We start from the raw sequence: 54,666 nt of genomic DNA, 5'->3' as shown, positions 1-54,666 counted from the left end.
GCGAACGACCGACTGGCCGCGGCGCTCTCCTCCCCCGCGGCGGCAGCGGGACCGATGCGCGATCGCCTGCTGAGGGGAGCGAACCTCACGCCGCCGGCGCCCCTCCCCGGACGCCTGCGGTGGGCGATCGCGACGCTGGCGCTTTGCTTCGCGACGGCGGGCGGCTGGCTGCTCGTCGCTCCCTCCACCGCCGCCGCGGCCGCCGCCCGTCTGACCGGGACCGCGGGAGAAGAACAGTTACGTTTGGAAATCGCCGGGCGACTCGTTCCGCGGGGCGTCGCGGAGATTCGGGTCGCCGCGGGACTCGATGCGACGGTGCGGGCCGTCGGCGTCGACGGCCGCTCGCCCGGGGCGATTCGTTGGCGGGCCGCCGGCACGGTGCCGACGCCCAACGGCCCCGGCGCCGTGCGGCTGACGGTCGGCGAGCGCCCGGCGATCATCGCGGCCGCGGCGGATGGCTTTCGTTCGACGCTCCTCACGCTGCGTCCGATTCCCGCGCCGGTCGTCGCGGAGTTCCTGACCACGGTCGAATCGCCGAGCGGTGCGATCTCGCCGGCGCTCTCTCCCACCGTCGTCTCGGCCGAGCCGGCGGATCGCGTCCGCATCAAAATCACTCCGTCTCGCCCGGCCGAGATGCGTCTGGTCGTCCCGCCAGACGGGCCGACCGCCCGTCGGAACGGCGACGGCTGGACGCTGGCGGCGCTCCCCCCCGGCGATTGGCCGGTGGGCGTCGTGCTGACCTCCCGCGAGCGGCCCTTCGTCTCCGCCCCCGCCGGCGACGCCGCTTCGGTGCGTCCCCTGTTCACGCTGCGGGTGAAGGCCGACGCCCCGCCTCGCGTCGACCTCACGTTGCCCGCCGAGGGCGCCACGGTCACCCCCGACGGGTCTTTGCCCGTCGCGGCCCGTGCGGAGGACGACCGCTCGGGGCTGCGAATCGAGGCGATGGTCGACGGCCGAGCGGCGCTGACGGCGGAGGCCGGTGAGAAACTCGCGGTCGCGCTGGACGGTTCGATCACAGCGCCGGCGGATGTGCCGGTCGGGGGGGACTTCGTCGTGCTCGCCGCCGCCAACGACAGTAGTGGACGCCGAACCGAGACGGAGCCGCGGAGGGTGCGGGTGGTCTCTGAAGAGGAGAAACGCGCGGCGTTGGAATCGGCCGTTCCCCCGATCGCCGACGCATTGAGCCGGGCGGCCCGTGACGCCGAGGACCTGGCAAACCGGCTCGCCGCCGGCGGCGCCGTCGAGCCGGCGGAGATACGCCGTCGGCTCGACCGGCTGGACGCGACGTTCGCCGCCCCGGTGCGCTCCCTCATCGCGGAAGCCCGGGCGAACACGGTTCCCCCCGGCCCGCGGCTGACGGCGGCCGAACGTGAACAACGTGACGGGCTGCCGGCGGCGATCGTTACGGCCGATCAGCTTCGCACGGCGCTGCGGGAGGGTAGAACCGACGGCGCCGGCGCCGCGGAGCGATTCGCGGAGCGGCTTGCCGAAAGCGCCGATCGGCTGCGGAAAGCGATCGCCGCCGCGGACGGGACCGCGACCTCTGACGCGCTCAAGGCCGAACAGATCGCGCTGACCGAGCGGACCGTCGCCGCGGTCGGCGGAGCGGAAGCCCCGGCGAATCTGACTGATGAGCAACGCCGGATCGCCGCGGCGCTGGGTGCCCTCCGCGACGGCCCGGCGGCCGGTGCGCTGCGAGCGGCGGCGCGTGAATTGACCGCGGGAAGGCCTGCGGAGGCCGTTGTTCGGCAACGCGAAGCGCTCGCGGTCTGGGACGAATCCCTGGAGAAGGCCGCGTCCGGCGGTTCGTCCCCCGCACGCACCAGAGCCGCGATCACCGCGCTCGCCTCCCGGCAGCGGGCCGCGGCGGCGGCCCTGCAAACGTTGATCGACGACGGCCTCGTCGGGCGCCGTGCCCTGCGGGAGCTGCGTCGCATGGGGGACGAGGAGGAAGCCGTCGTCGCGGAGTTGAACGAACTCATCACCGCGACCGACCCCGCGACCGGAGCGGCGCTGCGGGCGTCCGCTGAGGATGCGGGCGCGGTCGTCGTCGGCGTGACGGACCGTCGGTCCGCGGAGGAGTTGTTCCCCCTCGCCGAGCGCGCCGCGGCTCGATTGGAGGCGTTGGCATCTGCCGCCCAAGCCGCCGCTCCCGAAGCGTCGGCTGCCGATCCACCTTCTCCCCCCGAGGGCGACCCGACCGACGGGGACTCACCAGACCTGACGACGCTCATCGGCTGGCAGCGGTTTCTGAGGGAGCGCACGCTCTCGGACTCCCCCGATCTCCCCGCGCTTGCCGGGGAGCAGCGGAGCCTCGCGGCGCTCCTGCCGAGCGAGGCGCCGGTCGGCGTCGCCGCGACGGAGGCGGCGGATCGGCTCGACGAGGGCGATTCCTTCGCCGCCGCGGACCGACAGCAGGCGACGCTGCAACTGTTGGAATCGATGATCGAAGAGGCGAAGTCGGCCGCGGGGGCGTCCGCATCGCCGACGGACGCGGACGCGGGTACACTGCCCGACGCGGGGACGTCCGCTGCGACCGCGCCGGACGCCGACGCAGCCGGCGCCGAAGGATCGACCGCGGGGGCGGGCGGCTCGTCCACGGGCAAAGGGTCCACGGGCACAGGATTGCTCCCCGCCGGCGTCGCAGACGGACCGACGTTCCCCTGGGGCCGACTGCCGCCCCGGTTGCGGGAACGGCTCGCCGACGCCGCCGATCTCTCCGCCGCCCCCGGCTTCGCCGACCTCACAGCTCGCTATCGATCGCTCCTGGGCGAGTCGATCGCTTTGCCCCCACTTCCCTCCTCCACGCCCGACTCCTCCCCGTGACCGCCTCGTCCCGCCCCGCTGATCCTCGCGCCGGCGGCCCGAGCGGTCCGTCGTCCTCCGGGGGATCGGTTCCGCCGCCCGTCGTGCCGGCGCCGCCCACGCCGGGGCCGCCGAAGGAAGAGGATGCGATTCGCCTGCAACGCTTTCTCGCCGCCGCCGGCTTCGGCGCCCGGCGGGAGTGCGAGGAACTCATCACCGCGGGCCGGGTGACGATCGAAGACGAAGTCGTCACGGAACTCGGCACGAAAGTGGTGCCGGGCGAACAGGAGGTGCGCGTCGACGGGGAGCGGGTGAAGGTCGCCGCCCGGAAGTACTACCTGCTGAACAAGCCGGCCGGCGTGCTGTGCACCAACCGCGACCCGCACGGCCGGCCGCGGGCGGTCGATCTGGTGGAAGCGGGCGACACGCGGCTGTTTACCGTCGGTCGATTGGACGAACACAGCCGCGGCCTGCTGATCGTTACCAACGACGGAGCGCTGACGCAGAAGCTGGCTCATCCGTCGAACCGGGTGATCCGCAAGTATCGGTTGCAGGTGGCCGGCGTCCCGAAGCCGGAGACGCTGCGGGAGCTGCGGAAAGGTCTGCACTTCGAGGAGGGACTGTTCCGCCTCAACACGGCGAAGCGAATCAAGACGCACGGCAGCAGCGCCACGGTCGAGGTGGAACTCGCCCAGGGCCGCAACCGCGAGATTCGCCGGTTGTTCGCCCGGGTGGGACACAAGGTGATGCAGCTGGAACGGGTGCAGTTCGGCCCGCTGAAGCTGGGCGATCTGGCGCCGGGGAAGTTCCGCCAACTGACCCGCGAGGAAGTGAAGGCGCTTCAGAACCTCAAGCCGGAAGACGCAGACAAGGCTCCGCACGCGATCGGTCGGTCGGCCCGCGCGAAACGGCCGGGGAACCAACCGCCGAAGGGCTTCGGCGGCAAAGGTCGCGGGGGGTTCGGCGGTAAGAAGGGCGGATACGGCCCGCCGGACAAGAAGGGGCACCGCGGCGGGATGGGCGGCGGAGCGCGCCCGAGCGGACGAGGTCGGCGATGAGCGGTCCTCACGCTCCCGCCCATGAGCCGCTCGCCCATGAGCCGCTCCCGCATGCCGACGCGGTCCAGACGATCGCGACGGTCGGCCTGCAGGAACGCATTGCCCGGGACACGTTCCGCCTCGTGCTGGAGTGCCCGGAGATCGCCGCTCGGATCGAACCGGGGCAGTTTCTCATGCTGCGTCTGCCCGGCCGGGACGATCCGCTGCTGGGCCGCCCGTTTGCGCTCTACGACGTGGGATCGGACGGCACATCGTTTTCGATCGGGTACGTCGTCATCGGCAAGATGACCCGGTTGATGACCGAGCTGCGGGCCGGCGATCAGGTCGAGCTGTGGGGTCCGCTGGGCAACGGCTTCCCCAAGCCGCCCGAGTCGAACGCCGGGCCGACGTTGATGGTCGCCGGGGGCATCGGACAAACGCCGTTCCTCGCCGCGGGGCGCGAGATCCTCGGCGCCGCGGCGTACGGCGAGCGCGGTCGGTTCGAGGCGTCGGCCCATCCTCCCGAACTGCTGTACGGCGCGCGATCCGCCGAGTACGTCGCGGAAGTCGATCGGTTCACGTCGCGGGGCATTTCGGTCTCCGTGGCCACGGACGACGGTTCGGAGGGCCATCACGGCTATGTGACGGAGTTGCTGGAACGCCGTCTCCATGCGGACCCCCGACCGGCGCGGGTTCTCACCTGCGGGCCGGAGCCGATGATGGCGGCGGTCGCCAAGCTGTGCGAAGCGGCCGGCGTGCCCTGCTGGGCGAGCCTCGAAAGCCCGATGGCCTGCGGGTTCGGCGCCTGTTTCTCCTGCGTGGTGCGGGTGAAACAAAGCGACGCCGCGGAAGGCTGGGACTACCGCCGCAGTTGCCTGGAAGGTCCGGTGTTTCGGGCGGAGACGCTCGTCTTCGATTGATCCGAGCCACGCCCGCCGGCGCCGTTTGCGGCCCCCCCCACGGTGCGTCACACTGACGAAACTTGCCCCTTCCTCTCAAGAATGCTCGACGAATGACGCCGCTCGCTCTCTGCCTCGCTCCCCTCTGCCTCACCTTGGGGGCCGCCGCCCCCGATCACCATGAAGAGGCCGAGGACGGCTGGGTCTCCATGTTCGACGGCAAGACGCTGGACGGGTGGAAGATTAGCGAAAACGGCGCCTGGGCCGTGGAAGACGGCGCGATCAAGGTGAGCGGCAACCGCTCCCACCTGTTCCACGGCAAAGAGCTGACCGATTTCGTCTTCGAATGCGAGGTGAAGACGACCCCCGGCAGCAACTCCGGCATCTTCATCTGCACGAAGTATCAGGATGAAGGCTGGCCGACGCAGGGCTATGAGGTGCAGGTGAACGTCTCGCACAAAGACCCGGTGAAGTCCGGCTCGCTGTACAACACGGTCAAGCGATTCGACGCCGGCGTGCCGGATGACGAGTGGTACACGCAGCGGATCGAAGTTCGCGGCGACAAGGTGCGGGTCTCGATCAACGACGAACTGCTGTACGAGTTCGTCGAACCGCCCGGCGTGACCATCCCCCGGAAGCTGGGCAAGGGCGTGATCGCGTTGCAGGCCCACGACCCGAACAGCGTCGTTTACTTCCGCAATCTGAAATACAAGGACCTTTCCGGTGAGTGACGGACCCGTTCAACCCGGCCCGATCGGCAAACGCTGCGTCGTGCTGTCGATTCCGGGCCTGCGCGAGCGGGATCTCGCGGGGATGCCCCGGCTGACCTCGCTGATGAAGGCCGGGGTGACGGTTCCGCTGGAGCCGGACTTCCCCGCCGTCACCTGCCCGGTGCACGCGGCCCTGACGACCGGGGCCGCGGCGTCCGAGCACGGGATCACCGCGAATGGGTTCTATTGGCGCGATGGAACGGACGTCCCGGAGCGCTCCAAGCCCGGCACGGTCGAGCTGTGGACCGCTTGGGACGCTGCCGTGCAGAGTCCGCGAGTCTGGGATCGGCTGAAGGACGCGGACGAATCGCTGACCTCCGCCGTCTGGTTCCCGATGCCGGCGAAAGGGGCGACCGCGGAGACGATCTGCACCCCGGCGCCCATCCACAACCCGGACGGTTCCGAGTCGCTGTGGTGCTACACCAAGCCGACGGAGCTGTACGGCGAGTTGATGGGCGAGTTGGGCCACTTCCCGCTGATGAACTTCTGGGGGCCGTTGTCCGCCGTGAAGAGTTCGCAGTGGATCGCGGACTCCGCCGTCCTCGCCCAGCGGACGCATCCCACGCGGTTTGCGTTCATCTATCTGCCGCACCTCGACTACGGCGCCCAGAAGTTCGGCCCGGACAGCCCGGAGCACGACAAGGCGGTCGGCGAGTTGGACGAGGTGATCGGTTCGCTCGCCGCGGGCCTCAAGGAGGCCTTCGCCGGAGACGAAGCCACCTGGATCGTCGCCGGGGAATACGCGATCACGCCGGTCAGCGGGCCGGTGTTCCTGAACACGGCGCTGCGAGACGCGGGCTTCCTCACGGTCGAGGAACGGGACGGGCATGAGTACCTGAACCCGGCGACCGCCGGCGCCTTCGCGCTGTGCGATCATCAGCTCGCGCACATCTACTTGGATGATCCCAGTCAATCAGCGCGGGTGATGGCGGCGCTGTCGCAGATTGACGGGATCCAGTCGATGTCCGCGAAAGAGGGGCGCGGACCGATGGGCATGGACCATCCGCGAGCCGGCGACATCGTCGTCACGGCCGACCCGGATCGCTGGTTCGCCTACTACTGGTGGACGGACGAAGCGAAGGCGCCGCCGTTTGCCCGGACGGTCGATATCCACCGCAAGCCGGGTTACGACCCGGTCGAGATGTTCCTGAAGCCGGGAACCCGCGAGACGCCGCTGGACGCTTCGCTGGTGAAAGGCTCCCACGGCCTGACGCGGAAAACCGGCGGCGGGGCGGCGACGGATACCGTGCTGCTGATCTCCGACCCGGACCTCCGCCCCGCCGGCGGGCCGGCCCGGCACGCGGAGATTCCGGATCTGGTGTTCCGCTGCCTGACCGACGTCTCGTGAAGACCGAGGCGGGTTTCTGAGGGCGCATTGAAGCGTGGCGGCTTCGATCAACGCTTGCGGTTTCGCGGCTCCCGGCTGCTCTCGGGCGCTGCGAAACCGCCAGCGAAGCCCGGTTCCCGGAGAGAGCCGTGATCCCGCCCTGGCGCTCTGTGAGCGACGGCCGGTCCTGCGGGCGCACGGCGGCGGAATGATCTCCGGGGGCGGCGGGCGCCGATTCGTCCTCACATGGCCGCCCCCCCGACCGCCGCGATCCCGCCGGAGTTCGCGAACGTGCTGCGCGACGGCACGAACCGCGAGCGGTTGGAGATGATCCAGTCGCGCGCCTCCCTCTCCGACGCGGTCGATCGCGAGTTGCGCACCGCGGTGCGCGGTTGGGACACGCTGCTCCGCTTGATCTGGCGTCATCCCGATCCCGCGGTTCGCGTGGCGGGGCTGAATCTGGTTGCGGACGCGGGCTTGCTGGGCGAGGGGAGCGCCGTCTTGGAAGCGCTCTCCGATGAACGGGCCGAGGTGCGGGAAGCGGCCACCTCCGCCGCCGCCGCGCTGGCCGAGGCGGCGGGCGCCGCGATGCGGACCGACGGAAGGGACGACCCGGGCCGGCAGGCATTCGTCGCGGCGTTGGCGGCCCATCTTATCGCGGACGGACCGCAGTCGGAGGCGGCGGCGGGTTGGCTGACGATCTCCGCGGCGGCGGGAGACAAGGAGCTGATCGCCGTCTCGGACGACCCGATCGCGGGGCCGAAGTTCGACGCGGCGCTGCAATCCGTCCGTCACCCGGGGACCGCACGCGCGCTGCTAAGCCTGTTGAGCTTGCGGCGGCCGCCGCGGTCCGCCGTGCGGGCGGCGGGACGGACGGACCCGGAGTTTCTCATTCCGCTGTTGAAGACGGTCGCGCGGGCGGGCGCCGGCTCGCTGCCGGGATTGCCGCCGCTGGAGTGGTTGGCATCGCCGCAGGAGGCGCTGCGGACCGTGCCCCGCAACCTGCAAACCGCGATCGAGGAGTTGGCCGACCGGGTGTGCGAACCCGGCCGCAGTCGGCGGGCGGTCCGGCTCTGGCTGATCGCCCGGGGGACCGCGGCGGGGCGGCGGGCGGCGGAACCGGTGCTCCGCGAGTTGCCCGCGGACGCCCGTTGGGAGGCGCTGACCACGGCGCTGCACTCGTCGGACGTGGACGTCGTCGCCTGGGCGACCGAACTGCTCGTCGTGCATCGCGTGCCGGGTTGGCCGCGGCTTCTGCTGGCGCTGTCCGACCATGAAAGCGGCGCCGTCCGGGCCGCCGCCGCCGCTGCGCTCCGGGACGCCGCCGATCAACCGGGCGGTCGCCCAAGACCGCCGCGGTTCGCCTCGTCCCGCTCCGCTGGCAGCGGCGCTACATCAGATCGGCGAGCGACGGCAGCGCTTCGCTGACCCGGTGCACCTTGCCGCCTGAGTCCACGCAGGCCAGCACGGTGCGGCCGGTGGCGACGAGAGTCTCGCCGCGACGCAGTTCGTAAGTGTGCTCCAGCTTCGCCGGGGTGACGCGATCCACGGTTGTGGTCAGCGTCAGCAGTTCGTCGTAGCGGGCCGGGGTGCGGTACTTCACGTTCGCCTCGACGACGACGAGAAACCGCCCGGCCTTCTCCACGTCGGCGTAGCTGCCGCCGTCTTCGCGGAGGGCCTCGGTGCGGCCGATCTCGAAGTAGATCAGATAGCCGGCGTGATGCAGCACGCCCATCGCGTCCGTCTCGGCGTAACGAACGCGGATCTCGGTGGTGTGGGAGCGTTTCACGGCCGGATTTCCTGAAAACGTCCTGTCAGGAGCACTGCGCGGCCGCCGCGTAGGTGCGGCCGTCGCCGGCGCCGGGGTTGATCGCCAGCTGGTACAGCTTGCGGCCCTGCGGCGTCGGATAGTTGCGGTCGATGCAGGCTTGGCAAAGGCTGTTCCGACTCATCCGAATCGAGGCCGCGATGCTGTCGACCGGCAGATAGCGGAGCGAATCGGCCGTCAGATCCTCCGCCATGGCCCGTTCGATCTCCGGGCTGAGTTCGCGGGGCGGCTCGTCGGGACGTTCGAGGAACGCCGGGGCGAACAGCTCGCCGATGGTGCTCATGTCGATGCCGTAGAAGCAGGGCGCCACGATCGGCGGACAGGCGACGCGAACGTGCACCTCCGCCGCCTTGCCGCGGTCGCGCAGCTGGTCGATCAGCGCCCGCATCGTCGTGCTGCGGACGATCGTGTCCTCCACCAGCAGCACCTTCTTCCCCGCCAGCACTTCCGGCAGCGGGGTGTATTTCAGACGGGCTTTGTCGGCTCGATTCCCGCCCTCGATGAACGTCCGACCGACGTAGCGGTTCCGCAACAACCCTTCCAAGCAGGGCACGCCCAGCCGGTAGGCCATCGCGTCCGCGGCGGCCTTGGCGGTGTCGGGGACGGGGACGACGATCGTGTCCTCGTCGGGGATCAGTTGCTCCTGATCGGCCAACGCCTCGCCGAGGTGCTTGCGAACGGAGTACACGTCGCGGTCGTCCAGATTGCTGGCGACGTTGGCGAAGTAGATCCACTCGAAGAAGCAGTGGGCGGTCTTCCGGTCTTCCGTGGGCGGGGGGGAGGCGAATCGCTCCGTCTCGACCCGGCCCCCACGCACGCTGACCACCGTGCCGGGTTCCACGTCCCGGATGCTCTCGTGCCGGAAGCCGAGGTTCGCCAAGGCCACCGATTCGCTGGCGACGGCGAACATCCGCCCTTCACGGGCCCAGCACAGCGGCCGAATGCCCAGCGCGTCGCGGGCGGCGAACATCTCGCCGAGGGCGTTGAGAAACACCAGGTTGTACGCCCCGTCGAGGCGCTCCCCCACGCGGGCCATCAGCTCCGCCGGGGAGACGTACGGGTCTTCGGAGAGTTCCTTCGAGAACAGGTGCAGCAGGATCTCCGTATCGGTCTCCCGCGAGAGATGCCGGTCCCCGGTGGCGAGGATCTCTTCCCGAAGCTCCGCGTAGTTGGACAGTTGCCCGTTGAAGCCGAAGGCGAACCACTTGCGAAGTTCGAGGTGCCGACGCTCGAACGGTTGGGCGTAGCTCGGATCCTCCGGCCCGCAGGTCGCATAGCGGACGTGGCCGATGGCGGCGACGCCGGCGTGCTGGTTCATCAGGGATTGGTACTTCGGCTCCCGATTGAGCCGAAAGACCTCCGTGACGCTGCCGACGTCCTTCAGCGTGGACAGCACCGCCGCCCGCTGGGGGTTGAAGGAGGTCATCCCCGCCGCGAGCTGCCCGCGGTTCTGGATGTCCAGCAGCACCCGGGGGATAAGCCGGCTGGTCTGCTCCGGCCGAGGGACTTTATCGACGTACGGAACCAGCGGGCTGGGCGCGGGGTCGCCGGCCTGATTCCAGTCGGGAGGGCCGTCGCCGGCCTCCGGCTCCGGGGGGAGATGGTAGACCGCGGCGAGGCCGCACTCGTGATGCAGTTCCGCCATGGGGAAAGAATCCGCCCTCGGCGGGTCGGAACGTCGTTCGGAGCGCGGTGGGAGAAGCTTGGACCGGACCATTCGGGGACCGGGCCGGGCAGCGCTATCCTACCGTTCGCCGCCGCCGCGGCTACGTCGCCTCGGCCGTTCCCCCGTCGAGGACGAAGGAACGTCCGCCCTGATTCCCGTGAACCCCGCGTTTCGTCATCGTCCAACCGTTCGCCCCCCCCGCCGACCGTACACCTCCTTCCACGGATGTCCCGCACGCGGACGCCGCCGATGAACTCGGCCGCGTCAAGCGGACTTTGGTGGTGAAAGTCGGCACGAACGTTCTCAGCGGGCCGGACGGTCGGCCGAACCGGGAACGGATCGTGTCGCTGTCCCGCCAGATCGCCCGCGCCCGGACGAACGATCGCGCCGTCGTGCTGGTCAGCAGCGGCGCGGTCGGGGCGGGACTCGATTTATTGGGGCTGGATCGCCGGCCGACCGACCTGGCCCACCTCCAGGCGGCCGCCGCCGCCGGTCAGGCGCGGCTGATCCGCTGGTACGACGAATCGCTGCGAACCCACGGCTTGCGGGCCGCCCAGATCTTGCTGGGCGCCGACGACTTCCGCGATCGCACCCGCTACCTCAACGCCCGCAACACGCTGGCGACGCTGCGGGAGTTCGCCGCGGTGCCGATCGTCAACGAGAACGACACGGTCTCCACCGCGGAGATTTCTCTCGGCGACAACGATCGTCTGGCCGTGATGACCGCCGGCCTCGTGCCGGAGCCGCTGTTGATCCTGCTGACCAGCGCCCCGGGCCTGTGCGACGGCGATCCGGAGAAAGACGGGAACGTCATCTCCCTGATCGAACGCTGGGACGACGGCCTGTTCCGCCTCGCCCGCTCGACCGGCACGCGGCTGGGCACCGGGGGGATGGCCTCGAAGCTGGAAGCCGTCCGAGATGCCGCCGCCGCGGGGGTGGACACGATCCTCGCCGACGGGCGGGAGGACGACGTGCTGGACCGGATCGCCGACGGGCAGCCGGTCGGCACGCTGATCCGCGGCGAGCCGGGCGCCCCGACGGCCTGGAAGCGCTGGATCGGTTTCACGCTGCTGCCCGCCGGCGAAATCACCGTCGACGCCGGCGCCGTCCGCGCCCTGACCGAACGCGGTCGCAGCCTGTTGCCGATCGGCGTAACCGACGTCGCCGGCGAATTCCCCCGGGGCGGTCCGGTGCGGATCCTGACCGTCGGCGGACGGGAGTTCGCGCGGGGGCTGTCGAACTATTCCTCCAACGAACTCCGCCGCGTCGCCGGCCGTCGCACCGATCAGATCGCCGAACTCCTCGGCGGCGTGCCGGACGACACCGTCGTCCACCGGGACAACCTCACCCTCACCCGCCCCGCCGCCGGGTGAGACGCTGTTTCAGACCCGTCTCACTGATACCAGCCCGACGCGCAAGCGTCGGCCGTGCGTGGTTTCGATCCCCTGTGCGGGGCGATTCCGCCGGCTGCGCCGACGGCCGACGCTCGCGCGTCGGGCTGGTATGGAAACAGTTTTTGAGCGGGGGCGAGCGGGAGGGATCGGCGAGGCCGCCCGTCCGTTTGTGCGGGCGGGAGGCGATCCGGCAACGGTTCCTTGGACGCGACGCGGCCGGGAATCGCCGCGGCGACGGGTCGCGTGACGCACGGTTCGGACGATCCGCACCTCCCCTTCGATTCGCTCCCCCATGTCCGGCGTGCTCGATTCTCTCTGGGAAAACGTCTGCTGGTACGCGGCGTGGTACGCGGACTGGGTGTACCAATGCTGGATTCACCTCTCGCCGATGGGCTACGTGGCGATCTGCTTCGCCTGCCTCACGATCGGCTGGATCTTTTTGAAAAGCGGCACCAAGTCGTTCGGGCGATGAAACTGATCGTCGGACTGTCGATCAGCGACGGTCCCACACGGCCGGATCGACGAGATGCTCCGGCCGCCGACCGGCCAGCGCGTCCGCGACCTGCCGCGCGGCCCGGGTGCGAAGTTCCATCAGGCTTTCTCGACTGAGGAACCCCGTGTGCGGCGTGACGAACGCCCGCGGATGCATCGCCAGCGGGTGCCAGTCGGCGAGGCACGCCCCGGGCGGCTCCGGCTCGAAGACGTCCAGCCCGACCGCGGACAGCCGGCCGCTCTCCAATGCGGCGAGTACCGCATCCGGGTCGATCAGCCCGCCGCGGGCGACGTTCAACAATACCGCCCCGGGCTTCATGCGTGCGAGAAAGTCGGCGTCGACCATCCTCGCGGTGTGGTCCGCCAACGGGACGTGTAGCGAAACGACGTCGCTCCGCTCCAGCAGTTCCTCCCGCGAGACCATCTCGCAGCCGGTCCCGCGGTTGTCGTCGGAGCGATTCTCGCCGAGGACGGTCAGCCCAAACCCCAACGCCCGCTCACGCACGGCGGCGGCGGTCCGGCCGAAGCCGATCAGCCCGAGCACGTTCCCCTCCAGACGCCGCAGGCCCGCGGCCCGATCGGGGTTCCACTCGCCGGTTCGGATGGCGTTCACGCTGCCGACGACGTCTCGACGGATCGACAGGAGCAGGGCGAGCGTGTGGTCCGCCAATTCCCCCACGCAGTAGTCCGGCAGCCGTGTCACCGGGACGCCGAGCCGCTCCGCCGCGGCGAGATCGATGTTGTCGACGCCCGTCCCCAACCGGGCGACGATTTGCAGCGCCGTGTCCTCCGCCCCGCCCGCTTCCAGCACGGCGGCGGAAACGGTCGCCCAACAGGTCAGTAGCCCGCTCGCCCCCGCAACTTCCCGGACGAGCGTCGCCTCGTCGTTCGCCGAGGCCCGCGTCAGCGTCGCCCCGACCTTCGCCAATTCAGCCCGTTCGAGGGACAGGTCGTCCCACGGAACGTCGGTAATGAGCACGCGGCGGTCGGCGCTCACCCGTCCAGAATCCCGGTGAGGAACGGCCGCAGCACGTCCTCGGGGAACACGGCGAAGCTGAACTCGCGGCTGGTCAGCAGCTTGTCGGCGGTCAGTTTCGCCTGGAGATCGGCCAGTTCTTCGCGAGCGGCGATGACGCGATCCGAGACGAACGCCCCGAGGGCGGCGTTCGTCGCGTGCAGAGCGTCCCGCCGGGCCTCGTTCGCGGGGGTGCGGGCGCGGCGTTCGGCGCGGCTCAGGCCGTGGGTGTTCGCGTCGCGCTGCTCCGCGATCAACGCCTGCTTCCGGTCGACCAGCGGCGCCGCGGCGGCGGGCGGCGGGTCGGGGAGGCTCCGATCCGGATTGAACCGCAGATCGCGCAGCCGCCGTTCCAGCCGACCGACGTCGTCCGGGTTCGCTCCGAACGACTCCGCAAATGGGAGATGCACGGTCGCGGAGACCGCCCCGTAACCGGGCGGTTCGAGGCCGAAGAACCGCCGCACGATTCCGTCGGTGACCGCGTCGTAGGTCGCGCCGCCGATGCCGTGCAGGAACAGGTCGCCCAAGCAGAGCCGGGCGAACAACGTCGTCGCCAGCGCCCGCGTCCGCAGTCGCACACCGCGAGCCGGCAACTGCTTCAAGGCTTCGACGGCACAGCAGGCGTCCATCCTCTCCGACAGGGGGAATTCGGCGAAGTCCTCCCCCTCCCCCGGCGGGCCGTCCGACAGGGCGACCCGGTTTCTGCCGACCGACCGCACGAACACCCGACGGCGGGTCGGGTTCGAGTCCTCCCACATCCAGAAAGGCAACTCGATCGCATCGCCGGCCGTTTTCGAGGCGACGCGGGAGAGCGGCGGGACCGGGCGGTTCTCCGCCTTCAATCCGACTCGTTCGCGGTAGTCGTCGAGGGCGGCGTTGTGGTCCTCCCGCAGCCGGGCCGCGTGGGCGATCAGGTGGCCGGCGAACCAGAGGAACGAATCCGTCTCGCAGACCTGCCCGATCGGGACTTCGAGGTTCGACAGGCCCCACGCCCCTTCCATGCGGCGACGGAAGGCCGTCAGCCGGGGAGCGAGTTCGTCGCCGCAGCAGGCTTTCCCCCAATGATCCGCGGCAAGCGGCCGGAGACCGAACCGCCCCAAGGATTCGCCGAGCCGCAGGCCGAACGAATCGAACAGGATCGGGTCGCGGACGAGGGCGCCGCTCCAGGGACGGGAACTGCGATCGCTGTCGAACGGGATCGACTCGATTCGCGGATTCCGTCGCGTCCCGGCCGGGACGCGGACCCGGGTGCCGGGCAGCAGGTCGGAATCGATGACGAGGTTCAACGCCGTCCCGCCCACCGCGCGGGCGACGCGACCGAGCGCGAAGTTCTTCGCCCAAACGCCGGGGTGGAACAGCTCCGGCTGGTGACCGCCGGCGATCAGCGGGGCGGACGGGTCGACCTCTTCGACCGTCACGCCCAGGGAGCGGGTGTAGGTCGCCGCCGCCCCCAGCGTTTCCTTCCGCGCCCAATCCCGGAGGGCGCCGAACGGCCGCCCCTGCACGTCCAGGCCGGCCGACGCGGACGAGGGCCCGGAGGCGGCGGCATTTGCTTCGGCCAGCGTCGGCAAGTCGTCCAGCGCCGGCACGGCCAGCATCGCACGATCCTCCCGCGGCACCTTCAGGGAACCGGCGTCGGCGGCGGAGGCGGGACCGGCGGTCGTCAGGACGGACTTCACGGGCGGGGGACGAAGGAACGAGAGGGGGATGTTAGCCGTCCGCTGCAAGCGGACGTGTACGAACCTGTTTCAGGCGGACGCGGGCGGCGAATCCGGCAGAACCAGGAACGAATCCGCGTCCGGTTCGCTCGGCAGGTTGGGATGCCGGGCGAGCTCCGCGGACAGCACGCCGCGGTAGTGGGCGAGGCGGGCGGCGGACTTGTCGAGCGATCCGCCGAAGCTGCGTTCTTCTTCCAGGTACACCCGGGGCACAGGGTACTCGACGACGTTCCATCCCGCAGCCGCCGCCTGCACCCACAACTGCAGCGGCATCGCGTACCCCGTGTCCGTAATCGACAGCGCCTTCAACGCCGAGACCCGGTACGCCTTAAACCCGCAGAACGCATCGGTGAGCGTCACGTCCCACACCGATCCGAGCCGTTCATTGAGGAATCGCGTGACGAGCTTGTTGATCGCCCGGCGATCCTCCGGGGCGTCGCTGTCGCCGGCGAACTCTTCGGCGTAACGGCTGCCGGAGACGAGATCGACGGGATCGGAGGTTCCCGCAGCGGTCGCGTCCAGCGCCCCGGCCAATGCCGGGATCATCGCCGGTTGGTGCTGGCCGTCGCAGTCAATCGTGACGAGCCGGTCGTAGCCGCGGTCCACCGCGGCGGCGAAGGCGGCGACGAGGGCGGCGCCGTAGCCGCGGTTCTCCGGGAGGTGCAGAACCGTGAGTTCCTCCCATTCCTCCGCCAGCTCATCCAGCAGCGGGCCGCTGCCGTCGGTCGAACCGTCATCCACCGCCAGAATCGCATCGGCATACCGTCTCACCTCGCCCAGGACGGGGCGGAGGTGCGTGACTTCGTTGTAGACCGGCAAGGCGGTCAGCGTGCGGGGCGGAGACGAGACGGGAACGCTCTGGGAGGGTCGCGGGGCGGGACGTCGGGGGGCGACGCCGGGGCGGTCCCCGAGTGTAAACGTCCCGTGAAGTCCGACCACGCGCCGGCTTCGCCGCTCGGGGTGGGGAGATCCCCGCCGTGCGAGCGGGGAGAACGGCAGTGATCGAGCGGGTTCGGCCGGCTCGGGCGCATCGATCGGTTGTCGGTCCGAGCGAGCCGTTCCACAATGGCTGATTCAGAGATTCCCAGAACTCTCAACCCTGAATCGCAGCAATGGCTTACACCGTCCCCGACCTCCCCTACGCCTTCGACGCGCTGGAACCCAGCATCGACGCGAAGACGATGGAGATCCATCACGACAAGCACCACGCCGGCTACGTCTCCAAGCTGAACGCTGCGTTGGAAGGCTCCGGCGTGGCGGAGCAGTCCGTCGAAGACCTCATGCGGAACCTCTCGTCGGTGCCGGCCGACAAGCAGACCGCGGTCCGCAACAACGGCGGCGGGCACGCGAACCACAGCCTGTTCTGGACGATCATGAAGCCGGGCGGCGGCGGCGAGCCGACCGGCGATCTCGCCGCGGCGATCGACGACGCCTTCGGCAGCTTCGCCGCGTTCAAAGAGCAGTTCGAAGACGCCGCGAAGACCCGCTTCGGCTCCGGCTGGGCCTGGCTGACGGTCGACGGCGGCAGTCTGAAGGTGGAGAGCACCCCCAACCAGGACAACCCGCTGATGGAAGGCCGCACGCCGATCCTCGGCCTCGACGTCTGGGAGCATGCCTACTACCTCAACTACCAGAACAAGCGGCCGGACTACGTCTCCGCCTTCTGGAACGTGGTGAACTGGGACGAGGTGGCCTCCCGCTTCGCCGCCGCCAAGGGCTGAACCGTCGGCTTGTAACGGCTCGTGACGGCGGTCGTGCCGACGCCCCCGTCGGCACGACCCGCACGGTCCCCCGCGTTCGCCGGTCCGGCGCCACCGGCCCCTGACCGGCGAACGCGGGTTTCGATTGTCGAAGAAGCGGAAGTGAGACCTTCGCTCCGATTCGCCGCGCTCGCCTCGTCGATTGCGGCGGGGGCGATGATGCTGGGCGGCTGCGGACTGCCGCGTTACTACTCGCCGCGGCCGGACTACGACCTGCCGATGGGGTTCAGCGGCACCTACCGCTTCGCCCTCGTTCAAGCCGGGGAAGTCCCCGCCGGCCCGACGGATCGCGAAGCCCTCAGCCGGCTTCAGCTGAAGCAAACGCCGGCCGGGCCGTTTCCGCCATCGGTCTCGAAGGCGGCTCCCGCAGTGAGCGCCGCCGAGGTGGACGCCGCAGGTGCGGTCGATTCTCCGTCGTCGGGCGAATCCGGCAGACCCGTGATCGCCGAACCGGTCTTCCCGCTGGAAACGGATCGCGAAGCCGGTCCTGAGGCGTCCGAGAGCGAACGAGAGGCCGCCGGGGGTCCGCTGGCGATGCTCGATCGGCTATAGTCCCCGTACGATCGAGGCGACCGTGCGTCGTCGACGGCTCTCTTCCCGTTTTCTCCCCCGACGCCCCCCGCGCCCCGGTGACTGTCGGCACGCTGCTGGTGACCGTCGGGCCTGATAGCGGGCGACGGTTCACGCTGCCGACCGCCAGCCATTCCGCGGGTGAAACCGTGCCGGTCGGCATCGGACGAGGAACGGCGAACCCCGTGCGTCTGCGGGACACCGAGGTCTCCCGCCGACACGCCGTCATTCGCTGCGGCGAACGGCATTACGAGTTGTCCGATATCGGCAGTTCGAACGGGACGCTCGTCAACGGCGCCAAACTCGACGGCCCGGCGCGACTGAACGACGGCGACCGGGTTCAGGTCGGCCGGACGACGTTGCTGTTCTCTCGCCCCACCTCCGACGGGTCACGGGCGGGGGTGAGCCTGATCGGCTCCGCCCACGAGGATCCCGTCGGCGCCACGTTGTCGGCTCTGCCGGCCGGATCAGGACGAAGGGCGCCCGGACCGGTCGGCTCCGCGGCGACCACGTTGCAGGTGCTCTATCGGGTCACCGAGGAAGCCGTGCGGCCGACGTTGAACACGGAGCAGTTGCTGGGCCGGATGTTGGATCTGGCGCTGGAGGCGGTCGGCGCCGAGCGGGGGTGCGTGTTGCTGGCCGACGGAGAGGGACACCTGCGTCCCGCCGCCCGTCGCGACCGCGACCACGCCCGCAGCGACGCGATCGGCGGCCTCGACGACAGCCTGCCCAGCGTTCGGCCGATGCCGGTCAGCCGGTCGATCGCGGATCACGTCTACAGTTCGGGCCGCGCCATTCGCACCGGGAACGCAGCCCAGGATTCTCGGTTCGACCCGACCCAAAGCATCATGGCGGTCGGGGTGAAGGAGGCGCTGTGCGTGCCCCTGCGCGGCCGGGACGACGTGGAAGGGGTGATGTATCTGGACACCACGGCCGACGCCGGCTCCAGCATTCTCTCCCCGCTGCCGGAACGATTCACGGACGATCATCTCCGCATGCTGTTGGCCGTGGGGCGGCAGGCGGCGCTGGCGGTGGAGGCGGTCCGCTATCAATCGGCCCTGGTCCGTGCGGAACGACTGGCCGCCGTCGGCCAAACGATCTCCGCCCTCTCCCACCACATCAAAAATATCCTGCAGGGTCTCGGCGGGGGCGGCCATCTGGTCAAGACCGGCCTGGATCGCCAGGACGAAGCCCTCGCCCGGCAGGGCTGGGAGATCGTGGAGCGGAACCAGAATCGGATTCTACATCTCGTCACGGACATGTTGACGTTCGGCAAGGATCGACGGCCCGAATTGAAGCGCGGGGACTTCGCCGCGACCGTCGCCGACGCCGTGGGCCTGGCCAGAGCCCGGGCGGCCGAAGTGGGCGTGGAGGTCGAACTGGACGCCGCCGCCGTGCCCCCGGCGTGGTTCGACGCGGACGCCATGCACCGCGCCGTGCTGAACGTCGCCCTGAACGCCGTCGACGCCGCCGCCGAAGGCCGCGACGCCCGGGGCGGGACGGGCGGGCTGGTCCGCATCAGCACCGCCCACTGGCCGGAGTCGGACTACGTCGGCGTGAACATCTCCGACGACGGCCCCGGCGTTCCGCCCCACCGTGCGGAGGCGATCTTCGAGCCGTTCGAGAGCGGCAAAGGCTCCAAGGGGACCGGGCTGGGTCTCGCCGTGAGCCGTAAGATCCTGCGGGAGCACGGCGGCGACATCACCGTCGAAAACCAGGGCGTGGGCGAAGAGAACCGCGGCGCCACCTTCCATCTCGCCTGGCCCCGCCACGACGACGATCGCGCGGTCGGCAGCGAGACCCAAGCCGACTGAACGGGACAAGTTCGCGGCGGTCTCGCTCTGTCGTGACGCAGCCGAAGGCCGGAGCGGTTCGGGAACGCGCCGGCGGGGGATACCATTCCCGCCGCCTCGCCGCCCCCCGACGCCACGTTCGCTCCCACCACCCGTCCCGTATGCAGCCCAGCGGCTCCACCGTCGAACAACAACGGCTTTCCGCCGCAGTCGCCCGCGTCCCCGGCAGCAATTGGCAGCGCTGGGGTCCGTACCTGTCGGAGCGTCAGTGGGGCACCGTTCGCGAGGATTACTCGGCGGACAGCAGCGCCTGGAAGTATCTCCCCCACGACCACGCTCGCAGCCGGGCCTATCGTTGGGGCGAGGACGGCCTGCTGGGATTTACCGACCGGGAATGCCGGCTCTGCTTCAGTCTCGCGTTATGGAACGGCCAGGACGGCATTCTGAAAGAACGCCTCTTCGGTCTCGACGGCCGCGAGGGAAACCACGGCGAGGACGTGAAAGAGTGTTATTATTATTTAGACGCGACGCCGACCGGGTCCTACTGCAAGGCGCTTTATAAGTATCCGCACGCGGCGTTTCCCTATCGAGAACTGTTGGAGGAGAACGGCCGTCGCGGCAGGGACGTCCCCGAATACGAACTGACCGACACTTCCGCATTCGACGACGGCCACTGGGACGTCCAGGCGGAGTACGTGAAGGGCAGCCCGAACGACATCCTGATTCGGCTGACGATCACGAATCACGGGCCGCTCAATACGCTGCATCTCATCCCCCAGCTTTGGTTCCGCAATACCTGGAGTTGGGGCCGCGACGGCCAGGAAGGGGCCTGGCCGCAGCCTGAAATTCGGCTGGATCGCCAAGCCGGTTGCCTGCGGACGGATCACGCCAGCCTGGAACCGTTCAATTTCTGGGCCGGCCCCGGTCCGCGCGACAAAAAGCCCCGCTGGCTGTTCACGGACAACGAAACGAACCGGGCTGCCCTGTTCAACGCGGACAACCCGGATCCGTATTGCAAAGACGCTTTCCATCGCCTGATCGTCCACGCCGAAAAAGGCGTCGTGAAGCGAAAGCGAGCCGGCACCAAAGCGGGGGCGCACTACAAGCTTCGCGTCAAAAAGGGCGGCGAGGCCGTCGTGGAGTTGCGGCTCTCGAACGTCACGGAGTCGACGGAGGAACCGTTCGGCCCGACGTTCTCAGAGCTTTTCGATCGCCGCAAAGCGGAGGCGGACGACTTCTACGACGCAAAATATCCTGCCGGGATGAAGCGGCAGGATCGCTTGATCTGCCGCCAGGCGGATGCCGGGCTGATTTGGACGAAGCAGTTCTATTATTACGTTGTGAAGGACTGGCTCGAAGGCGACCCCGCTCAACCGGCTCCCGCGGAGAAGCGGAAGGTCGGCCGCAACAGCGAGTGGAAACACCTCTTTAGTCGCGACATTTTGACGATGCCGGACGCATGGGAGTACCCGTGGTTCGCCGCGTGGGATACCGCGTTTCACTGCGTCGCCTTCGCCAAGCTGGACCCGTTCTTCGCCCGCGACCAACTGATTTTGTTCCTGCGGGAGTGGTATATGCACCCCAACGGACAGATCCCGGCCTATGAATGGAACTTCAGCGACGTGAATCCGCCGGTCCATGCGTGGGCGGTGTGGCGGGTCTATCAAATGAGCGGCGAACCCGGCAAACGCGACCGCGCGTTTCTCGCCCGGTCGTTCCAAAAATTGCTAATGAACTTCACCTGGTGGGTGAACCGCAAAGACCCGACCGGCCGGAACGTCTTCGGCGGGGGGTTCCTGGGGCTGGACAATATCGGCGTGTTCGATCGATCCAAGAACCTGCCGGAGGGCGGCCACCTGGAACAGGCGGACGGCACCGCCTGGATGGCGTTTTATTGCGCCTCGATGCTGTCGATCGCATTCGAACTCGCGAGCGAGGACCCCGTCTACGCCGACGTCGCCAGTAAGTTTTTCGAGCACTACATCGCCATCGGCCACGCGATGAACACGGCCGGCGGGTCCGGCCTGTGGGACGAGGAGGACGGCTTCTATTACGACCGTCTCATCTGCGGCGAACGGGCCTTCACCATGAAGTTGCGCAGCATGGTCGGCATTATCCCGCTGTTTACGGTCGACGTGTTGGAGGACGCGGTGATCGACCGGTTGCCGAATTTCCGCAAACGGATGCGATGGTTCCTGAAGAACCGCCAGGAAATGCTCGTCGGCCTGGCCTATATGGAGCAGGAGTCCGGGGAGGGCGAACATGGCCTGCGACTGCTGAGCGTCCCGACCCGCGAGAAGCTCGAACGCATTCTCGCCTACGTGCTGGACGAGAAGGAGTTTCTCAGCCCGTACGGCGTGCGGAGCATGTCCAAGATTTACGACGAGAATCCGTACGTCTTCAAGTTGGACGGCACGACGCACGAGGTCCGCTATACGCCGGCGGAGAGCCGCACCTCCATGTTCGGCGGCAACAGCAATTGGCGCGGGCCGGTCTGGTTCCCGCTCAACTTCCTGCTGATCGAGGCCCTGCAACGCTTCCATCGGTATTACGGCGACGACTTGAAAGTCGAGTGCCCGACCAGCAGCGGCACGATGATGAACCTCGCGGAGGTCGCCCAAGATTTAGAACGCCGGTTGATCTCCTTGTTTCAACCGGACGAGAACGGTCGCCGCCCCTGCCACGGCGAAGATGCGTGCTACGCTGACGATCCCGCGTGGCAGGATCTCATCCTCTTTTATGAATACTTCGACGGCGACAACGGTCGCGGCTGCGGCGCCAGCCATCAAACCGGTTGGACGGCGCTGGCCGGGTTCATGCTCGAACACGTGGGCGGTCGCGCTGAGACCGACGACCTTGGCCCCGGGATGGAAGGCTGATCGCTTCGATGTTGGCTCGCCTCGCACTCCTGTTCGTCGTCGTTCCCGCTGTGGAGCTGGCGCTGCTGTATTGGCTGGCCGGATATATCGGCGTCTGGACGGAGATCGCCTTGATCGTCGCCACCGGGATGGCCGGGGCGGCGTTGGCGAAGTATCAGGGCGCCGCGACGTGGCGTCGGCTGCGGGCGGACGCCGCGGCCGGCAAAATGCCCGCCGACGCCGCCATCGACGGCGTCTTAATTTTGATCGCGGGGGCGTTCCTGCTCACCCCGGGACTCCTGACGGACGTCGCGGGCTTCAGCTTGTTGATTCCGGGCCTGCGTCGGCAGATCAAACGACTGGCCGCCGGCTATCTACGCGGCCGGGTCTCCATGTCCGTCGCCTCCTTCGTCCCGCCTCAGTCGCGACCCGACGTCGTCGTGGTGGAGCCGAATCGCATCGACGCGGACTCCGCAGACGACGATAAAACGCGGCCGGAGACATAGCCCCCGGCCGCGTTCATCGTTCGATCGGCGGATCGGTTTCAAACCGAATCGGATCAATAAAGCGAGTAGACCTTCGGGTCGTCCACGACGAACGGCGTGCCCCACTCCCGGCCGTCGTTCTTGCTGAGGGAGTTGAAGAACAGCGTCACGAACTGCTCGCAGCGGTATCCGTAGGGCAAAGCGCTGCCCACATGGTCGGAGACGGTCAATTCGTCCACGCCCTCGGACAAGTAATAATGAACGCGGCCGTCCGGGGTGAAGCTCATGCCGACGGTCCACCAGCCCGGTTTATTAATGACCGGGCCGCGATAATCGTTCCCCTGATTGTTGCCCCGGACGATCCAGGCGGCGCAGGGTTCGCTGCGATCGTCCATGCCGCGGGGCATGTATTGCACGAAGAAGCCGGGCCAGTAGGGCTCGGTCGTGGTCACGTTCCGCGTGAAGATGAACTTGCCCTTCTGTTCCGTCGTGGTGGTGCGACAGGCGCCGCGGATGCCGAAGTGGCTGCCCTTGTAGTTGCTCCAGTCTTCCCACGCCGGCATCCAAACCCGCACGGTGAAGTTCGGCGAACGCCCCACGGGAATCTGACCGACCTTTTGAGAGCAGTTCAGGATCAGGTCGTCCTGCATCGGCTCGTAACTCGTCCGACCGGGGATGCCGCTGTTCAGCGTGCAAATCAGCAGGCTCCCTTTGCTGCCGGGCAGACCGTTCGGCGGAGTCGGAATGCGGAGGATATGGTCCGGCATCCCCCGCTTCATGGACTCCGCCCAGAAGCCGTTCGAGCTGTGGCCGGCGGGGGTCCGCCGCTGGTTATCGTCTTCGTTGGACGACTTCGGGCCGTTCGGAACCCACTGCCAGTCTTCCGCCTCGAAATCGTCGAGCGCCCGCGTCAGCAGCTTGCCGCTGCCGGGCACCACGCCCTGGGCGGTCGCCGCGGGAACGGAGGCCGAGACGGCGAGGATCGCCGCGGCGGAGAACAGCAATCGGCGAGGGAGGCGCAGCACAGCGGCGGTCCGGACGGACAGACGGAAGAATCGTTTTGTTTGCATCGGTCGCCGGCCCGCCGATCCGCACCCTTCGCGCGCGGCGGAGTCTCCGATTCAATCATTCGAATAGTCCCGCCTGCTCCTTCACCGCATCGCCGGGCAGATCGGCCCCCGCCAGCTTGGCGAACCGTCTGAGCGTCGCCGGGGCGTGCCCCGCGAAATCATTGTTGCTGAGCGTCCAGATCACCGCCGGCCCGCTCCCGCCGAACTGCGGCGAAGCGATCGCGCGGCGCAGTCGGTCGCGCCACCATGTCAGCCTCGGGGTGGGGTCGAACAGTTCATGGTCGTCCGTCTCGAATCGACCGTGCTTGCCGAGCAATCGGACGTAGAGGAAGTCCGCGGTCGGCACGATGCCCGCCGCCGCGGGCAGCTCGTCGAGGTCTGAAGCGACCAACGCAACGCCGTGCACCCGCAGCACGCGGTACGTTTCGGGAGTGAGCCAAGAGGCGTCACGAAACTCGACCGCGCATCTCAGGGTCGACGGCGACCGCGTCGACAGCGTGCCCAGCAACCGATCCAGCGCCGGCAGCTCGTGGACCCCGTGATGCGGGCCGAACTGCAACAGGACCACGCCGAGTTTGGCCCCTAATTCCGAGGCCACGTCCAGAAACTCCGACAGCGGCCCCCCGGCATGACGCAGATCAGCGTCGTGCGTGACCGCCCTCGGCGCTTTCAGGCTGAAGCGAAACTCTGCCGGCGTCTTATCCGCCCAGCTGCGCACCCGATCCCGCGTCGGCAGCGCGTGAAACGTGGTGTTCAACTCAATCGCGTCGAACCGGGTCGCGTAATACGAGAGCCACTTCGATTGCGGCAGGCCCGGCGGGAAGAACGGTCCCCGCCAGCCCCGGTTGAAATAGCCGGTCGTTCCCAGTCGCCACCGCATTCCGTCTCGTCGCTCCTGCTGTCGGTCAACCGGAGCATATCATCGGCGCAGCGAACGCACGGCGACGATATCTTCCTTGAAAGAACTCCTCCGTTCCCTCCCCACGCTTGAGCCAAGTCGATGAACGAAGATCGTTTCTGGCAGATGATCGACGCGGCCTGGAAGTCCTCGCCGGAGAATGCTGCGTTTCAGCGGGCGCTGGAAGACGCCATCGGCGACGAGACGAAGCGAGACGCCTTCGTCGAGCGCTATTTCGACGACGACGACCTCGGCATGATCGCCGACGAGTCCACGTTTCTCGCAGCGCTGACGAAGGAGCTGGAAGGCCTCTCGAAGGAGGATCTAATTGCCTTCGATCGCATTCTTGAACGCAAGCTATACGACATCGACCGCGAGGAGATTCAGGCGGTGACGGACGGCTCCGACGACGGATTCCTCTACTGCCGTGGCTTCATCGTGGCGTGCGGGAAGCGGTACTACGACGCCGTAAACCTCGCCCCGGAAAACGGTCTGTGCGACTTCGAATGCGAGGAAATGACGTACATCTCCTTCCAAGCGTTTGAGGAACGTTTCGAAGACGAGTTCCCGGATTCCGACATCAGCCGCGAGTCGTGCAGCAACAAGGCGGCCTGGCCGAGCCTCGACAACTGAGGGCGACGCTCAGGCGTTTTCGGCAAACCACTCGACGGTGCCGCGGATACCGTCGTCGAAGGCGACGCGCGGTTCCCATCCCAGCCCGGTCTTGCCCTTCGCCGGCGAAATGATGCTGCTGCGCAAGTCGCCGTCGCGCGCCGGGCCGTGCGTCGGCGCCGGCGGGGAGAGTCCCGGCCGCGTCGCTTTCACGCCTTGAATCACGGACTCGGCGAGTTCGTTCACGTCCTTGCCGACCGCGGTGCCGACGTTGAACGCGCTGAAACCCTCCGACAGGTCGCCCCCCGTCTGGCTGCCGACAAGCGCGGCGACGTTCGCCGCGGCGACGTCCGAGACGTGCACGTAGTCCCGAACGTATTTCCCGTCGCCGTTCACGGTGATCGGCTGTTCCGCCAACAGGTTCTTGGCGAAGATCGCCACCACGCCGGCCTCCCCATGCGGGTTCTGCCGCGGGCCGTAGACGTTGCTGTACCGCAGCGCGACCGTCGTGAGGCCGTATTGCAGCGCGTAGAACCGCAGATAATCCTCGCCCGCCTTCTTGGTAATCCCGTACGGGGCGATGGGAAGCTGCGCGTGATCCTCGTCCGCCGGCTCCGTCACGTCGCCATAGAGGGCGCCGCCGGAACTGGCGAAGGTGATCCGGTCCACGCCGTGGGAGCGGGCGGCTTCGCAGACGTTCAACAGGCCGACGATGTTCGTCTCCGCATCGAACACGGGTTCCCGAACGCTGCGCGAGACGCTCATCTGGGCCGCCTGATGGCAGACGCGGTCCGGCCGTTCCAGCTCAAACACCTTCGCGACGGCGTCCGCATCCCGAATATCGACCACGTGCAACGGCACGTCCGCCGGCAGATTCTCGCGGAACCCGCTGCTCAAATCGTCGATGGCGACGGCCGTGTGCCCCGCCGCGATCAATCCATCGACGATGTGGGAGCCGATAAAGCCGGCTCCGCCGGTGACGAGAATCTTCATAAAAACGATCGACGGGGAGCGAGGGGGGACGTTGAACGGACCAACCCTAAACGGAGCGGAAACCCTCCGTCGAGCGGGTCATGTGAGAAGTCGGTTTGCAATGGAAACGCCGGACAGCATCGCCCCCACAATCCCGAGGTAGCCCTGATCCGTCCCGATGACGTGCAGCCCGTCCAGCCCGGTCCGTCCGTCGCGGATCTTCGTCGCGGAGCCGTACACCGCCCCGTTGGGATGTCCGGTGAAGCGCGTGATCGTCTTCGGGGTGAACACGTCCGTGTCGAGCACGTGCGAGGCCTGGGCGCCGGTCACGTCCGGCAACACGTCGAAGTCTCGCCCGGCGTCCAACGCCGCGGCGTGCCACCTCGCCTTTTCTCTCGTATAAACATCGGGTTCGAGGTTCGCCCAATACTCGGGGTTCGCCAGCACGGTCAGGCGTAAACAGCCCTCGTCGTGCGGCCCGCCGCTCGCTTCGAAGTATTGATAATTGTCCGGCGAGCAGGCGATGCCGCTGGTCAAATCGCAGGGATCTTCAGGATTGGCGTAGCGAAAGCGATCGCCGGCCCGGGGGTCGCGGGTGGAATAGAAGGTGACGGTGTCGTCGTACCCCAGTTCGCTCGCGGGCCGGTCCAGCACGCTGATGCTCTCCACGAAGCTCAACGGCCCCGGGTCGGTCGGTAGATCGGCCGCGTCGCCGGCCATCGCCGCGGTCTGCGGCAGACCGGCGGAGGAGAGAATGTGGGGGGCGTCGATCTCCGTTCCGTCGTCCAACGTCACGCCGACGGTCTTGCCGCCGTTGGAACGAATGGCCTGCACCCCGTGCCGCAGCCACAGATCGCCGCCCAACGCTTTATAGCGTTTGGTGAGCGTCTTCAGAATCGGCTTCACCCCGTCCCGCGGTCGGCCGAACCCCTCCCGATACAACGCCCGCCACAGAATGGCGAATTGTCGCCAGTCGCAATCGTGCGGCGTGGGGCTGCCGTAAAACAGCACGGGAGCGAATAGTAGATCCTCCAGCAGAGGGTTCGTGATCAAGGACCGCACCCGCTCCCGGCTGGGCTGGAATTCGCGGGATTCGTCGAACGTATCCGCCGACATCGCTGCGGCGTCGAGCTGTTTGAACCCGTCGATCTGATCGGGGAATCGCTCGGCGACGTCGCTTTGCAGCCGGTCGAAATCGTTGGTGAACCGCAGGCTGGCCCCCGGCATCACCACCCGACTGCCGCACTGCGGGGCAAGGTCGAACTCGTCCCAGGAGATCCGCAGTTGCCGCAACAACTTCGCCAACGGCCCGAGCGGTTTGAGCGTCGGCGGCCGGAAGTTCGTGACCGCGTGCAGCCCCACGTCGTGCCGACGCCCGCGGAGCTGATAAAAGCTGTTCAGCCCGCCGATCGTCGTGTGACGTTCAAGAATCGCCACCCGCTTTTCATAGTGCGCCAGCCGGATCCCCGCGGCGAGGCCGGAGAGGCCGGCGCCGATAATCAGCACATCGTATTGAGAAGCGGGGCCGGCCATTCAATCGCTACAGGAACAGAAGGGCCAAGAAACTGACGAGCGAAACGAGATAAGCCGTAAAGTAAAAGTCCTCCGCTCCCCCGCCGAAGAGTCGGCCGACGGCGAGACCAAAGCAAAGCCACGCCGCCGAGATGAAGTGGACCGCTTCGGCCCTCTTCCACGGCATCACGCCGAGCCAAACGGCAAAGTAACCTGCAATTCCCAAACCCGCGACGCCGATCACGAACGCTCCCAGCGCCCCGATCCACTTCGGTACGCCGTCATGCTGCATTTCGGCCCAAAGATACGCCGAGACAAGAGGAGCGGCGATCTGCAGGAGCGGTCCGACGACGGCGGCGAGGACCGCATTCACACCGGCGTGTCCGCCAGCTTCGGCTCGAGATAATCGACCGTGCCGTTCATCGTATTGAGGTTCGGGTAATCCTCCTCAGGAATCTGCACGCGGTAGCGTTTGCGCAGTTCCATCACGATGTCCAAGAAGTCCATGGAGTCCAGCTCCATCTGCTCCCGGAACGGGTCGCTATCGTTGAGGTCGGTGAGATCCTCGTCCGGGGCGATGTTCTCGAGGATGTCGAGAATGACCCCGCGGATTTCGGGACGAGTCATACAAGCACGGCTTTAGATAAAGGTTCGACTAGTTCGCCCAGGCCGACGTCACGTCGTTGGGCGGGCGTTTCACGATGACGACGGAGTTAATTCCCAGCATGCCGAACGAGTTGTTCAGCACGTGGTCGACGCGGCCGACTCGTTTGGCGTCGTTCGCCACGAGGTTCGGCACCGGGCACTTGGGGTCCGGGTCCGGGCAGTTGATGGTGGGATGCACGACGCCGTCCTCGAAGCTGGGCAGGTTGCCCAGCAGTTCCAGCACGCCCGCGGCGCCCATCGCGTGGCCGATGAACGATTTCGTGTTGTTGACCGCCGGCGGGGTCTTTGCGTCGCCGAACACGCTGCCGATGGCGGTGGCCTCCTCGATGTCCCCCTGCACCGTGGCGGTGGCGTGGGAGGAAAGCACGTCGATCTCGCCCGGTCCAAGCCCCGCCCGTTCGAGGCCCATCTCCAGGCAGCGAGCCTGACCGGTGCGGCTGGGCAGGACGAAGTCGCTGGCGTCGCTGTTCATGGCGTGGCCGGCGATCTCCCCGTAGATCTTGGCACCGCGCTTCTTGGCGGAATCGAGCCGCTCCAGCGTGACGATCCCGCCGCCCTCGGCAACGACGATGCCGTTGCGGGCGAGGTCGAACGGCCGGCAGGCCTCCGCCGGGCTGCTCGCCTTGCAGCAGGCCAACGCGCCCTGTGCAGCGAACGAGGCGAAGATGCCGAAGGTATGAATCGATTCGCTCACGCCGCCGCACAGCGCCATATCCACCTCGCCGAGCCGCAGCATCTGGCAGCCCTGGATCAACCCGGCGTTCCCCGCGGCACAGGCGGCGCCGAGGGTGTAGTGCGGGCCGCTGATCTTCAGGGACAGCGTCACCTCGCCCGCCGGGTTGTTGGCGACGGTGCGGGGGTTGTGGTGGTGGCTCCAGACCTTGGTGTCGTACTCGAATTGGGAGATCTCGAAGATCTCGTTTTCCGTCTCGACGTTGCCGTGTTCGGTGATGCCCAGATAGACGCCGACCCGCTCCTTATTCACCTCGTCCCACGGCAAGCCGCTGTCGGCGATCGCCTCGTGAGCGCAGTAGACGGCGACGGAGCCGGCCCGGGTGCCGCGGCGAACTTCGCGGCGGTTCTGGTGACGGAGCGGGTCGAAGTCGCACACGCCGGCCAGCACCGGCGGCATGTAGCGGGTCTCGAACGGCACGACGCCGCTTTTGCCGGCCAACAGCGCGGCGCGGTACTCCGCGAGGCTGTTGCCGTTGGGCGCGGTCATCCCCACGCCGGTGATGACGATCCGCTCATGGTCGGGGCGGTCGGACATCCGGGCGACGCTGCAAAGAACCGGGGGCGAGGAAGGCGGCGACCGCGCCGAACGCGGGGGGCAGTTCGGCGACGGGCGAAGCGAGGGATGCTACAGGCCGACGGGGCGATCGGCCACGGCCATGAGGAGCGATTGACGTAAGGGTGACGCACCCGGCGATCCCTCGCCAACCCGTGACGATCCGTCCACCAGATCGTGACGGACGACCGGCGTGAACCTTGCCCACGCTTTGCGGACGGCGCCGCCCGGTCCATGCCTGCGAACCGCCGGGCCGGTCTTGCCTTCGGGAGCGGGAAGGAACTAGCACCCGCGGCGTTCCGCTGCCCCTTTCCTCCCGGACCCGACGCCGCGATGTGGTGCCCGAGTTGCCGCCGTGACGTCGCCGCGGCCGCCGACGGCGGCGGAACCGACTCCGCGGTGTGCGTTTCCTGCGGAGGCCCGGTGACCGCGAACGGACCCAAGATGTCGACGCCGGACGAACCACCCGCCGCCCGCCGCGCCCGCGAACTGCTGGATCGCTGGAGTCACCTGTTCGAGGAAGGCGGCGCCGCGAAGCTCGCCGAGGACTACGAACGCCGCGAGGCCGCCCCCGCTCCGCAGCCGCAGCTCAAACCGCAACCCGCGATCGCCCCGCAAACCGTCGCCGCCCCGGTCGCCGTGGCGGAGCGCCCGAAACGGGAGAAGCGGGTCCGCACCCAGCCGCCGCAGTGGCGCTTTGACGCGGAACACGGCACCCCCGCCCAGGCCGCCGCGAGCCGGGCCGCGCAGTCTCTCTCAGCCGGGGGGGGCGCCGCGGTCCCTCCGCCCCACACGGTCCCGATGAACGCCCCGCGGGTGCACGCCGGGCATGCCCCCGGTCCCTCGGCGCCGCACTTTGATCCGGTCGCCGCCGGCACCTTCGGCGGCGGGCCGGCCCGCACCGCCGGTCCGCTCGGCCAGTTGCTCGCCTACGGCGGAGTGCTGGGTTTGACCGTCGGCGGCGCGTTCATCGTCTGGAGCTACTTCGGCGGCCCCCCGGGCTACGCGCCGACCGGTTGGCTGCTCACCACCGCCGGTCAGATGCTGCTCTTCCTGGGGATCGTCACCCTGATCGCCGGCGGGATGGACAAGACCACCCACGAGGTGCGGACCCGCATCGAAACGCTGGGCGGCAGCCTCGCCCGGATCGAGCAGGCCCAAAAGCAGGCGATGAAGGCCCCGCACATTCCCGCGGAGGCGTTCGCCTCGGGAGCGTCGGCGACGGTACAAAGTCGCGAATCTGCTACCGTTTAGCTCGTTTGCTCGCCCTGATTCGCCGTCGCCGACAGGCGGCGCGCCCCGTTCGACGCGCGCCGCCTCGCGGCGACGGCAAAGCGGGGGACGTGGAAAGTTGATCGCATGCCCGTCCTCGGCGTGATCCCCGCCCGGCTGCAATCCGCTCGGTTGCCGGAGAAATTGCTGCTCCGCGAGACCGGCCGCAGTCTGCTCGAACATACCTACCGGGCCGCTTCGCACGCGACGTCGCTGGACGAACTGGTCGTCGCGACGGACTCCCCCGAGATCGCCGCGGAGGTAAAACGCTTCGGCGGCGTGGTCGAGATGACCGGCGAGCACCCCTCCGGCACCGACCGTCTCGCCGAAGTCGCCCGTCGTCGGAACGAATTCGACGTGCTGGTGAACGTGCAGGGCGACGAACCGGAGATCGACCCGGCGGCGATCGATCTGCTCGCCGCCGCGGTCCGGGACACCGACGCGGAGATGGCGACGCTCTGCTCGCCGATGACGGATCTCGACGCCTTCCGCGACCCGGCGAATGTGAAAGTGGTCTGCGACCCGACGGGGCGGGCGCTCTACTTCTCTCGCTCGCCGATCCCCCACCCGCGGGACGCCGCGGAGCATCCGGGCGGCGTCCCGGAGAACGCACGATTGCACATCGGGGCGTATTCCTACCGACGAGATTTTCTGATTCGGCTCTCGGAACTCCCGCCGTCGCGGTTGGAACGGGTGGAGAAGCTCGAACAGTTGCGAGCGCTGGAGGCCGGTTGCACGCTGCGGGTTTGCGAGGTCGCGGCTCACGCGTGTGGCGTCGACACCCGTGCCGATTACAATGCCTTCGTCGCCCGGTTCCACGCGCGGGAGACTCGCCCGGCCCCCTGACCGCCGTTTGACCCGGCGCTCTCCCTGAAGGGGCGCCCGCGAAACCGCAAGCGTGCGTCTCCAGCCCGCGAGCGATCGCGGGTTCTTGCTTTGACGAGCCCGCATGGTCTCCCCGTTCGATCCCTTTCCCGGCGACCGCCGGACCAAACACATCTTCGTGACCGGGGGAGTGGTCTCCTCGCTGGGCAAAGGCCTGACCGCCGCCAGCATCGCCCTGCTGCTGGAGCGGCGCGGCCTGAGCGTGCGGATGCAGAAGCTCGATCCGTATCTGAACGTCGACCCTGGGACGATGAGTCCCTACCAGCACGGCGAGGTCTACGTGCTGGACGACGGCAGCGAGACCGACCTCGACCTCGGCCACTACGAACGCTTCACCGACGGCCCGCTCACCCGGCAGAGCAACTACACCGCCGGGCAGATCTATCAGAACGTCCTGGAAAAAGAGCGCCGCGGCGAATACCTCGGCCGCACCGTGCAGGTCGTGCCGCACGTCACGGACGAGATCAAATCGACGATCCTCGACCTCGCCGGCGGGGACGTGGACGTGGTCATCACGGAACTCGGCGGCACCGTGGGCGACATCGAGGGGCTGCCGTTCCTCGAAGCGATCCGGCAGATCCCGCTGGAAGTGGGCCGGCAGAACTGCATGTTCCTGCACCTCACCCTCGTGCCCTACCTGAAGGCGGCCCGCGAGGCGAAGACGAAGCCGACGCAGCACAGCGTCCAGCAGTTGCGCACGATCGGCATTCAGCCGGACATGCTGGTCGTTCGCTGCGAGCGTCCCCTGCCCCGCGATCACGCGGAGAAGATCGCGTTGTTCTGCAACGTCGAGCGGGACATGGTCGTGGTCGAGGTGGACAAGGAATACAGCATCTACGAGGTGCCGCAGAGCCTCGCGGAAGACAACGTCGACCAGAAGATCGTCAACCGCCTGCGGCTCAACGCCGGCCGGCTGCGGCTGGACGACTGGACCGACCTGATGCGTCGGAACCGTCACCCGGAGCATGAGGTCACGGTCGCCGTGGTCGGCAAGTACATCGAGCACCGCGACGCCTACAAAAGTATCTACGAAGCTCTCACCCACGCCGGCTTCGGCCACAGCGCCCGGGTGATCTTCAAACGGGTCGACGCCGAAAGCGTCGAGCAGGACGGCGCCGCGGCCCACCTGTCCGGCGTCGATGCGATCCTGGTGCCCGGCGGGTTCGGCAAGCGGGGGATCGAGGGCAAGATCCTCGCGGCTCGCTTCGCTCGGGAGAAGGGCGTGCCCTACTTCGGCATCTGTTTGGGGATGCAGGTGGCCGTCGTGGAGTTCGCCCGCAACGTGCTGATGCTCCCCCACGCCGACAGCACGGAGTTCGCCGCCGAAACGCCCGATCCCGTGATCTGCCTGCTGGAAGAGCAGAAAGCCGTCAAGAACATGGGCGGCACGATGCGGCTCGGCGCCCAGCCCTGCGTGCTGACCGAGGACAGCAAATCCGCGGCGCTGTACGACACCCGCCACGTCTCGGAGCGCCACCGCCATCGCTACGAGTTCAACCCGGCCTACCGCGATCGGATGATCGAACACGGCCTGCATCCCGTCGGCACCAGCCCGGACGGCACGCTGGTCGAGGTGATCGAAGTCCCGGACCACCCGTGGTTCGTCGCCGTGCAATTCCACCCGGAATTCAAAAGCAAACCGGACCGCCCGCACCCGCTGTTTCACGGTTTCATCCAGGCGGCCCTCGACCGCCAGACCGAACGCACCGCGGCGAAAGCGGTCGCTTCGGCGTAGACTGGTTCCGTCCCTCATTCGGAGTCCGCTGTGTCCGTCGCAAGTCCGGAATCGCCCGCGACGCCCGCCGACTGGTCCGCGGACCCCCGCAACGATGGCCCGCCGGATCTTCTGACCGGGTTCCGCTTTCCGGCGGGGCATGTACTCGGCCCAGAAGACGAAGGCAAACTCATTTCCCGCGAGGAGTTCTGCTCGCTGCACGTTCTGGAGCCGTGGAAAGCCGAGCGGGTCGCCGGCAGACTGGAGTTCATGCCCCCGCCCGGCCGTTCGCATCGCGTTGCCTCAGGAGTGTTTCGGCATGCGCTCATGAGATATTTTGTCGCCCGGAACGATCTCGTTGAAGACTTCGAGTCGGAACGGTGGGCTCTTGTAGGCGATGACGGGGAGCGGCAGGGCGACGCCGCCGTGATGCTGCGCGACAGCCCGCTCGCTGGGGCGTCTGACGACTTCACCGACCCGGCTCGGGCACCGGACGTCTACTTCGAGGTCGTCTCCCCCGGCAGTCGGGCGAGGCAACGGGACTACGCAGACAAACGTGCGGACTACCACCGCATTGGCGTGCGGGAGTACGTGATCGTCGATCCGATCCGCCGCCGCGTGACCGTCCTGCGTCACGAACCGGCCGGCTACGTCGAAGCCGCGACGCTTGGCCCCGAGGATTCCTATAGCTCCCCGCTGCTGCCGGGGCTGTCGATTCCACTGGCGGAGGCGCTCGGCGGCGATGGGTAAACCGCCTCCGCCGATCCCCCCCGCCGGTCTGCTCGTGCTGAACAAGCCGGCCGGCGTGACGAGTCGCGCCGCGGTGAACATCGTGCAGGGCGCCGCCCGCGACGCGGGGTGGGGGCGGCGGGTGAAGGTCGGCCATGCGGGGACGCTCGACCCGATCGCGACCGGCGTGCTGGTCGTCTGCGTCGGCAAGGCGACCCGGCTGATCGACCGCGTGCAGGCCCAACCGAAGACCTACGAAGCCGGCTTCCTCCTGCACACATCCTCGCCCTCGCTGGATGTGGAGCACGAGCCGGTCCCCGTCCCGAATCCGCCGTCGCTCTCCCGCGACCAGATCGACGCCGCCCTGCCGGCGTTCCTCGGCGAGATCGACCAGACGCCCCCCGCGTTCAGCGCCGTGAAGGTCGGCGGGCGTCGGGCCTACAAGCTGGCCCGGGAGGGGGAAGAGGTGACGATCGAATCGAAGCGGGTGCGGGTCGATCGGTTGGAAGTCACGGGCTACGACGGCGAACGGCTGGGTCTGCGGATCGAGTGCGGCAGCGGGTTTTACGTCCGCAGCCTCGGTCGTGATCTGGCGAAGGCCCTCGGCACGGAGGCGGTGATGGAGAGCCTGCTCCGTTCCCGGATCGGCGGTTTCGACCTCGACGGCGCCGTGACTCCGGACGATGTCACGGCCGAATCGCTGCCGGGCCTGCTCTCGCTCTCCTTCGAGCGATTCGGTCTGACGACGCTGACCTGCGACGACGCTCAGGCCGGCGACCTCCGCGGCGGCCGGTACGCCCAGATCCCTTTTCAGGACGCCCCCGGCGAGCCGGGCGAGTGCGGCGTGCGGGACAAAGTCGGCCGCCCGGTCTGCCTCGCGGAACGTGACCGCGACGGCACGCTGCGCCCGAAGGTCACGTTCCCGCTGCCGACGGTGGAATGAAGCAGCGACCGCACAATCTTCAGGCCAGCCGCGCAGGGGCCGTGCTGGGCGGGGTGCTTGGGTTCGCCCCCGCGCTGATCACGGCGTTCCTGTTCTTCCCCGACGAGGTCCCGGACAGTTGGTGGGAAGCGCTGATGGCATGCGTATTGGTCGGCGGGTTCGGCGGAGCGTTTCTCGGTCTGATGGGCGGGCAGGTCGGTCGCTGGATCCGTGACCGCAGAGCCGGATCTTGGTCGGATTATCGAGCCTCGCTGGCTGGAGGCTATGTTGCAGGATTCGTCGGCGGCCTCTGCATGTTCGTTCACTGAGGATCGGTCCGCGTTGACCGCTCTCGCCGGGATCGCCTATGCCCGCCGGGCCTCTCGCCCTGCTTGGCCGCCGCCCGTGTCAACTCCCCCCGCCCCGCATCTGTACGTCCCCCCCGATGAGGACAGCGCGACGGTCGAAGCGAACGACACGCAGCCGGACGTGACCGTTGTCGTGCCGACCTACCGGGAAGCGGAGAACCTCCCGGAATTGATCGCCCGGCTCGGCGACGCCGTGAGCGGCGCCCACCTCTCCGCGGAATTTCTGATCGTCGATGACGACAGCCGCGACGGCACGGAGGAACTCTGCGCGGAATTGGCGAAGGATCACCCCCTGCGATTGATCCTCCGCCGCAACGAACGCGGACTCGCCACCGCGGCGGTGCGGGGGCTGTCTGAAAGCCGCGGCGCCGTGCTCGCGGTGATGGACGCGGATCTCTCCCACCCGCCCGAGGCGATCCCGGACCTGATCGCCGCGGTACTCGGAACCGACGGCCGCGGCGGAGCGGACTTCGCGATCGGCAGCCGATACGTCCCCGGCGGTCAGATCGACGCCGGCTGGGGACGGTTCCGGCAATGGAACTCGAAGGTCGCCACGCATCTCGCCCGCGGACTGACGAACGCCGCGGACCCGCTCGCCGGGTTCTTCGCCCTCCGCCGGGAGACGTTCGCCGCCTGCGGGCCGCTCGATCCGGTGGGTTATAAGATCGGGTTGGAACTGCTGGTGAAGTGCGGCGCCCGCCGCGTCGCCGAAGTGCCGATCACCTTCCGCGACCGCACCCGCGGCTCCAGCAAGCTGACGCTCGGCCAGCAACTGGCCTACCTGAAGCACCTCGGCAAGCTGTACGCCTTCAACGCCCGCCGAGCGGCGTAGGGAACAATTGCAGTACCAGCCCGACGCGCAAGCGTCGGCCGCGTGTCGTCTGAAGCAAGCCTTCAACCCCCGAGGATTCCGCCGGCTGCTCCGACGGCCGATGCTCGCGCATCGGGCTGGTATCCGGTTCTGCAACAGCTTTTCTGAGTCAATCCGCCGACGGCGCCGGCAGGCTTAGATCGACCCAGTAGAGCGGATGATCGCTGGCCTCGGTTCTCAGGACCGCGGCCTCACGGACGATCAGGCCGCGGGTGAAGATGTGGTCGACCTTCTCCTTGCCCACCGGCAGCGCGTCGCGCACCTCGCGGGGATCGAGGGCGGCGAGCGCGTCCTTCACTTCGTCAGAGGCCAGCAACGCCTGCAACGGTGGGGCGTCGATCTCCGCGTTGAAATCCCCCGCCAACACGCAGGGCGCCTCCAAAGCGAGGAAGAGGTCGAGCGCCCGTTCGAGTTGCCCCGGTTCCCAGCCCTCACGGGTCAGGTGGACGTTCAGCAGCCGCACCGCTTGACCCTCCGGGTTCACTGCGGTCGGCACGAACACGGTTGTGAGAACCGCGGTGCGGAACGCCTTGCCGCGGGTGTCCGGGAGGGGAATCCGGTGAACCGGCCCCGCGGCGAGCGTCGAAAGGACCGCGTTGCCGACATGCTCTCTCCCGTACTGACGCTCCGTGCCGACGAATGCGGCGGAGGCGCCGGTGAACCGACCAAGCGTGGCGGAAGCCGGTCCCTCGGACGAGACCGCGTCGGGTCCGGGAACTTCCTGAAGCAGAGCGACGTCGAATTGAGACGCTAACAACCATTGGACGGCGAGCGCGGGGTTCGGATCGCCGTCGGCTCCGCGGAAGCCGTGAACATTCCAGGTGACGCAGCGGAAACTGTCGTCCGAATCGGCCGAGTCGCCCGGCGCCCTCAACGGCTTGCCGACAAACGCCGGAGCGTCATGCGGGTTCGCAGGTATACGCTCGGCCCAGAGACCGATCAGGGCTCCGGCGGCGCCGAGGAAGGCCCCCAGAAGCAGCGTCGCGGCGCTCCGCCAAGCAGGACGGCGCGCGGTCGGTGCAGTCGGAGGAGCGGCCATCGGCTTCGAGAATAGACGATTCCCCCGGCGTGCACGAAGCCGCCCGCCGGGGAGCGGATCCCCGACGGACGGCGGTCTCGATCATCGACTCAGCGTCAGCTCAGGCCGGCAGGACGGCGGCCAGCTCCGCCTTCAACCGCCCGCGGGCGGTGTGCAGCCGGCGCTTGACCGTGCCGACGGGGCAGGCGAACTCCTCGCCGATCTCCTTCAAGGACCGACCCTCAAAGTAGAACGCCGTCAGCGTCCGCCGATCGAGCTCCTTCAACCGGTCCAGCGACCCGCGGACGAGGTCCGCGGCCTCGCCCCGCAACAGCGAGTCGAGCGCGGTCTCCCCGCCGACGGCCTCGCCGCCGAACGCCTCGGGGGCGCAGACGGCCTCCTTCGGCCGACGGACGGCCCGGTTGATGCTCATGCGGACGGCGACCTGCTTCAGCCAGCCGGCGAACCGCTCCGGGTCCTCCAACTGGTCGATCTTCCGCATCGCCCGCATCAAGACCTCCTGGGTGACCTCGGCGGCCTCGGACCGGTTGCGCAACCGACGCAGGGCGACGGCGAAGACGGTCGGCTCGAAGTGGGCGGCCAGTTCGCCGAAGGCGTCGCGGTCGCCAGTCTGGGCGGCGATCACCAAGCGGACGAGCCGGGCGGGCTCCATCGTGCCGGTACGGTAGTCGCCGGTGCGGTAATCCCCGGCGAGGAGGGAGGAAGCGTTCATCGGTCCGCTCCTTTCGAGCGTGCTCAACGCGCGACCGGCCCCGGATGCGGGGGTGGGAATCGTGCGTTGCCGTTCGGTGATCGCCGTGCGAAAGCGCGTCCGGACTTCGGCGTGCGGAAGGACACGACCGAGCCGGGATGGCTGCGCAAGAGAAACGCGGCCGCGGCGATGGGTTCTCAGAAAATTCTGGCAGCGGGGCGACGACCCGGCTCAGCGTGCGAACACTTCAGTGTGCGAACACGAGGAGCGGCGCCCGCGAGGCGCGACCGGCGGCGTTCCGACCAGGGAACGAGCGCGGGTCGCCCGGCGGGGGCGGCAGCGGGCGGGCGGCACTGGGTTCGGCAGAGAGCCGAAACCGCGTCAGGCAGAAACGGCCCGACTGACCACCCACGACGCCCAGACCCGTGCAGCCGGGCCGCATAACCGCGGCTCGGCGGTCGTAACGGGGGGCGTCGGCGTCGCGGTCGCGGGCGTTTTTCTCGCTGGCATGGTCGGCTGTTTCGCCGAATACATGCATTGCGGGGACTCCGCGACGGCTGTGCAGGACGCGTGTACCAAACGCGGTTCCGCACCACTGAGGCCGCCGCGTCCGCCAATCACGACGGCGTCCGCGCCGAACAGCCCGTTCAGGGCGTTCGAGAGAGCGGCGGCGTCGAGGTGGCGGAACAGCATCGGGGCCTCCCGCGGACAATGTCCGCAGACCAGAGAAGTTGAGACGAACGAGGTAACCGAGGAGCAAACCCGACCCGGCACATGCCGGGCGGAGCGAACTTAGACCACGTCCGAGCCGGCCCGGGATGAGCGGGGCGGCGGGACGTCGGCCGGGGTTCTACCCGCTAGACGCCGCCGGGGTTCGGAAGGTTCACGCATTTCCGAAAAAGTTTTCGGATCCGGCCCTGTCCGTCGCGATTCCAGCCGCTTACGGCATGACGCCGGATCGGGCCGCGGCCGAGATCGGCGGCGGGTCGTCCTTCTTCGCCGCCTCCTTCTTGGCCACCTCTTCGGCCTCGTCCCGCTCAAGTTCCTCGTCGACCTCCTCCGGCGTCGGATCGGAGATCGCGCCGATCGGGGGGAACCGACGAGCCGCCAACATTCGCTCGCGGTCCTTCCGAAACAGCTCCGCCAGCGCGTGCCGGTGGATCACGCTGTTCAACTGGCCGCCGAACAGCAACAGCATGCCGGTCAGCCACAGCCAGGTCATCAGCACGACGACGCCGGCCAGCGCCCCGTAGGTGTCGCCGTAACGGCCGTAGTTCTGAATGTAAAAGCGGAAGGCCTGCGTGGAGATCAGGAACGTCGCCGCGAAGAACGCCCCGCCGGGCGTCAGCACGGTCCACCGCAGTTTGCAACTGGGCACGTAGGTGTAAACCAGGCTGACCGCGGCGAGCAGAAACCCGATCGCCAAGACCCATTTGAAGCCGTAGACCGCGACGAGCCGCACCCAACCCCATCGGCCCTCCGGACTGAGTCGAAGCAGCAATTCGTCGGCGGCGAACTGCAACACGACGCTGAGCGCCAGGAGGGAAAAGGTCGTCAGCAACACCAGCCCGACCGCCACCACGTTGCGATGCCAGTACCTGCGACGCTCGTCGACGCCGTACGCCGCGTCCAACCCGCTGGAGATCGTCAGCAGCGTCGTGCGGCCGGAGTAGAAGAGGAACGTCCAGCCGAAGGCGATCACCATCCAGCCGGTGCTCTTCCGGAGTCGTTCCATCTCGCTGATGATCAGCACGCTGGCGTCGCCGGGCAGGCCTTCGCGGATGGTCATCTTCAGATCCGTCAGCACCTCCTCGCGGGCCGTTTCGTTGAGGACCAACACGCTGGTGCTGACCGCCACCACCAACGCGGGCGCCAGCGAATACAGGGCGAAGAACGCGAAGTACACCGCCCGGTGTTCGAGCTTGTGCTCCCGATAGCTGGCGACCGCCCGCTTCACCCACTCCAGCGGGGTGAGACCGGCCAGATTCCACATCTGCCGCGTCGTCACCCGACGGTAATCGTCCTTCGGTAAGGACTTGGCGGGGGCCGCGGGGTCAGGCAAAGCGTTCGTCGTCAGGAGTCGGGGCGCCGGGCCGGGTGAATGGTAACGGAACCTCTTCGCAGGCCAGACCCGACGCCGACCGATCAGCGCTTGGCAAGCGGGCCGGCCAAGACTTGGCAAGCTGTGCGGGCGGCGCCGGGCGTGCCGGACTTGAGCGTCGCACCGGCCGATGAACGGTTCTGTCCGTCGCCCGAGGTTCCGATGTCCCCGCCCCGCATGTCCGCCGTTCGCTTGCCTGGCCTCCTGCTGCTCGCGGGGGTCGGGGGCATGATGACCGGCTGCGCGACCCGGCCGGGCTACGTGGATTGCACCACCGGCCGGGCGTACGCCGGGTTCGCCAAACCGGCCTGCTACGCGACCGATTTCTGCGGGCTGTGCGGCCTGAAAGAATGCGATCGCGGCCGCGATCCGTACCGGCCGCCGGTCGAAGCGTTCACCTCATTCCCGGGCTTGCAGGCCGGCTGCAGTCACCGCCGACCGCAATACCACACGACGCACGTGTACGCCCCGATGCCGGCGGGGTACGAGCAGTTCGCCGGCAGCGCCCGGCGGTTCGACGGGCCGGGAAGCGCCCCGCCGCGGACGCCTTCGACGAGGAACGAAGCGAATCCCCTGTCCGCCCCGATGCCGCTGCCGGCCTCCACCCAACCGCCCGGCGACGGCCCGATCGGCGGCCCCGGTCTCCCGCCGACCAGCCCGGCTGGAATCGGGGAGTGACGAGCGAAGCGGTTCTCGGGTGAACCCGTCTCGGGCGAGTCCGTCGCGCGTGAGTCCCGTCTCAGTCGAACCACTCGACCGCGTTGCGGAACAGCTTCATTCCGGCGCCCTCGCCGGTCAGCCCGAGCCGCGTCCAACGGGGATGCTGGTGGGCGAATTGAAAGCGTTCCGGGTGCGGCATCAGCCCGAGGATCTTGCCGGAGGCGTCCGAGAGGCCGGCGATATCCGCGAAGGAACCGTTGGGGTTATGCGGGGCGGCCAGCGTGACGTCCGCGGTCGGGCCACCCTCGGGCAGATCGCCCTGACGCGCTGCGTACCGCAGGGCGACGTTGCCGTTCGCAACCCATTCCTTCAGCACGGCGGGGTCGGAGACCGCGATGCGGCCCTCCGCATGGGCGATCGGCATCTCCACGTCGGGCATGTCCCGCAGGAAGGCGTGATCCGGCCGGTCGTTACGCAGCCGCACCCATCGGCAGTCGTAGCGGCCGGATTCGTTCCAGGTCAGCGTCGCCTTCGGGGTTTGATTCGCCCCCCATCCGTCCGCTCCGCCCGGCAGCACGCCGGCTTTCAGCAGCACCTGAAAGCCGTTGCAGATGCCCAGCACGAGCTTGTCCGCGTTCAGAAACCGCCCCAGCGCGTCGCCCAGCGGGCCGGACAGGTGACGGGCGAAGATCACGCCGCTGCCGAGGTCGTCGCCGTAGCTGAACCCGCCGGGCACGCAGAAGATCTGATAGCGGTCGAGCATGTCCGGCTCCTCCAACACCCGAAACAGGTGCAGGTGGTCGACGACGGCGCCGGCCGTTTCAAAGGCGCGGACGGTTTCCTCGTCAGAGTTCGTCCCGGGGGCACGGACGACGAGGGCGCGGGGGGCAGACATGGGGGGCGGTCACAGCGAATCGAGTCGATCTTCCGGGAGGATAACGAATCGCCTAAAGTTTGAACCGCCGCGAGGAGGCGGCCCCCCGTGCATGGACGTTCATTTTCCGATCCGATTCGCCCGTTGATCGCGGCGCTGGCCTGCGCGCTCTGCGGAGCGACGCTCGGCTGTAACCCGTTCGTCACGCGGACGCCGGACTTCGGTCCGCTCCCCCCGCCGCCGATCGAGGGACCGAGCCAGGAGCGGTTCGACCCGTTCCCGGACGAGGACATGGGACCGGAGACCTTCACCCGTCCGACGGACTTCCAGAACGGCCGTGACGAGAATCGCACCCTGCTGCAAAACCGCCGGGCGCCGGCCCCGCCGTCGCGGCAGAACCCGCTCGATATGTTCCCCGGCACGGGCGGGCTGTACCCGAACGTGGTGGAATAGGGCGAGCGAGCCGGGGGGTTTATCCCTCCGGACCTCTTTCAAGTGGCGCCCGGCTGGCTGGGCGGTTCTCCTCCTTGCGGCGGCGACCGCCGCCCGAGCCGACGACCTGCCGCCGCGGCTGACGACGCCGCAATCGATCGCCGCCGCGGAAGCCGCCGACCGCTGGCTCGCATTGCGGCAACGGCCGGACGGTTCGATGGGATCCGGGCGCCGGTATCAACGGAACGTCGGCGTGACGGCCCTGTGCGGACTGGCCTGGGCGTCCGGCGGCAGCGTTCCCAGCGGAGGCCCGCACGCCTCGAACGCCGCCGCCGCCGCCCGGTTCCTGCTGGATCATCAGGAGCCGGACGGGCTGTTCTTCGCCGCGGAGTCGCCCGATACCCCGCCGGACGGGTCCATGTACGGGCACGGCTTCGCCACGTTGTACCTCTGCGAAATTCTCGGCGAGTTGCAGGAACCGGACTTCGACCCGACCGCGGTGCGCGCCGCCCTGCAACGGGCCGTGCGTCGCATCGCGGACAGCCAGAATCGAGAGGGCGGTTGGCGGTACGTGCCCACCTCCGCGGAGGCGGATATCAGCGTGACGGTCTGCCAGATCGCCGCCCTCCGCAGCGCCAAGGACGCCGGTTTGACGGTCCCGGACGCGGTCGTCCCCGCCGCGATCCGCTATGTGCGGAGCCTGCGCAACCCCGCGGACGGCGGCTACTTCTACATGGCGGAGCGGCGCGACGGCAGCCGGTTCGAGCGCTCCGCCGCGGCCGTCAGCGCCCTCCGCACCGCCGGGCTGACCGATCCCGCCGTCGAGCAAGAGATCGCGGACGGTCTGCGGTACGTGCTGGCGAATCGACCGCGGCGCAGCGGCGGGGCGTACCCGTACTACGGTCGCTTCTATGCGACCCGGGCCGCCTGGCAGGCCGGCGGGGAGACCTGGGCCGCCTGGTATCCCCCGATGCGGGAGGAGTTGCTGCGCACCGCCGTGCAGGAAGATTCCTTCATCTTCTGGCGAAGCGCCCGCTTCACGGACGAATACGCCACCGCGATGGCGGTCCTCTCCCTCCGCGTGCCGCACCGCCTCCTGCCGATCTACCGGCGATGAGCGGTTCCCTTCCCACCCGGCGGACGTTCCTTCAGTCCGCGACTCTCGCTTGCGGTTTCGCGGGTGACTTCGCCCGGGGCGAATCGGCCGAGAACTGCATCGAAGTCACGCTTTCAGGCGGCGGATCGGTCACCGGCAGTCGGATCGAGGTGAGCGATCAGACCATCCGGCTGGATGATCAGTCGTGGTCATGGGACGAGGTGTTGGACGTGTTCGTTCCCGGCCCGATCGCGCCGGACGGCGATCGGGGTTGGGTCGAACTGACCGGCGGCGACCGCCTGTTCGGGACCGTCGCCGGCTTCGACGGAGAAACGATCGCCTTCTCCCGACCGCGGGGCGACTCGCTGAGCCTGCCCGCCGACCGGGTGCGGTTCATGCGCTTCGCCGGCACGGGGCCGCTGACGAACGTGCAACGGTTGGCGGCGCTCCGTGACCGCGGAGCGGACGATCTGGCGCTGTTACAGGTCGGCGGGCGGGTCGGCGGGGAATTGCTCGAATTCGACGCCGACGCGGTGCGGCTCCTCGCCGCCGCGGGGGAGATCAAACTCCCGCGATCGACGGTGCGGGCCGTCGCCCTCTCGCCGGAGTTGCAGCGGCCGGCCCCGCGGCCGAATCGATTCTTTCAGGCATTGCTGGCGGACGGTTCGCATCTGACCGCGACCTCCCTGACGTACGGACCGGCCGGGGGGCAGGCGCTGACCGCGGAGGGGCTGACCGTTCCTCTCGGCCCCGATGCGATTCGAGAATTGACGGCCGTCACGCCCGGCGTTGCCGAGGCAAGCGAGCCAACGGTAGAGATCGCCGCCGTACCGCACGGACGAGCGGAGCCGCGGCGGGACCGGAGCGTCGTCGGCCGTCGCCCCGTCGCCGACGGGCGACCGCGGACGCTCGGCTGGGGCGTCGCGGCGGGAACGACGCTGACGTTCGCCGTCCCGCCTGAGGCGACGGCGGTCGTAACGGCCTTCGCGGTCGACGCCGCGGCCGGCGAACTCGCCGACTGCGATGCGAGCATCACGGTCGACGGGGCAACGCGCTGGGAACGAAACGGCGTGCGATCGGGGGCGTTCCATCCGGTACGCATCGAATTCGACGGCGCCGAGTCGGTCGCTCTAACAGTCTCGCCCGGCACGCTGGGGGGCGTGCGGGACGAAGCGTTCTGGATCGCCCCCCGGTTCGTCCTCAGACGGCGGTAACTATTCGTCGTCCGGGGCCACCGGGTCGCGGAGCAGCGCGTATCGCAGGGCGTTGATCCCGATCTTCAACGCGTCTTCGGGAATATATCCCGCACAGGCGACGGTCGTTTGCCGCTCCAGGGCGCAGCTGATGTCGTACTTGCTGTAAATCACCGCGAGCTGCCCGTTGACGGTCACGCCTTCGAGGAACGGCTCCCCGATCACCACGTCGGATTCCAACGCCCCCGCCCCGACGGCCCCGGGCACCCGGCGCCGGACGCGTGACAGATCGAACCCGATGCGATCCGTGAACAATTCGTGGTCCGGGGGAATGCGCATCAGCGGGGCGTCGGGAAACATCTCCTGCATCAATTCGCGCATCGCGCGATCGAACGGTTCCGAACCGCAGCAGGCGTCCGAAAACAGCACGCCGCCGTTCTCCAGATAGGTCTTCAACCGCTCTCGTTCCGCCTGTCCCAGCGAAAACGCTCCGCGGCCGTGCATATAGAGGACGGGATAGCGAAAGACGTTCGCGTCGCCCGGCGGCAACGATTTAACCTTCGTACTCGCGGCGACGCCGGCGGTGCCGTTCAGCGCCAGCAGCAGGTTCCGCAGCGCCCGCGGAGCGGCGTCCCACTCGCCTTCATGCCGTAGCTTCGCGACCTGCAGGAGACCGCGTTCCACCTCGTCCCGGGCGCCGCCGTCCTCGAGGGGCGTTTTCGCATCCAGTTTATCGGGCGGCTCGCGACCGGTGGCGTAGGCGAGGATGTTCACCCCCGTATTGATCTTCTGGGTGATCTGCGTCAGCAATTGCGGATCGCGATTCGGCAGATCGTAGGGGGTCCACAGATCCCAGTAACAACTGAGGTCCACCGGACTGAACATAATCGGCGTGCGACAGCCGAGGTCCGCCCCGTACAGTTCGACCGTATTCGCGTTCAGCAGATATTCGCTGCGAAAGACCGGGTGTTCGGCGCCCAATCGTTCTAACTTGGGCACGTCCTCGGGATACATGCTTTCGAGGAGTCGCTCGAACCCGGCTCGAAAATCGCCGCCCTCGCAGGTCTCCACGCCCAGCAGAAAGCCGCCGGCGTCGATATAGTCGCGCAGGAATTTGATCTCCTGAGCGTTGAGCCGCGGGGCGTCCCGGCCGGTCATCAACGTCACCGGCCCTTGGAGCGCCCCGGCGAGGTCGTTCGCGGCCACGGCCTTTTGCAGGTCCAGCACCTGCCAGGTGACTAACTTCGGCCATTTGGGCAGGCCGCTGACGTGGAAGGTGAGGTTGCGGGCGTCGGCGGGGTGCGTCTGCCAGGCGTCGCCCTGTTCGTACTTCAATTTATTCAGCAGCACCGGACTCAAACCCTTCGCGAGGAAGAGCAATGAGAAAGCCGTCCCGACGATCTCGTTCGTCTCTCCGAAGCCGTTGCCGACCCATCCGCCGGTCCGGGGGTTCTGATTGCGGAGCAACCACGCGGCGCCCTCCCGATACCAGTCGTGCTGTCCGAAGAAACGCTTGCCGGCCAGCCGTCCGGCTCGTTCCAAGCCGTAGAGGTAATACAGCGTGTGCGAATTATATTGCGGGTTTCGGGAGACCGAGAAATACTTCGTGAGCCAGTTGGAGGCTCGCTCGACGGCCTCGTTGAGTTCCTGCTCGAGGGGGTCGTTGCCGCAGCAGTTCGGGGTGCCGTCCGGTTTGAGGTCGTCCTGTTTCAGAACCGATTTCAAAATACTGAGGGTGGCGATGCCGGCGACCGTCATGGATCCGCGGGCCCCGCCGCCGGCGGAGCCGTAGGTGTAGCCGCCGTCGCCGTTCTGAACGTTGCGTCCCAACCAATAATTGGAGATATCCTCCCACGTGGCCCGCTGAACGGGGATGCCCGCGTAGGCGGCGTCGCGGAGGCCGAGCACCGCATATTGACTGTTGGACCGGTCCGCCCCCCCGCCGATACTGGGAAGCCCGTAGCCCCAGCCGCCGCGATTCTGACCGGCCTTCACCCGGCCGTCTTCCAGGCGGCGCGTCAGCGCGAGCATGCGGGCGCCGTCTCGCCGCCCGTCTTTGGCGGCGGCGAAAGCCATCAGGGCCAGCGAGGTGTCGTAGGTGCCCCCGCCGACGATGTCGCCGGTCGGGAGATCGCGGAGGTACTTCAGCCCGGCGGCGACGGGCGGGGAATCGACGGATTCTCCGCTGTTCAGCAGCGCCAACACGCATAACGCCGTGGAGCCGGGGAGGTGGCTGACGCCGGGCGAATCCCAGGAGCCGTTGGCGTTCTGCAGTTTCGTCAGGGCGGTCACCCCGCGGTCGATGGACCGTTTGACCTCCGCGCTGGAGAGGTCCTGGGCCGCGGCGGATCGCGGAGCGGGCGGGCACAGCGCCGCCGCAACGACCAACGCCGCGGCGACGCTCCATCGACGGGGGGCAGTCGATCGGCGGGCAATTGTGCGGCGTGCAGCAGGCATCGGGGGCGTCCTTCGGGCGGGGGGCGTATCATCGGACGCTGCCGCTTCGCCGCCCAGTCCGGTTTCTTCGCCAAGAACCGGCGGCGCGAGCGAAAGACCGCCTGATTCGATTCCGACGCCGTTCCTTCAGCACCTCCGGTCCGCCCCGTGTCCGACCAGCGCGACTTCGACGAGTTCCTCACCAAGTTCAAATCGCACTACGCCCTGGTGCGGGAGGAACTGCACAAGGTGGTGATCGGTCAGGACGACGTGATCGAGCAGCTCCTCGCCGCGGTGTTCACCGGCGGGCATTGCCTGCTGGTCGGCGTGCCGGGGCTGGCGAAGACGCTGCTGGTCAGCACGCTGGCCCAGGTGTTGGACGTGAACTTCAAGCGGATTCAGTTCACCCCCGACCTGATGCCCTCGGACATCACCGGCACCAATGTGCTGGACGAGGACGAACACGGCCGCCGGGAGTTCCGCTTCGTGCACGGCCCGGTGTTCACGAACGTGCTGTTGGCCGACGAGATCAACCGGACCCCGCCGAAGACTCAGGCCGCGCTGCTGCAGGCGATGCAGGAGAAGGAGATCTCCGCCGGCCAGACGACCTACGATCTGCCCGATCCGTTCTTCGTGATCGCCACCCAGAACCCGATCGAACAGGAGGGCACCTACCCGCTGCCGGAGGCCCAGTTGGACCGGTTCATGTTCAACGTGAAGGTCGACTACCCGAGCCTGGACGAGGAGGAACAGATCCTCGCCGCGACGACGGGCGGGGTGAAGAAGGAGGTGCGGAAGGTGCTCAGCGCCAAGTCGATCGTGTACCTGCAAAAGCAGATCGCCCAGATCGAAGCGACGCCGCGGACGATCCAGTACGTGACCCGTCTGGTGCGTGCGACGCGACCGGGCGACGACCGCAGCCCGGCGTTCGTGCGGGAGTTGGTCGACTGGGGCGCCGGCCCGCGCGCCGGGCAGTACCTCATTCAAGGCGGCAAGGCGATCGCCGCGATCGACGGGAGACCGAGCGTCACGCTGGACGACATCCGTCGCATCGCCGTGCCCGTCTTGCGGCACCGGCTCAGCACGAACTTCCAGGCGCAAGCGGAAGGCGTGGACAGCGTCACCGTCGTGGAGCGACTGATCGCGGAAGTCCCGGAGCCGGAGATCGCGAAGTACGAGTGAGGCGCCCCGGCGGCGCCCCCCTCTCTCCCGGCTCCTCGAAGCCCCGCGCTTCGACCGCCCGCTTCTCGACGCCCCGCGGCTAGGGCGAGAGCGTGTCTTGCTGCCCGGGGAGCACGAGTAATCGCACTTCTTTCATGACGCCGTCGGCCCCGCGCAGCACGCCCGCCGAGGTGGGCGGGGCGGCGCCGGCCGGGCGGAGGGCGTTGAGCCGGGCGGCGGGACCGCCCCCGACCACCGCGACCAGCGGGCTGGGTTCAACGGACAACGCCTTGTTCAGCGAATCGGCCACCTGGGGGCTGTCGGGATCGAGCACGAAGACCATGCGGCCCGGCGCCGCTGCGGAGAAGAGGAACTTCGCGGCCTGCTGATCCGGCGCCTCCGCCAGCACGAAGACTCGCGGCTCGGGTCGATTCGAGACCGCCGCGACAAGTTGCCGAGCGCCCCGCCCCGCGACGGATTCGGTTCCTTCCACCGCCCACCCCAGCCCGGTCGCCGCCAGCGCGACGATCGCGACGATCAGCAGACGCCGGTCCCGCACGTTCCGCGACCATCGGAACGCGGCCACCTCCCATAGCCCCCACAGTCCGGTCGCCGCGGCGGCGACGAACAGCGCCCGCCAAACCGTCGCCACGGTCGAGGGCGTCCAAACCCACATTCCCAGCAGCACGATCAACGCCACACAGGCCAACGCCGCGATCCCCCGGGGACTGACGGCCGGCCGACAGGCGCCCTCCACGGCGATCGCCGCCGTGATCGCCGCCGTCACCAGGGCGGAGAGCGTGCCCGCGTCGGGGTCGTGCGCGCCGGTCAGCCCCGCCCAAACCGCCGTCGACGCCACCAGTCCGAGGACCACGCGTCGGACGACGGAATCGATCCACAGCTGACCGCCCAGCGTCGCCGCCGTGCCGGCCGCCGCCAGCCCCGCGAGCAGCCACAGGCCATGCACGGGGAGCCGCTCGGCCTCCCAGGCGGACGGCGGGTCGTTCATGAACGCCGCCGTCGTCCCGGCCGCGAGCAATCCGATCGAGAACAACCCCGCGCGGTTCAGCGTCGCCGGGAGACGATCGCGGCGGGGAACCTCTCTTTGTGCTCCCGGAATAAGCTTCAGCCCCACGGTCACGACGACGACCGCGGCGGGGAGCAGCCCGGCGAAAGGACCGGCCAGCAGCACGCCGACGCCGGCCGCGGCTCCGCGACGCTCGATGCGGCCGGCCCGAACCCACAACCACGCGGCAATCACGGCGAACGCCACCCCCAGCGACGTCGGCGGAGCGGTGGCGGCCGCCGCGGCCGTAACCGGGTTCGTGGCCGTCAGCACGGCGGCGAACGCCGCCGGTCGGCCCCCGGCCATCGAATACGTCAACTGCCAAACCGCCCACACCAGCAGCGTCGCCCCGGCCCAACTGAGGGCGAAGTACGGCATCGCCCCGTCCGTGCCGACGAGCCTCAGCAACTGTCCCGTCAGCCAGGCGGCCGGACCGGCGACGGAGATCGGATCGCCGCCGTACGCCTCCAGACAGGTCACGCCCCAGTCCGGATCGATGCGGTCCAGTCGACACCGCGGCGCCGCCAGCACGGCCGGCAGCACGGCCAGCACCGCCAAGAGCGGACGCAGCGGGTCCGGCTCTTCCAGCACGCGGAACAACCGCTCGCCCGGCTTCGCGGCCAACATCAGCACCTCGGCGTCGCTCGGTCCCTCATCCACCGGAGGGAGCTTCGCGACGGGGGCGGCGCCGGGCGTCGGCGGAGACGCGGCGGGCGCGCTCACCGTTCCGCCCGCATGTGGGCGATGATGTCGGACAGCGTCTCCTCCAGGCTCATCGACGGGGCGGTGCCGAGCAGTTTCGCCAGAGCCGAGGTGTCCGGGACGCGCCGCTGGATGTCCTCGAAGTTCGAGCCGTAGGTCTGTTCGTAGGGGACGAACTCGATGGGCGAGTCGCTGCCGGTCAGTTCGAGCACCGTCTCCGCCAGCCGTTTGACGGTCACCGGCTGATCAGCCCCGAGGTTCCACACCCGGCCGGCGGCGTCCGGGTGGTCCGTGAGCCGCAGGACGTGATCGACCACCTCTCCGACGTGGGCAAAGCAGCGTTCCTGCGAACCGTCGTCGTAGACCTGCAACGGCTCGCCGGCCAACGCGGCCTGCACGAACCGCGGGATCACCATGCCGTAGTTCCCCACCTGCCGGGGACCGACGACGTTGAAGAACCGCCCGATCACCACCGGGAAGCCGTACTTCTTGTGGTACGCCAGCCCGAGGAACTCGTCGATCGCCTTGCTGCACCCGTACGCCCAGCGGGGGCGGGTGGTGGGGCCGAACACGAGATCGTCCTCCTCCGTCCACGTCGACTTCGGGTTCTTGCCGTAGACCTCCGAGGTGCTGGCGAGGAAGAACCGCTGGCGACCGGCCGCGGCGGCCCGCAGCAGCGTCTCGGTCGGTTGGATGTTCGTTTCGATCGTGCGGGCGGGATCGTCCGCGACCAGCTTGACCCCCACCGCGGCGGCGAGGTGATAGATGACGTCCGTCCCCGCGGTCGCCTCGGTCACCGCCTGCGAATCGGTGATCGACGCCCGGAACAGCGTCAGCCGCGGGTGGTCGGCGACCGCGGCGAGGTTCCCCTCGCGGCCGGTGCTCAGGTCGTCCAACACGACGACTTCATGCCCGGCCTCCAGCAGACGCTCCGTCAGATGGGAGCCGATAAACCCCGCGCCGCCGGTGACGAGACAACGGGGCATGGCGCGGACTCGAGTTCAGCGGAAGTCGAAAGGGCGCGCCGCCTAGCGGCGACGGCGAACCGTGAGGAATCAACCCATCAAACGAACAACGCCGGGGGACCGCAATCCCCCGGCGCTGCCGGAACCCGCACCTCACGGCGCAGACGAGACCGATCGCTCGGTCATGTTCAGTAACGACTCAGGTGTCGAGCAGCGGAACAGGGTCCATCTCGTCGTCCCCGTCGTCCAGGTTCAGGCTGCCGTTGGCGTCGCCGTCCGCCTCGAAGTCGCCGGAGGTCGCCGGGTCGATCTGACGAAGCGGGCCGTAGCCGGTGATGACTTCGCCCGGGGCCAGATCGATGCCCTCCGACCCCAGCGGCAACCGCGTGCGGGACCGGACGCCGTAGCCGGCGCTGTAGTCCTCGTTGAAGCCGTTGCCGTAGTAGGAGCCATAGTTGGCGCCGCCGAAGTCATCGAACTCGCCGCCGAAGTTATTCGGGTCGGCGGCGTCGAAGGCGTCGCTGCCGCCGGGCGGCAGCGGATCGCGGTAGCCGTCGCCGTAGGTTCCCCCAAAATTGTCGCCGGGGGCGCCGCCGAAGTCCGGGGTCGGGGTCAGCGGACCGGTGACCGACACGCCGCCGCAGTCGTTCGTCGGGCAGTCGTTCGGGCAAACCTCCGTGGGCACCACGCGGCAGACCTCATAGGGCACCTGACGGGCCACGCACTTCCGCACCAGCCGCGTCACCGGCCGTTGGACGGTCCGGCACACCGGGCGGCAAACCTGCACCTGGTACTCGTAGGGAACCTCTTTCCGCACCGAGTAGCGCACTTGGCGGGTCCGCGGCTCCTCGACCATCCGGCAGGCCTGCACCGGCACGGTGCGGGTCCGCTCTTCCGTCACCATCCGGGTGGTGGTGATGGGGCGGCGGGCGACGCGTTGCTCGCGGACCATCCGGGTGCAGGTGTAGGGCACCTGCTCGCAGATTTCCTGACGTTCCATCCGGCAGGTGGTCACCGGAATCCGCTGCACGGTGGTCTCCGGGACGCGGCGGCAGATCGTGTAGGGCACCTGACGACGCACGACCTGCGGCACCATCGTGGTGCACGGCACCTGACGCTGGCACACCTGCGGGGCGTACTGCGGAGCGCAGAAGCCCAGGGAGCAGGGCTTGAAGCCGAGACGCGGCAGGCAGCAGGGATCGCACGGATCCGGCGGCTGGAAACCGAGCACCGGGATCGACGGTCCCTGATAGCGGGCCATCCGCCACCGGGGCACGGTCGTCGTGACGGTCCGATAGCTCGTGACCGGCCGCATCACCGTATAGCACTGCTCCGAAACGCGGGTTTCGGTGACGTTCCGGTAGGTCGTGCGGGGCACTTCCTGAATGACCGTCTCCGTGACCGGCTTCATCACCACGCGGCGAACTTCGCGGGTCCTCGTTTCCGTCACCGGACGCATCACCGTGTAGGGACGCTCCTGAATGATCGTCTCCGTCACCGGCCGCATGACCGTGTAGGTCTGCTCCCGCTGGGAGGTCTCGAAGACCGGCTTCCGCACGGTGTAGGTTTCTTCACGCACCTGCGGCTCGAACACCACGCGCATCGCAGTGCGGGTTTCGGTCTCGAAGACGTTCTCCGTGACCTGCTGCGGGACGTAAGAGACTTCCCGCTCCACGACGGTGTCGTAGACGGTGCGGTAGGCGGTGGTCCGCTCGATGCGGTTCGCCGTGTAGCAGGATGGCGGGGGAGCGGCCTGCGGGCAGCAACCAAAGCTCATCAGTCCGCACAGCCCCGCGCTGGCGGGAGCGGGCATGAGGGCGAGGGCAGCCGCGGCGGTCGCCGCGGCGATAATCCGGGGTTTCATGGGATATCTCGGGGGAGCGGGTTCATGGGGGGAGGCCGTCTGCGGCGATCCGATCGCCCGCTCCGACTCGGAGCCGACGAACGCATCGCACATCTCCCCGGACGCCGCGTCTGTGCGAGGCCGACGCTTTCCATCCCCGCCGGTAGCCCGTCTTGGAGCCTGATACCGGAGGAACGCCTGCTCGTCCTGAGCGGGGCGGGTCGGCCGCGTCCTTTCCTGTCACACAGTGTCCTGTGGGCGCGGGGGGGTTCGCAAAGGGAAAACGCCTCGGCCGCCACGGATCGTTTGAACCGGGCCGCCGACGCGGGTTCCTCTCAAAACTTCGCACGCGGAAGGTCGGCCGGCTGGGCAAGCTGCGACGGACAGGGGAGCCGGGATGTGGCGAAAAATCACAGATCCGCAGAACCCTCCCCCCCGGAACGGCCTCGCGGGGGCCGCCCCCAGCCGGCGCCGCTCGACACCCTTCCCCGACCCGCACACACTGCCCCACCTCGCATGAACCGACACGTCGTCACAATCGGTCCCGCCCGCTCCTCGCCGCCCACACCGCTGCCGTGCACGTCTTAGTCGTCAACGACGACGGAATTCATTCTCCCGGCCTCGCCGCATTGGCGAGCGCGGCCGCCGCGCTGGGGGACGTCACCGTCGTCGCCCCCGCGATCGAACAAAGCGGCGTCGGTCTGACGATCACCTACCGCCACCCCCTCATGTATGAGGAGGTGCACCGCCGCCGCCCCGCTCGGAACGGGGAACCGGGCGAGCGCTACCACTACGGCTACGCCGTGCACGGCAGCCCGGCGGACTGTGCGAAGCTGGGCGTGTTGGAACTCGGCCCGCTGTTGCGCGGGTCGCGGCCGGATCTGGTGCTCTCCGGCATCAACCTCGGGGCGAACGTGGGGCACGGCGTGCTCTACTCCGGCACCGTGGCGGGCGCGATCGAGGCGGCGTTTCACGGCGTGACGAGTGTGGCTGTCAGCTGCGTGAGCCGCGATCCCGACGATTGGACCCCGCTGGCCGAGTACGCCGTCTCCGTCGCCGGGCAGTTGGCCGAGCGCCACGGCGACACGGCGGCGTTGTGGAATCTGAACCTCCCCGCCGCCGCCCCGAAGGGGCTGAAAGCGGTGCGATGCAGCCCGGACCGCCGCGGCGATCTGCTCGAACGCCGCGACAGCCCGGAGGGCCGCCCGTACTACTGGACCGGCATGGACCCCGCGACCGCCGGCGATCCCGCCCCGGACACCGACGCCGGCGCCGTCGCTGCCGGGTACGCCGCCCTCACCCCGCTGCGGTACGATCTGACCGACCCCGCCGGCTTCGCCGCGCTCCGGGATCTCGACCTTCCCACGGACTGACCGCCATGTTCCCCGCTCGCACGCTCCTTCTCGTCACGCTGGCGGCGAGCGTCGCCGCGTCGGCCGGCTGCAAGAAGAAGGACCAAATTCCGCCGGAAGTCGACGCCGCGCTCCAGGGGGAGAAAGCCCCGCCGCCGGAGCAGAAGACGGGCATCGTCGGCCGCAAGACCATCGAGGTGCTGGACGCCCCCGCCGCCATTGCCGCCGGAACCCACACGATCGCCCAGGACAAAATCGGCGAGGGCCCCCCGTTGGGGCAGGGCGATTTCTACACCGATCCCGTCTCCGGACCGCTGAACGCCCTCGGCAGCATCTCCAGCTTCGCCGGGCAGATGCCCATGCAGCAATGGGTCAACGGCGAGTATGCGCTGAACGGCGAGTACCCGACCTACGAGCAGTTCACCGGATTCCTGCAGAAGAACCGACAGTACGCGATGCCGATGCCGCGGCTGTCGCAACGCTACGGCTACGACGAGACCCGCGGCGCCGTGGTCGTGCTGAACGTCGTCGGCGGCATCCCGGACGAGGGCGGCTCGCTGGATATGGACGGCGACCGGTTGTTGCCGAAAGGCGACTGACAAGGATGGCCGGAACGTCACGCCCCGCCGCGCGCGACTTGGCCGGGGGGGCGACTCGACCGGGAGGGCGGCGCCGGTTCTAGGCGTCGTGACACATGAAGTGGGGGCGACTCGGAGGAACCGTCGAAGGGCGTCTCGATGTCCCCTCACACCTCTCCCCCGCTCATCGCCCCCCGGGCCGCACCGGGCGGACTCCCGAGCGGCATCGCCCGCGGCGCCTGTGCGGCCCGGGGGGCGATGAGCGGGGGAGAGGTGTGAGG

General features: G+C 68.6%; 47 protein-coding genes and 1 pseudogene. 28 read left to right on the top strand and 20 right to left on the bottom strand.

The window, feature by feature from the left end; all coding sequences use genetic code 11:
• The 6 genes and pseudogenes from LzC2_RS04235 to LzC2_RS04210 all read left to right on the top strand — a co-directional run.
• Positions 1-2,826 (top strand): annotated as a pseudogene (locus tag LzC2_RS04235) (hypothetical protein); the annotation flags it as partial.
• Complete coding sequence (locus LzC2_RS04230; protein WP_171184095.1) at positions 2,823-3,863, top strand: pseudouridine synthase; 1,041 nt, start codon at positions 2,823-2,825, stop codon at positions 3,861-3,863. The pseudogene LzC2_RS04235 and the gene LzC2_RS04230, both read left to right, overlap by 4 nt.
• Positions 3,860-4,762, top strand: a complete 903-nt coding sequence (locus LzC2_RS04225; RefSeq protein ID WP_171184093.1) for a dihydroorotate dehydrogenase electron transfer subunit — start codon at positions 3,860-3,862, stop codon at positions 4,760-4,762. Before LzC2_RS04230 ends, LzC2_RS04225 begins: the two co-directional genes overlap by 4 nt.
• A gap of 92 nt (positions 4,763-4,854) precedes the next feature.
• Positions 4,855-5,472 carry a 3-keto-disaccharide hydrolase gene (locus tag LzC2_RS04220; protein WP_171184091.1) on the top strand — a complete coding sequence of 206 codons (618 nt, stop codon included), beginning with the start codon at positions 4,855-4,857 and terminating at the stop codon, positions 5,470-5,472.
• Positions 5,465-6,859 (top strand): alkaline phosphatase family protein, encoded by a 1,395-nt coding sequence (locus LzC2_RS04215; RefSeq protein ID WP_171184089.1) that lies wholly within the window; start codon positions 5,465-5,467, stop codon positions 6,857-6,859. Before LzC2_RS04220 ends, LzC2_RS04215 begins: the two co-directional genes overlap by 8 nt.
• A 225-nt stretch (positions 6,860-7,084) precedes the next feature.
• Positions 7,085-8,266, top strand: a complete 1,182-nt coding sequence (locus tag LzC2_RS04210; RefSeq protein WP_171184087.1) for a hypothetical protein — start codon at positions 7,085-7,087, stop codon at positions 8,264-8,266.
• Here LzC2_RS04210 and LzC2_RS04205 read toward each other — a convergent pair.
• Positions 8,229-8,627: an acyl-CoA thioesterase gene (locus LzC2_RS04205; protein ID WP_171184085.1), complete on the bottom strand. Its 399-nt coding sequence runs from the start codon at positions 8,625-8,627 to the stop codon at positions 8,229-8,231. The genes LzC2_RS04210 and LzC2_RS04205 overlap by 38 nt on opposite strands.
• 25 nt (positions 8,628-8,652) lie before the next feature.
• Positions 8,653-10,311, bottom strand: coding sequence for an amidophosphoribosyltransferase (locus LzC2_RS04200; RefSeq protein WP_171184084.1), 1,659 nt, complete (start codon positions 10,309-10,311; stop codon positions 8,653-8,655).
• Positions 10,312-10,613: 302 nt separating this feature from the next.
• Here LzC2_RS04200 and proB point away from each other — a divergent pair, with 302 nt between their 5' ends.
• Complete coding sequence (proB, locus tag LzC2_RS04195; protein WP_315854526.1) at positions 10,614-11,705, top strand: glutamate 5-kinase; 1,092 nt, start codon at positions 10,614-10,616, stop codon at positions 11,703-11,705.
• Between the two features lie 313 nt (positions 11,706-12,018).
• On the top strand, positions 12,019-12,198 hold the full coding sequence (locus LzC2_RS04190) for a hypothetical protein (protein ID WP_171184081.1): 180 nt from the start codon (positions 12,019-12,021) through the stop codon (positions 12,196-12,198).
• 21 nt (positions 12,199-12,219) lie between these two features.
• On the opposite strand, the gene LzC2_RS04185 is transcribed toward LzC2_RS04190, so the two are convergent.
• From LzC2_RS04185 to LzC2_RS04175, 3 genes are all read right to left on the bottom strand, one after another.
• The gene (locus LzC2_RS04185; protein WP_171184079.1) at positions 12,220-13,215 is read right to left on the bottom strand and encodes a C-terminal binding protein; all 996 of its coding nucleotides are present in this window, start codon (positions 13,213-13,215) and stop codon (positions 12,220-12,222) included.
• The gene (locus LzC2_RS04180; RefSeq protein ID WP_171184078.1) at positions 13,212-14,912 is read right to left on the bottom strand and encodes a hypothetical protein; all 1,701 of its coding nucleotides are present in this window, start codon (positions 14,910-14,912) and stop codon (positions 13,212-13,214) included. The genes LzC2_RS04185 and LzC2_RS04180 overlap by 4 nt, the downstream gene beginning before the upstream one ends.
• Before the next feature lie 69 nt (positions 14,913-14,981).
• Positions 14,982-15,770 (bottom strand): glycosyltransferase family 2 protein, encoded by a 789-nt coding sequence (locus tag LzC2_RS04175; RefSeq protein ID WP_246254735.1) that lies wholly within the window; start codon positions 15,768-15,770, stop codon positions 14,982-14,984.
• A 293-nt stretch (positions 15,771-16,063) separates the two neighbouring features.
• On the opposite strand from LzC2_RS04175, the gene LzC2_RS04170 reads away from it, so the two are divergent.
• The 5 genes from LzC2_RS04170 (at position 16,064) to LzC2_RS04150 (ending at position 22,438) form a co-directional block, all read left to right on the top strand.
• Complete coding sequence (locus tag LzC2_RS04170; RefSeq protein ID WP_171184076.1) at positions 16,064-16,672, top strand: superoxide dismutase; 609 nt, start codon at positions 16,064-16,066, stop codon at positions 16,670-16,672.
• A gap of 141 nt (positions 16,673-16,813) precedes the next feature.
• Positions 16,814-17,263 (top strand): hypothetical protein, encoded by a 450-nt coding sequence (locus tag LzC2_RS04165; RefSeq protein WP_171184073.1) that lies wholly within the window; start codon positions 16,814-16,816, stop codon positions 17,261-17,263.
• Positions 17,264-17,340: 77 nt separating this feature from the next.
• A complete protein-coding gene (locus LzC2_RS04160) occupies positions 17,341-19,095 on the top strand; it encodes an ATP-binding protein (protein ID WP_171184071.1) in 1,755 nt (584 codons plus the stop codon).
• Positions 19,096-19,127: 32 nt separating this feature from the next.
• Positions 19,128-21,953 (top strand): MGH1-like glycoside hydrolase domain-containing protein, encoded by a 2,826-nt coding sequence (locus LzC2_RS22755; protein ID WP_315854525.1) that lies wholly within the window; start codon positions 19,128-19,130, stop codon positions 21,951-21,953.
• Between the two features lie 8 nt (positions 21,954-21,961).
• A complete protein-coding gene (locus tag LzC2_RS04150; RefSeq protein ID WP_171184069.1) occupies positions 21,962-22,438 on the top strand; it encodes an FxsA family protein in 477 nt (158 codons plus the stop codon).
• Between the two features lie 53 nt (positions 22,439-22,491).
• On the opposite strand, the gene LzC2_RS04145 is transcribed toward LzC2_RS04150, so the two are convergent.
• Positions 22,492-23,442, bottom strand: coding sequence for a hypothetical protein (locus tag LzC2_RS04145; protein ID WP_171184067.1), 951 nt, complete (start codon positions 23,440-23,442; stop codon positions 22,492-22,494).
• A gap of 100 nt (positions 23,443-23,542) precedes the next feature.
• The gene (locus tag LzC2_RS04140) at positions 23,543-24,367 is read right to left on the bottom strand and encodes a DUF72 domain-containing protein (RefSeq protein WP_171184064.1); all 825 of its coding nucleotides are present in this window, start codon (positions 24,365-24,367) and stop codon (positions 23,543-23,545) included.
• A gap of 120 nt (positions 24,368-24,487) precedes the next feature.
• Between LzC2_RS04140 and LzC2_RS04135 the strand changes: the two genes are divergently transcribed.
• On the top strand, positions 24,488-25,018 hold the full coding sequence (locus tag LzC2_RS04135) for a DUF4240 domain-containing protein (RefSeq protein WP_171184063.1): 531 nt from the start codon (positions 24,488-24,490) through the stop codon (positions 25,016-25,018).
• 9 nt (positions 25,019-25,027) lie between these two features.
• Here the strand turns inward: LzC2_RS04135 and LzC2_RS04130 are convergent, their stop codons facing one another.
• From LzC2_RS04130 to LzC2_RS04110, 5 genes are all read right to left on the bottom strand, one after another.
• Positions 25,028-25,990, bottom strand: coding sequence for an NAD-dependent epimerase/dehydratase family protein (locus LzC2_RS04130; RefSeq protein WP_171184060.1), 963 nt, complete (start codon positions 25,988-25,990; stop codon positions 25,028-25,030).
• Between the two features lie 78 nt (positions 25,991-26,068).
• Positions 26,069-27,502, bottom strand: coding sequence for a phytoene desaturase family protein (locus LzC2_RS04125; protein WP_171184059.1), 1,434 nt, complete (start codon positions 27,500-27,502; stop codon positions 26,069-26,071).
• 7 nt (positions 27,503-27,509) lie between these two features.
• A complete protein-coding gene (locus LzC2_RS04120; protein ID WP_171184057.1) occupies positions 27,510-27,854 on the bottom strand; it encodes a hypothetical protein in 345 nt (114 codons plus the stop codon).
• Positions 27,851-28,108, bottom strand: coding sequence for an acyl carrier protein (locus LzC2_RS04115; protein ID WP_171184055.1), 258 nt, complete (start codon positions 28,106-28,108; stop codon positions 27,851-27,853). The genes LzC2_RS04120 and LzC2_RS04115 overlap by 4 nt, the downstream gene beginning before the upstream one ends.
• A gap of 28 nt (positions 28,109-28,136) precedes the next feature.
• Positions 28,137-29,417 carry a beta-ketoacyl-[acyl-carrier-protein] synthase family protein gene (locus tag LzC2_RS04110; RefSeq protein WP_171184053.1) on the bottom strand — a complete coding sequence of 427 codons (1,281 nt, stop codon included), beginning with the start codon at positions 29,415-29,417 and terminating at the stop codon, positions 28,137-28,139.
• Between the two features lie 462 nt (positions 29,418-29,879).
• Between LzC2_RS04110 and LzC2_RS04105 the strand changes: the two genes are divergently transcribed.
• The 7 genes from LzC2_RS04105 (at position 29,880) to LzC2_RS04075 (ending at position 36,157) form a co-directional block, all read left to right on the top strand.
• The gene (locus LzC2_RS04105) at positions 29,880-30,689 is read left to right on the top strand and encodes a hypothetical protein (RefSeq protein WP_171184051.1); all 810 of its coding nucleotides are present in this window, start codon (positions 29,880-29,882) and stop codon (positions 30,687-30,689) included.
• Positions 30,690-30,794: 105 nt separating this feature from the next.
• Positions 30,795-31,553 carry a 3-deoxy-manno-octulosonate cytidylyltransferase gene (gene kdsB, locus LzC2_RS04100; protein WP_171184049.1) on the top strand — a complete coding sequence of 253 codons (759 nt, stop codon included), beginning with the start codon at positions 30,795-30,797 and terminating at the stop codon, positions 31,551-31,553.
• A gap of 103 nt (positions 31,554-31,656) precedes the next feature.
• Positions 31,657-33,327, top strand: coding sequence for a CTP synthase (locus LzC2_RS04095; RefSeq protein WP_171184047.1), 1,671 nt, complete (start codon positions 31,657-31,659; stop codon positions 33,325-33,327).
• A gap of 30 nt (positions 33,328-33,357) precedes the next feature.
• Positions 33,358-34,056, top strand: coding sequence for a Uma2 family endonuclease (locus tag LzC2_RS04090; protein ID WP_171184045.1), 699 nt, complete (start codon positions 33,358-33,360; stop codon positions 34,054-34,056).
• On the top strand, positions 34,049-34,978 hold the full coding sequence (gene truB, locus LzC2_RS04085) for a tRNA pseudouridine(55) synthase TruB (RefSeq protein WP_171184043.1): 930 nt from the start codon (positions 34,049-34,051) through the stop codon (positions 34,976-34,978). The genes LzC2_RS04090 and truB overlap by 8 nt, the downstream gene beginning before the upstream one ends.
• Positions 34,975-35,286, top strand: a complete 312-nt coding sequence (locus tag LzC2_RS04080) for a hypothetical protein (protein WP_171184041.1) — start codon at positions 34,975-34,977, stop codon at positions 35,284-35,286. Before truB ends, LzC2_RS04080 begins: the two co-directional genes overlap by 4 nt.
• A 76-nt stretch (positions 35,287-35,362) precedes the next feature.
• Positions 35,363-36,157: a polyprenol monophosphomannose synthase gene (locus LzC2_RS04075; RefSeq protein ID WP_171184039.1), complete on the top strand. Its 795-nt coding sequence runs from the start codon at positions 35,363-35,365 to the stop codon at positions 36,155-36,157.
• Between the two features lie 148 nt (positions 36,158-36,305).
• On the opposite strand, the gene LzC2_RS04070 is transcribed toward LzC2_RS04075, so the two are convergent.
• The 3 genes from LzC2_RS04070 to LzC2_RS04060 all read right to left on the bottom strand — a co-directional run bounded on the left by LzC2_RS04070 (position 36,306) and on the right by LzC2_RS04060 (position 39,988).
• Entirely contained in the window at positions 36,306-37,235 is a 930-nt protein-coding gene (locus LzC2_RS04070; protein WP_171184037.1) for an endonuclease/exonuclease/phosphatase family protein, read from the bottom strand.
• A gap of 100 nt (positions 37,236-37,335) precedes the next feature.
• On the bottom strand, positions 37,336-37,947 hold the full coding sequence (locus LzC2_RS04065; protein WP_246254733.1) for an RNA polymerase sigma factor: 612 nt from the start codon (positions 37,945-37,947) through the stop codon (positions 37,336-37,338).
• A 919-nt stretch (positions 37,948-38,866) separates the two neighbouring features.
• Positions 38,867-39,988: a YihY/virulence factor BrkB family protein gene (locus tag LzC2_RS04060; protein ID WP_171184034.1), complete on the bottom strand. Its 1,122-nt coding sequence runs from the start codon at positions 39,986-39,988 to the stop codon at positions 38,867-38,869.
• A 216-nt stretch (positions 39,989-40,204) separates the two neighbouring features.
• Between LzC2_RS04060 and LzC2_RS04055 the strand changes: the two genes are divergently transcribed.
• Entirely contained in the window at positions 40,205-40,705 is a 501-nt protein-coding gene (locus tag LzC2_RS04055) for a hypothetical protein (RefSeq protein WP_171184033.1), read from the top strand.
• A gap of 61 nt (positions 40,706-40,766) precedes the next feature.
• Here the strand turns inward: LzC2_RS04055 and LzC2_RS04050 are convergent, their stop codons facing one another.
• The gene (locus LzC2_RS04050; RefSeq protein ID WP_171184031.1) at positions 40,767-41,582 is read right to left on the bottom strand and encodes a phosphoribosylformylglycinamidine synthase subunit PurQ; all 816 of its coding nucleotides are present in this window, start codon (positions 41,580-41,582) and stop codon (positions 40,767-40,769) included.
• Positions 41,583-41,705: 123 nt separating this feature from the next.
• On the opposite strand from LzC2_RS04050, the gene LzC2_RS04045 reads away from it, so the two are divergent.
• The 3 genes from LzC2_RS04045 to LzC2_RS04035 all read left to right on the top strand — a co-directional run bounded on the left by LzC2_RS04045 (position 41,706) and on the right by LzC2_RS04035 (position 44,303).
• Positions 41,706-42,014, top strand: coding sequence for a hypothetical protein (locus LzC2_RS04045; protein ID WP_171184029.1), 309 nt, complete (start codon positions 41,706-41,708; stop codon positions 42,012-42,014).
• 196 nt (positions 42,015-42,210) lie between these two features.
• On the top strand, positions 42,211-43,110 hold the full coding sequence (locus LzC2_RS04040; RefSeq protein WP_171184027.1) for a prenyltransferase/squalene oxidase repeat-containing protein: 900 nt from the start codon (positions 42,211-42,213) through the stop codon (positions 43,108-43,110).
• Positions 43,107-44,303 carry an NPCBM/NEW2 domain-containing protein gene (locus LzC2_RS04035; RefSeq protein WP_171184025.1) on the top strand — a complete coding sequence of 399 codons (1,197 nt, stop codon included), beginning with the start codon at positions 43,107-43,109 and terminating at the stop codon, positions 44,301-44,303. Before LzC2_RS04040 ends, LzC2_RS04035 begins: the two co-directional genes overlap by 4 nt.
• Here LzC2_RS04035 and LzC2_RS04030 read toward each other — a convergent pair whose 3' ends face one another.
• Complete coding sequence (locus tag LzC2_RS04030) at positions 44,304-46,739, bottom strand: DUF4159 domain-containing protein (RefSeq protein ID WP_171184023.1); 2,436 nt, start codon at positions 46,737-46,739, stop codon at positions 44,304-44,306.
• 147 nt (positions 46,740-46,886) lie between these two features.
• Between LzC2_RS04030 and LzC2_RS04025 the strand changes: the two genes are divergently transcribed.
• Positions 46,887-47,900 (top strand): AAA family ATPase, encoded by a 1,014-nt coding sequence (locus LzC2_RS04025; protein ID WP_171184021.1) that lies wholly within the window; start codon positions 46,887-46,889, stop codon positions 47,898-47,900.
• Between the two features lie 79 nt (positions 47,901-47,979).
• Here LzC2_RS04025 and LzC2_RS04020 read toward each other — a convergent pair whose 3' ends face one another.
• From LzC2_RS04020 to LzC2_RS04010, 3 genes are all read right to left on the bottom strand, one after another.
• Positions 47,980-49,668, bottom strand: coding sequence for a glycosyltransferase family 39 protein (locus LzC2_RS04020; protein ID WP_171184018.1), 1,689 nt, complete (start codon positions 49,666-49,668; stop codon positions 47,980-47,982).
• Complete coding sequence (locus LzC2_RS04015; protein ID WP_171184016.1) at positions 49,665-50,633, bottom strand: NAD-dependent epimerase/dehydratase family protein; 969 nt, start codon at positions 50,631-50,633, stop codon at positions 49,665-49,667. The genes LzC2_RS04020 and LzC2_RS04015 overlap by 4 nt, the downstream gene beginning before the upstream one ends.
• Positions 50,634-50,811: 178 nt before the next feature.
• On the bottom strand, positions 50,812-52,476 hold the full coding sequence (locus LzC2_RS04010) for a hypothetical protein (RefSeq protein WP_171184014.1): 1,665 nt from the start codon (positions 52,474-52,476) through the stop codon (positions 50,812-50,814).
• A 554-nt stretch (positions 52,477-53,030) separates the two neighbouring features.
• Between LzC2_RS04010 and surE the strand changes: the two genes are divergently transcribed.
• Both surE and LzC2_RS04000 read left to right on the top strand, forming a co-directional pair.
• The gene (surE, locus tag LzC2_RS22535; RefSeq protein WP_171184012.1) at positions 53,031-53,828 is read left to right on the top strand and encodes a 5'/3'-nucleotidase SurE; all 798 of its coding nucleotides are present in this window, start codon (positions 53,031-53,033) and stop codon (positions 53,826-53,828) included.
• 5 nt (positions 53,829-53,833) lie between these two features.
• On the top strand, positions 53,834-54,406 hold the full coding sequence (locus tag LzC2_RS04000) for a hypothetical protein (protein WP_171184010.1): 573 nt from the start codon (positions 53,834-53,836) through the stop codon (positions 54,404-54,406).
• Positions 54,407-54,666: the final 260 nt, after the last annotated feature.

Origin of the sequence: Alienimonas chondri, from assembly GCF_013036045.1 — a bacterium.
GTDB classification, from domain to species: Bacteria; Planctomycetota; Planctomycetia; order Planctomycetales; family Planctomycetaceae; genus Alienimonas; species Alienimonas chondri.
Note: the sequence above shows the minus strand (reverse complement) of the source record. Positions and strands in the feature narration are given on the sequence as shown.

What these genes read in the sequence shown, in the direction of transcription:
- LzC2_RS04225 (WP_171184093.1), top strand. Translation starts at nt 3,860, where the DNA reads ATGAGCGGTCCTCACGCTCCCGCCCATGAGCCGCTCGCCCATGAGCCG.
- LzC2_RS04220 (WP_171184091.1), top strand. Translation starts at nt 4,855, where the DNA reads ATGACGCCGCTCGCTCTCTGCCTCGCTCCCCTCTGCCTCACCTTGGGG.
- LzC2_RS04210 (WP_171184087.1), top strand. Translation starts at nt 7,085, where the DNA reads ATGGCCGCCCCCCCGACCGCCGCGATCCCGCCGGAGTTCGCGAACGTG.
- LzC2_RS04200 (WP_171184084.1), bottom strand. Translation starts at nt 10,311, where the DNA reads ATGGCGGAACTGCATCACGAGTGCGGCCTCGCCGCGGTCTACCATCTC.
- LzC2_RS04190 (WP_171184081.1), top strand. Translation starts at nt 12,019, where the DNA reads ATGTCCGGCGTGCTCGATTCTCTCTGGGAAAACGTCTGCTGGTACGCG.
- LzC2_RS04170 (WP_171184076.1), top strand. Translation starts at nt 16,064, where the DNA reads ATGGCTTACACCGTCCCCGACCTCCCCTACGCCTTCGACGCGCTGGAA.
- LzC2_RS04150 (WP_171184069.1), top strand. Translation starts at nt 21,962, where the DNA reads ATGTTGGCTCGCCTCGCACTCCTGTTCGTCGTCGTTCCCGCTGTGGAG.
- LzC2_RS04140 (WP_171184064.1), bottom strand. Translation starts at nt 24,367, where the DNA reads ATGCGGTGGCGACTGGGAACGACCGGCTATTTCAACCGGGGCTGGCGG.
- LzC2_RS04135 (WP_171184063.1), top strand. Translation starts at nt 24,488, where the DNA reads ATGAACGAAGATCGTTTCTGGCAGATGATCGACGCGGCCTGGAAGTCC.
- LzC2_RS04130 (WP_171184060.1), bottom strand. Translation starts at nt 25,990, where the DNA reads ATGAAGATTCTCGTCACCGGCGGAGCCGGCTTTATCGGCTCCCACATC.
- LzC2_RS04125 (WP_171184059.1), bottom strand. Translation starts at nt 27,502, where the DNA reads ATGGCCGGCCCCGCTTCTCAATACGATGTGCTGATTATCGGCGCCGGC.
- LzC2_RS04115 (WP_171184055.1), bottom strand. Translation starts at nt 28,108, where the DNA reads ATGACTCGTCCCGAAATCCGCGGGGTCATTCTCGACATCCTCGAGAAC.
- LzC2_RS04110 (WP_171184053.1), bottom strand. Translation starts at nt 29,417, where the DNA reads ATGTCCGACCGCCCCGACCATGAGCGGATCGTCATCACCGGCGTGGGG.
- LzC2_RS04105 (WP_171184051.1), top strand. Translation starts at nt 29,880, where the DNA reads ATGTCGACGCCGGACGAACCACCCGCCGCCCGCCGCGCCCGCGAACTG.
- kdsB (WP_171184049.1), top strand. Translation starts at nt 30,795, where the DNA reads ATGCCCGTCCTCGGCGTGATCCCCGCCCGGCTGCAATCCGCTCGGTTG.
- LzC2_RS04095 (WP_171184047.1), top strand. Translation starts at nt 31,657, where the DNA reads ATGGTCTCCCCGTTCGATCCCTTTCCCGGCGACCGCCGGACCAAACAC.
- truB (WP_171184043.1), top strand. Translation starts at nt 34,049, where the DNA reads ATGGGTAAACCGCCTCCGCCGATCCCCCCCGCCGGTCTGCTCGTGCTG.
- LzC2_RS04080 (WP_171184041.1), top strand. Translation starts at nt 34,975, where the DNA reads ATGAAGCAGCGACCGCACAATCTTCAGGCCAGCCGCGCAGGGGCCGTG.
- LzC2_RS04070 (WP_171184037.1), bottom strand. Translation starts at nt 37,235, where the DNA reads ATGGCCGCTCCTCCGACTGCACCGACCGCGCGCCGTCCTGCTTGGCGG.
- LzC2_RS04065 (WP_246254733.1), bottom strand. Translation starts at nt 37,947, where the DNA reads ATGAACGCTTCCTCCCTCCTCGCCGGGGATTACCGCACCGGCGACTAC.
- LzC2_RS04055 (WP_171184033.1), top strand. Translation starts at nt 40,205, where the DNA reads ATGTCCGCCGTTCGCTTGCCTGGCCTCCTGCTGCTCGCGGGGGTCGGG.
- LzC2_RS04050 (WP_171184031.1), bottom strand. Translation starts at nt 41,582, where the DNA reads ATGTCTGCCCCCCGCGCCCTCGTCGTCCGTGCCCCCGGGACGAACTCT.
- LzC2_RS04040 (WP_171184027.1), top strand. Translation starts at nt 42,211, where the DNA reads ATGGGATCCGGGCGCCGGTATCAACGGAACGTCGGCGTGACGGCCCTG.
- LzC2_RS04035 (WP_171184025.1), top strand. Translation starts at nt 43,107, where the DNA reads ATGAGCGGTTCCCTTCCCACCCGGCGGACGTTCCTTCAGTCCGCGACT.
- LzC2_RS04030 (WP_171184023.1), bottom strand. Translation starts at nt 46,739, where the DNA reads ATGCCTGCTGCACGCCGCACAATTGCCCGCCGATCGACTGCCCCCCGT.
- LzC2_RS04015 (WP_171184016.1), bottom strand. Translation starts at nt 50,633, where the DNA reads ATGCCCCGTTGTCTCGTCACCGGCGGCGCGGGGTTTATCGGCTCCCAT.
- LzC2_RS04010 (WP_171184014.1), bottom strand. Translation starts at nt 52,476, where the DNA reads ATGAAACCCCGGATTATCGCCGCGGCGACCGCCGCGGCTGCCCTCGCC.
- LzC2_RS04000 (WP_171184010.1), top strand. Translation starts at nt 53,834, where the DNA reads ATGTTCCCCGCTCGCACGCTCCTTCTCGTCACGCTGGCGGCGAGCGTC.